Raw genomic sequence first — 57,671 nt, 5'->3', positions numbered from 1 at the left:
AAGTTCGTCTGGGTGGATGTCGACCGACCACAGGCTAGCCAATGAACATTATCCAAGTGATGCGCCTGCCGCTGACGGTCGACCTCAGCGGTTTCGTGCAGATGCTGCAACGCTTGCAGGTGCCGCACCGGGTCAGCGAGGAGGGCGAGGACCAGGTACTCTGGGCGCCTGAGGCCCTGGCTGACGAGGTGTTGCACCTCTACCAGCGCTACCCCGATGGCAACGCCGACCTGCAGGCCGAGCCTGACGCCGCGCTACCCGACCAGCAGGGGCAGGACATGTCACAGCCGTCGCTGCTGGCCCAGGCCAAGGCCTGCAAGGTCACCGCCCTGACGCTGTTGCTGACGTTCGTGGTCGCCGGGCTTACGGGCCTGGGCGACAACTTCACCACCATCGGCTGGTTCACGTTTCTCGATTTTCACGTGCAGGGCGATTACCTGTACTTCACGCCGCTGGCCGAGGGTCTGGCGCACGGGCAATGGTGGCGGCTGGTCTCGCCGATGCTGCTGCATTTCGGTGCGCTGCACCTGGCCATGAACAGCCTGTGGTTCTGGGAGCTGGGCAAGCGCATCGAGTTGCGCCAGGGCCCATGGACGCTGCTGGGGCTCACCGCGCTGTTCAGCCTGGTATCGAACCTGGCCCAACACTACACCACAGGGCCTGGCCTGTTCGGTGGGCTTTCAGGCGTGCTCTATGGCCTGCTCGGGCACATCTGGCTGTATCAATGGCGGGCACCGAACCCGCACTTCAACCTGCCCAAGGGCGTGCTGGTGATGATGCTCCTCTGGCTGGTGGTGTGCCTGACCGGCGTCGTCGGCACGCTGGGCCTGGGCCAGATCGCCAACGCCGCGCACGTCGGTGGGTTGCTCATCGGATGCCTGACCGGGCTCTTGGGTGGGGCGCTCGCCCGGCGTAAACTGTCGGCTTGAATCAGGAGACAACATGTCCACTTTCGCGCAAATGATCGAAAACATCACCCCGGAAATCTACGAGAGCCTGAAGCTGGCCGTGGAAATCGGCAAATGGTCGGACGGCCGCAAGCTGACTGCCGAGCAGAAAGAGCTGTCCCTGCAAGCGGTCATTGCCTGGGAGATGAAAAACCTGCCCGAGGACCAGCGCACCGGTTACATGGGCCCGCAGGAATGCGCGTCCAAATCCGCCCCCGTCCCCAACATCCTGTTCAAGTCGGACTCGGTACATTGATCGAACTCGCTCGTGGCTCGTTGAGCAAGATGGCCGTCAGCCTGGCCGACCCCGTGGTGCAATACAGCTTTCGCCTAGGCGATACCCTGGTGCCAGTCAACCCCCTGATCGGCAAGCCGCTGCGCCTGCAATACCTCGGTGCCATCCACTGCAGCCACTGCGGTAAGCGCACCAAGAGCAGCTATAGCCAGGGTTACTGCTACCCCTGCATGACCAAGCTGGCCCAGTGCGACATGTGCATCATGGCCCCGGAGCGTTGCCACTATGACGCAGGCACCTGCCGCGATCCGTCCTGGGGCGAGCAGTTCTGCATGACCGATCACGTGGTCTACCTGGCCAACTCCTCCGGTATCAAGGTCGGCATCACCCGCGCCACCCAGCTGCCCACCCGCTGGCTCGATCAGGGGGCCAGCCAGGCCTTGCCTATCCTCAGGGTGGCCACTCGGCAGCAGTCCGGGCTGGTCGAAGACCTGCTGCGCAGTCAGGTGCCGGACCGCACCAATTGGCGCGCCCTGCTCAAGGGGGACGCCGAGCTGCTCGACCTGCCTGCATTGCGCGATCAGGTGCTGGAAGCATGTGCAGAAGGGCTTGGCCAGCTGCAGGCGCGCTTCGGCCTGCAGGCGATTCAGCCTCTGACCGACGCCGAGGTCGTGCACATGACATACCCGGTCCAGGCTTACCCGACCAAAGTGGTCAGCTTCAACCTGGACAAGAACCCGATCGTGGAGGGTACGCTGCTGGGCATCAAGGGCCAGTACCTGATCTTCGACACCGGTGTGATCAATATTCGCAAGTACACGGCCTATCAGTTGGCCGTGCTCCAGTAAAAGGGACCTGTAGATGCGTACCGAACAACCGCAAGTGATCCATCTCAAGGACTACAAGGCGCCTGAGTACCTGATCGACGAGACGCACCTGACCTTCGAGCTGTTCGAAGACCACACCCTGGTCCACGCGCAACTGATCATGCGCCGCAACCCGGTGCACGGGGGCGGCCTGCCTGCGCTGGTGCTCGACGGTCAGCAACTCGAACTGGTGCGCGCCGCCCTGGACGATGAACCCTTGCAGGAAGGCGACTACCAGATCGACGCAAGCAGCCTGACCGTTCAGCCACGGGCAGAGCACTTCACCCTCGACACCACCGTCAGGATCCATCCCGAAACCAACACGGCGCTCGAGGGCTTGTACAAGTCCGGCAAGATGTTCTGCACCCAGTGCGAGGCCGAGGGTTTCCGCAAGATCACCTACTACCTCGACCGCCCCGATGTGATGAGCATCTTCACCACCACGGTGATCGCTGAACAGCACCGCTACCCGGTGCTGCTCTCCAACGGCAACCCGGTAGGCAGCGGCCCTGCCGAGGACGGCCGTCACTGGGCGACCTGGGAAGACCCGTTCATGAAGCCGGCCTACCTGTTCGCCCTGGTCGCAGGCGACCTGTGGTGTGTGGAAGACACCTTCACCCGCCAATCGGGCCGTGATGTGACCCTGCGCATCTATGTGGAGCCGGAGAACATCGACAAGTGCGACCACGCCATGGTCAGCCTGAAGAAGTCCATGCGTTGGGATGAAGAGGTCTACGGCCGCGAGTACGACCTGGACATCTTCATGATCGTCGCGGTCAACGACTTCAACATGGGGGCCATGGAGAACAAAGGCCTGAACATCTTCAACTCCAGCTGCGTGCTGGCGCGCGCCGAGACGGCCACCGATGCCGCGCACCAGCGGGTCGAAGCCGTGGTAGCCCATGAATACTTCCACAACTGGTCGGGCAACCGCGTCACCTGCCGCGACTGGTTCCAGTTGTCGCTCAAGGAAGGCTTCACGGTGTTCCGCGATGCCGAGTTCAGTGCCGACATGAATTCACGCACCGTCAAACGCATCGAGGACGTTGCTTACCTGCGCACCCATCAGTTCGCCGAGGATGCGGGCCCCATGGCCCACCCGGTGCGCCCGAACAGCTTCATCGAGATTTCCAACTTCTACACCCTGACCGTGTACGAGAAAGGCTCGGAAGTGGTACGCATGGTGCGCACGTTGCTGGGGGCCGAAGGCTTCCGCCAGGGCAGCGACCTGTATTTCGAGCGTCACGATGGGCAGGCGGTGACCACCGACGACTTCATCAAGGCCATGGAAGACGCCAACGGCGTGGACCTGACGCAGTTCAAGCGCTGGTACAGCCAGGCCGGTACGCCGCGCCTGGAAGTGACCGACGCCTACGACGAAGCGGCGAGCACCTATAGCCTGACGTTCCGCCAAAGCTGCCCACCCACCCCGGACAAGGCCGAGAAGCTGCCCTTCGTGATCCCGGTCGAACTGGGCCTGCTCGATGCCCAGGGCAACGACCTGCCGCTGCAATTGGCGGGCGAGTCCTCGGCAGTGGGCAGCACCCGGGTGCTGTCGGTGACCGAGGCCGAGCAGACTTTCGTCTTCCAGGGCATCCAGGCACGGCCGTTGCCGTCGCTGCTGCGCGGTTTCAGTGCCCCGGTCAAGCTGAGCTTCCCGTACGACCGTGACCAGTTGATGTTCCTGATGCAGCACGACAGCGACGGCTTCAACCGCTGGGAAGCCGGTCAGCAACTGGCCGTGCAGGTGCTGCAGGAGCTGATCGGCCAGCACCAGCGTGGTCAGGCGCTGCAACTGGACCCGCGTCTGGTCAGGGCGTTGGCTACGGTACTGGGCGACACTTCGCTCGATGCTGCCATGGTGGCCGAAATGCTCTCGCTGCCAGGGGAGGGCTACCTGACCGAGATCAGCCAAGTGGCCGATGTGGACGCCATCCACGCAGCCCGCGAGTTCGCCCGGCGGCAAATCGCCGAGCAATTGTTCGAGCCACTCTGGACGCGTTACCAGGCCAACCGCGCGGTCTCGCGTGACACCGCGTACGTTGCCTCTGCCGAGCACTTTGCCCGCCGCAGCCTGCAGAACATCGCCCTGTCGTACCTGATGCTCAGCGCTGAACCGCAGGTGCTGCAAGCGACCCTGGAGCAGTTCGAGCAGTGCGACAACATGACCGAGCGCCTCACGGCCCTGGCGGTGCTGGTGAACTCACCCTTCGAGGCCGAGCGCGCCAAGGCCCTGGAAAGCTTTGCAGAGCACTTCAAGGACAACCCCCTGGTCATGGACCAATGGTTCAGCGTGCAGGCGGCCAGTACCTTGCCAGGGGGCCTGGCACGGGTGAAGGCGTTGATGCAGCACCCCGCGTTCAACCTGAAGAACCCGAACAAGGTGCGCGCGGTGGTCGGTGCCTTTGCCGGCCAGAACCTGGTCAACTTCCATGCCGCCGATGGCTCCGGTTATCGCTTCCTGGCGGATCTGGTGATCGAGCTCAATGCCCTTAACCCGCAGATCGCCTCCCGGCAGTTGGCGCCGCTGACCCGCTGGCGCAAATACGACGCCGCCCGCCAGGCCCTGATGAAGGGTGAGCTGGAGCGGATTCTGGCTTCTGGTGAGCTCTCCAGCGACGTCTATGAAGTGGTGAGTAAAAGCCTGGCATGACGCCGGGGCCCGCTTGAGGGCCACGGTTTCAACTGCCGACGTTGTTACGCTGCACAGGCAGCACCTGCGGGTGAGTCGTGTTCGCCCGCAGGCGCTGCATCCTCTGCCCGCGAACGGCTCGTCCTGCGCCGATAACAAAACATAACACCCCGCCCGTTGTGCTCCGCCAAATCCTCCCGTTACGATCACCGCACGCCCTTGCAGGCCTCTATTGCGGGCATTTGTGCGTCCTGCAAGGTATTGACCCACCCAACAAAAATACAATCGGGGGCAGTCATGAGGAAATGGAGCAGGCGCGCTGGATGGCCGGTAGCGGCCGCTGCAGCGCTCACCCTTGCACTGAGTGGATGGCAAGGCGCGCAGGCTGCGTCAGCCGATGAATACTCCACCGAATCGGCCAAGGCCAGTCAAAGGCTGTTGATCGACGCTGCCCATGCGGGCACGCGTGTGGTCGTGGTCGGCGACCGGGGCCATATCCTGTTCTCTGAAGACCAGGGCAGCACCTGGACCCAGGCCCGTGTGCCAACCCGCCAGCTGCTGACGGCCGTTTTTTTCCTTGATGACAAGCGCGGTTGGGCCGTCGGCCACGATGCGCAGATCCTCGCCACTGGCGACGGCGGGGCGACCTGGAGCAAACAGTTCGAAGACCTGTCACGCGAAGCACCCTTGCTCGACATCGTGTTCCTCGACGCCCAGCACGGCCTGGCCGTGGGCGCCTACGGCGCCTTGCTCGAAACCACGGACGGGGGCCAGCATTGGCAGGACGTGGCCGAGCGCCTCGACAACCCCGATCAGTTGCACCTCAATGCTATCGCCAAGGTGCGTGACGCTGGCTTGTTCATCGTTGGGGAGCAGGGCGGCATGTTCCGCTCCGAGGACAATGGGCAGCACTGGCAGAAAGTCGAAGGGCCTTACCAGGGGTCGCTGTTCGGCGTGATCGGCACTGCCCAGCCGCGTACCTTGCTGGCGTTCGGCTTGCGCGGCAACCTGCTGCGCTCCACCGACTTCGGCGACACCTGGCAATCCATCCCCTTGCAGGCTGCGCGAGGCGAGCTCGAGTTCGGCCTGGCCGGTGCCACGCTGCTCGACGATGGCACCGTCGTGGTGGTCGGCAACGGCGGCAGCGTGCTGCGCAGCACCGATGCCGGCCAGACCTTCAGCGTCCACAACCGCCCGGACCGCATCGCCCTGTCCGGTGTCAGCGCCCTGCCCAACGGCGAGCTCCTGCTGGTAGGGCAGGGCGGCGCCCACATCGCCAATGCCAAGGGGCTCGACGCCGCCGACAGTGAGGCACAGCCATGAGCAGCCAGGAGCACCTTCCCATGCAGCCGCATCATCAGGACAAAGCCACACTGCTCGAACGCCTGATCTTCAACAATCGGCCGGCGGTCATCATCCTCTGTGTGCTGGTCAGCCTCTTCCTGTTCTGGCAAGCCACACAAATTCGCCCCTCCACCAGCTTCGAGAAAATGATCCCGTTGCAGCACCCCTTCATCGAACAGATGATGGAGCACCGCAACGATCTGGCCAACCTGGGCAACACCGTGCGTATCTCGGTCGAGGCGGTCAAAGGCGACATCTTCGACAAAAACTACATGGAGACTCTGCGCCAGATCCACGACGAGGTGTTCTACATCCCTGGCGTCGATCGGGCCGGGCTCAAGTCCCTGTGGAGCCCGAGCGTGCGCTGGAGCGAAGTCACCGAGGAGGGGTTTTCCGGTGGCGAGGTGATTCCCAACACCTATGACGGCTCGCAGGCCAGCCTCGATACCCTGCGCGACAACGTGCTGAGGTCCGGGCAAATAGGCCGGCTGGTGGGCAACAACTTCAAATCCAGCATCATCGACGTGCCACTGCTGGAAAGTTACCCCGACCCGCAGGACCCGGGGCGGGTGGTCAAGCTCGACTACCAGCAGTTCTCCCACTTGCTCGAAGAAAAGATCCGCGACAAGTTCCAGGCCCAGAACCCCAATGTGAAGGTGCATATCGTCGGGTTCGCGAAGAAGGTCGGTGACCTCATCGACGGGCTGGTCATGGTGGTGATGTTCTTCGGCATCGCCCTGCTGATCACCTGGGTGTTGTTGTACTGGTTCACCTGGTGCATCCGCAGCACCATCGCGGTGCTGATTACCACTTTGGTGGCGGTGGTGTGGCAACTGGGGCTGATGCACGCGGTCGGCTTCGGCCTGGATCCGTATTCGATGCTGGTGCCGTTTCTGATCTTTGCCATCGGTATTTCCCACGGTGTGCAGAAGATCAACGGCATCGCCCTGCAATCGAGCGATGCAGACAACGCCCTGACGGCGGCCAGGCGCACGTTCCGGCAGCTGTTCCTGCCGGGCATGATTGCCATCCTCGCCGATGCCGTGGGCTTCATCACCCTGTTGATCATCGACATCGGCGTGATCCGCGAACTGGCTATCGGTGCCTCCATCGGCGTCGCGGTGATCGTCTTCACCAACCTCATCCTGCTGCCGGTGGCCATCTCCTATGTGGGTATCAGCAAGAAAGCCATCGAGCGCAGCAAGCGCGACGCCACGCGCGAGCACCCGTTCTGGCGACTGCTGTCGCGCTTTGCCAGCCCCAGGGTGGCGCCTGTTTCCATCGCCCTGGCCCTGGTCGCCTTCGCCGGGGGCCTGTGGTACAGCCAGAACCTGAAGATCGGTGACCTCGACCAAGGGGCACCGGAGCTGCGGCCCGACTCGCGCTACAACCAGGACAACAACTTCATCATCAGCAACTATTCCACCAGCTCCGACGTGCTGGTGATCATGGTCAAAACGGCCGCCGAGCAGTGTTCGGTGCATTCGACCCTGGCGCCGATCGACGAGCTGATGTGGACCATGGAAAACACGCCTGGGGTGCAGTCGGCCATTTCCCTGGTCAGCGTGTCCAAACAGGTGATCAAGGGCATGAACGAGGGTAGCCTCAAGTGGGAAACCCTCTCGCGCAACCCCGATGTCCTCAACAACTCCATCGCACGGGCCGATGGCCTGTACAACGGCGATTGCTCGCTGGCGCCGGTGCTGGTGTTTCTCAATGACCATAAGGCCGAGACCCTCGAACGGGTGACGGCGGCTGCCAAGGCCTTTGCCGACAGCCACGACAGGGAAGGCTTGCAGTTCCTGCTGGCTGCCGGCAATGCCGGTATCGAAGCGGCCACCAACGAGGTGATCAAGTCGGCCGAGCTGACCATCCTGATCCTGGTCTACCTGTGTGTGGCGATCATGTGCCTGATCACCTTCCGCTCTTTCGCCGCGACCCTGTGCATCGTGCTGCCCTTGGTATTGACCTCGGTGCTGGGCAACGCGTTGATGGCGTACATGGGCATCGGCGTCAAAGTGGCGACGCTGCCGGTGGTTGCGCTGGGCGTGGGTATTGGCGTGGACTATGGCATCTACATCTACAGCCGCTTGGAGAGCTTTCTGCGCGCTGGGCTGCCGTTGCAGGAGGCCTATTACCAGACCCTGCGCTCCACCGGCAAGGCTGTGCTGTTCACCGGCCTGTGCCTGGCCATCGGGGTGTGTACCTGGATCTTCTCGGCCATCAAGTTCCAGGCGGATATGGGCCTGATGCTGACCTTCATGCTGTTGTGGAACATGTTCGGGGCGCTGTGGCTGCTGCCGGCGCTGGCGCGGTTCCTGATCAAGCCCGAGAAGATGGCAGGCAAGGCGGGGGGCTCGATTTTCGCCCATTGAAACGACCGGTTGGTGTGCGTCCATGGGGGTATAATGCGGGGTTTTTCCACACGCAATGTCCCGTACAGGTACCCCCATGTCCCCTCTCGCCAGCGCCTTGCAACACTGCGACATGCTTTTGATAGACGGCCTTCACGCGTTCGATTTCACCTGCGACGAGCAGGGCCTTGCCATCGAATGCATGGACGGCCGCCAACTGCGCCGTTGGGTATTCACCGCCGCGCAGGTCGATGCAGCCAGTAAAGAAGTGAACGACTGGCGCATCTGCACTGCCGAAAGTGAGCACCGACTCATCTGTCTGGATGCATTTCGCGCCCCGGAAGAAGACCATGAACCGGACCTGGAAGACCCTGCTAACCGCTAGTTGCATGACCCTGACCTACACTGCCCAGGCTGCCACCTTGCTGGTTGGCACCTACACAGACGGTGCCAGCCAAGGCATCTACCGCTACGCCTTCGACAGCGAAGCCGGCACAATCCGCCCCGAGCCGCTGCAGGTGGTAGAGAGCGTCAGCCCCTCGTGGCTGGTGCTTTCCGAAGACAAGCGCCTGCTGTTTGCCGTCAATGAAACCGCAGACGGTCACGTCAGCGCATTCAACATTGCCAGTGATGGGAATGTACGCCTGCTCGATCAACTGTCTAGCCAGGGCGACGAGCCTACCCACGCCAGCCTTAGCCAGGACCAGCGTTACCTGTTCGTGGCCAACTACGCGGTCGATCCCGACCCAGGCGGCGGCCTTTCGGTGTTGCCGGTTGACAGGCAGGGTGCCTTGCAGCCGGTGATTCAGCAGGCGCGCCACCAGGCCAGCGGGGTCAACCCCGAGCGGCAGGCCAGCGCCCATGTCCATTCGGTGGTGCCGTCCCCGGACGGCCAGCATGTCTATGCCAGCGACCTGGGTGCTGACAAGGTGTTCGTCTACCGCTATGACGGGGCGAGCACGAACAAGCCACTGACCCCGTCACAGCCTGCCTCGGTTTCGTTGCCTGCGGGCAGTGGACCACGCCACTTGTTGTTCGACGCCAGCGGTAAGCATGCCTACCTGACCTTGGAGATGCATGCCGAAGTGGTGATGTTCGATGTCCGGGAGGGCGACCTGATCGAACGCCAGCGTCTGCCACTGACCGAGCGCCAGGAGGCGGCTGCCAAGGCGGGCGCGGGCTTGCACCTGTCGGCAGACGGTCGCTTTCTGTACGTCAGCAACCGTGGCACGGCCAACGAGATCGTCGTGTTCAGCGTCGGCAAGCAGGATGGACGGTTGGCGTTGGTGCAACGTCGGTCGGTCGAAGGTGACCACCCCCGTGAATTCGCGCTGGACCCCAGTGACAGGTTCCTGCTGGTCGCCAATCAAAAGAGCAACCAGATCAAAGTCATGCGCCGCGACCCGCTCACGGGCAAGCTGGGGGAAACGGTACAGACTTTCGATCAGCCGGCGCCGTCGGATCTGAAGTTCATGCGCTGACCTTCGCGTGCGATGACAGCTGTTGTCACTTGGCCATAATGGCTCTGAATAAGTCCGAGTCCAACCAGCCCTGCAGCCAGCCACGCACCCGCGGGTAGGGGGCTGTGGCAAACCAGTCGGGCTGGACCGCGGCGAACTGCCGGATCAGCGGCAACAGTGCGGCGTCGGCGATACTTGGGTGCTTGGCCAGCAGGTAGGGTCGGCCGTGAAGCAGGTGCTCCAGGCGTTCCAACCAGTGTTGCGCAGCTTCGCGGTAGTCGTGCTGTGAGTGCTGTGGATAGCGCTCGGCATACTTGTACAGGTTCACTTGGGCCTTGAAGGTGGTGTCGTTGACGGCAATCAGCGCTTCGGCTTGCTGCGCCGCTTCGGGCGAGCTCAACAGGCGCCAGTCTTGCGGGTCGTTCTGCGCCAGTGCCCAGCGCATGATATCCAGGCTTTCATCGAGCACCTGGTTCCCGGTGTCCAGCACCGGAACGGTGCCCTTGGGTGACAGCGCCAGCAGGGCGGCGGGCTTGTGTTTCATTGCCACCTCCTGCACGGTCACCTCACAGCCGGCATAGCGCAACGCGAGCCGGGCACGCATGGCCCAGGGGCAGCGGCGAAACGAATAGAGGATCAACCGCACACCTCGACGTCACTCAGGCCGTTGCCCAGACGCCGGACCTGAATTTGCACCGGTATGCGCTCGTGCATTTCCTGCACGTGGGAAATCACCGCGACCTTGCGACCCTGGGCCTGCAAGCCGTCCAACGCGTCCATGGCCAGTTGCAAGGACTCGGGGTCGAGGCTGCCGAAACCTTCGTCGATGAACAGCGACTCGATGCGCAACGTGCTCGATGCCATCGAGGCGAGCCCCAAGGCCAAAGCCAGGGAAACCAGGAAGGTCTCACCCCCTGACAGCGAGTGCACCGAGCGCAGTTCATCGCCCATTTCGGTGTCCAGTACCAGTAACCCCAGCGCACTGCCGCCGCGCTTGAGCCGATAGCGCCGCGCCAGTTGACGCAGCTGGGCATTGGCATGGTGCAACAGCAGATCGAGGTTGTAGCCTTGGGCGATCTTGCGGAACACATCGCCCGAGGCCGAGCCGATCAGGCCGCTGAGCCGAGCCCAGCGCTGCCACTGCTGACGGGCCTGCTCGATCTGCTCGGCCAGGGCCTGCGAGGCGTGCTGACGTCGCTGGTCATCGGCCTGTTGGGCCCGCAGTTCGGCGCAGGTCTGCTCATGAAGGACCAGACGCTCACGCAGTTCGAGCAGCGCCTGGTCCACATCCTGGACCGAGGTGTCGAGCGTCATCAGCGCCGCGTGCTGGCGCAGGCGCTGCTCGCGCTCCTGAAGCAGCACACGGCTCTGCTCGAGGGCTTTTTCCGCGCCCTGCAGGCGCTGGCGCAGTTCACTGGCCTGGGTGTCGTCCATGGCCAGCAGGCGATCAAGCCCTGCATCGTCCAGCTCCGGGTGTGTGGCGCGCCACTGGGCGATCTGATCCTGCAGCTGCTCGGCTTCTTGCTCCAGCGCCTGCAACTGCTCGGTGCTGGCCTTCAGTTCACCGGCCACCTGCACAGCCTGGGTGTGCAGGCCTTGCAGGCGCTGGGCGAGATCCGCTTCGACCGCGCGCGCTTGCTCCAGCGCGGCGTCCATGTGCTGTTGCCAGGCCTCGGCACTGACGTGCTCGCCCAGTAACTGCGCGAGCATGGCCCGGGCATGCTCGCGCTGCTCCTCCAGGGCTTTGAGCTGCTGGTCACGCTGGGCGAGGCTTTGCACACGCACCTGCTGTTGATCGTGCAGTTTGTCCAGCTGAACCTGGCGAGCTTGCTGTTCTTCCAGCTCATCCTTGCGCTGGTCGAGCTGTTGCAGGCGCTGGGCGATCTGTTGGTCAAGGGCAAGAAACGCGTTGGCCGGATCGTCTCGCAGCGCCTTGAGCGCTTCGTCGGGCATGACCCCAGCCAAGTCCACGAGCCCTTGCTGCAGGAGGCGCTCGTCGTTTTCCAGGGCCAGGTGTTGTTGCTCCAGGTGCCGCTGCGCTTGTTGGTGCGCGTCCTGGGCGGCTTGCAGTTGCTGGTTGAGACGCGCGGCCTCTTTCTGCAGGCTGAGCAAGACCCGCTGGCGCTTTTCGTCGTTGCCGATCTCTGTATCCAGGCGCCGTAATTGGCCGTCGAGCCAACCGCTACGGGCATGGTCGTCCTGGGGCGCCAGAGCAGGCCAGAGGGCATGTTCATGAAGCTGCGCAACCAAAGGCTGCAACTGCTCGTCCAGCGCCGGCAGTTGTTGCTGAAAGTCCTTGAGCTGAGCATTGACCACACCTAGCTGGGTGCGCAGCTCGACCAGGCGCGTGTTGAGCGCTGCCACCTGACGCTGGGCAGCCTCTTCTTCGGCCTGGTCATGTTCGCCCAGGCTTTGCAGCAACACCTCGGGCTGATGGAACGGGTGTTCGGCGCTGCCGCACACAGGACAGGGCTCGCCGTCGCGCAGTTGCTCGCGCAGGGCTTGAACCGTGGTGTTGCGGGCCAGCCGCTGGCGCTCCAGCAGTTGACGCGTCAGGTTCAGCGCCTGCTCGGCGCTTTCCAGTTCAGCCTTGGCGGCGGTGCCTTCGCCAATCAGGCGCTGGCGCTCGACCATGGCGTGCTGCTGGCGATCACGCAGGGTGGCCTGTTGCTGACTCAACTCGAGCACGCGGGCGTGTACACGCGTCAATTGCTCCACGGCGCGATGCTGCTTGCGGTTGTCCTGCAGCATGCTGCCGAGCAGGTCGATCTGTTCTACCAGGGCGTCGGGCTGCGCCTTGGCTTCGCGGAATAGGGCGTCATGGGCGTCGCGCTCGGCCTGCAGGTGGGCAGTGGCCTGGCTGGCTTGAGCCTGCAGGCCGGGCAGTTCCTCGCGGCCTTTGCCCAGCCGGCCGCCGATCAGCATCACCTGCTTGAGCTGCGGCAGATAGGCATGCCACGCACCGGCCAGCCCGGCCAGGTGCTGGCTCTCGGCCAACGCCGTGTCGATCTGGGCCAGTTGCTGTTGACTGCGTTCTTGGCTGGCTTGCAGTTGCTGCAACTGCTGTTGGCCCTCAGCCACTTGATGTTCGGCCTGCTGGCTGTCGCTGCGCTGGACGGCCAGTTGCTGATCGAGGCGGGCCAGGTTGTCCTGGGCCGTATAGGCTTGGCGCAGCAGCGGGCCTGCCTCGCTATGGGCGGCCTGGGCGGCGGTCAATGCAAGATGTGCTGTTTCCAACGCCTGCTGCTGCTCGGCTGTCCGCTGTTGCAGCTCGGCGTGATGCCGGGTGTGTTCGGCAAGCCTGGCGATGATCGGCGCGCGCTGCGCCGCCAGTGCCTGCTGGCGGTGAAACTGATGGCGCTGCGGGGCAAGACGCTCCAGGCGCGCCAGGTCCAGGCGCGGCTCGGCCAAGGCTTGCCAGTCCTGCTCGGCAGCCTCCAGGGCAGTGCGGGCCTGCGCCTGCTGGGCTTGCAACTGGTCATGTTCGATCAACCCACTGCGCTGCTGCTCTAGCTGTCGCTCGCCAGCCTGGGCGGTTTTGAGCTCGCGTTGCGCCTGTTCCAGACGTTGGTCCAGGTCGGCGCGGGCATCCGCGGCCATGGGTAGCAGGTGGCTGGCTCGCTCTTTCAAGGCGGCATGCGCCTCGCCCGCCTCGCGTGCTCGGGCAAAGGCCCGTTGGCCCAGGCGCGAATAGATCGCGGTATTGGTCAGTTTTTCCAGCAGTTCGCTGCGTTCGCGGTCGTCGGCCTTGAGGAACGCCCCGAACTCGCTTTGCGCCAGCATCACGGCGCGGGTGAACTGTTCGAAGTTAAGGCCCAGGCGCGTCTCGATCAGCTGCTTGTATTCGTTCTTGCCGCTGCCCAGCACCTGCTCGCTGTCCAGGTCGTAGAAGCTCTGGCGGCTGAGCTGGAGCTTGCCGGTGGCCTTGTCGCGAGCACGGTTCGCCTCCCAGCGCGCCCGGTAGCGGCGCCCGTCGACGCCGACGAAATCCACCTCGGCAAAGCCACTGCCGGTACCGCGGCGCAACAGGTTGCGCGGGTCCGAAGTGGGGATCTCGCCATCGCCGTCCGGCACCTTGGCCTCACGGCCGATGTCATTCAGACGTGGCACCGTACCGAACAGCGCCAGGCACAGCGCGTCGAGCAGGGTGCTTTTACCCGCCCCGGTGGGGCCGGTGATGGCGAACAGACCCGCGCCTGCCAGGGGCTCCTGGGTGAAGTCGATATCGATCGGGCCCGCCAGCGATGCCAGGTTCTTCAGGCGAATGGCAAGAATCTTCATGGTTGCTCTTCTTCGTGCTGTACGTCCTGCAGCAGCAGGGCGAAATCGGCCAGCGTCTGCTCATCGGCAGGGTCGCCATAGGCTTGCGCCCAGGCACGGCTGAACAGGTCTTGCGGGGTCATCTGGGCCAATTCGACGAACGCCGGGCCTTCGTCGTCGGCCGTTCGGCCGGCGTACTCGGCACCAATGCGAATCAACCGCACGGCTTTGTCGTGCAGCGCGGTTTCGATCTGCTGGCGCAGGTCGGGCTGCGGCTCGTTCAGCACGACGCGCACCTCCAGCCAAGGCTGGCGGTTGGGGTCATCGAGCAGGTCCACCACGGGCAGGTCGGCCAGTTGCGTCAAGACCTCGTTCAGTGGGGCCGGCCCTATGCGTTGCAGCGGCACCGCACGCGGAACTGGGCGAGCCTCGACACTGGCCAGCGCCGCGCCGTCGAAAGTGACTTCCAGCACCTGGTGGGGGTAGTTGACCTCCGCGAACGACAACGGAATGGGCGACCCGCTGTAGCGGATACGGTCTTCGCGGTTGACCTTCTGGGGCTTGTGCAGGTGGCCCAGGGCAACGTAGCTGATGGCCTTGTCGAAGAGCTTGGCCGGCAATGCCTCGGCGTTGCCGATGATCAGGCTGCGCTCGGAGTCTTCGGAGACCGCACCGCCGGCCATGTGCGCATGGCTGATGGCGATCAGCGCTTGGTCCTTGCGCTGCCTGGCCTGGGCGGCGGCGATCAGTTGCTGGTGGACCCGCGTGATGCCTTGCAGGTAGTCGTCGCCCAGTTGCAGGCCGGTCACCTCCGCCGGCCGCAGGAACGGCAAGGCCAGGCACCAGGCGGTCACCTTGCCGCGCGCGTTGGTCAGCGGAATCAGCAGCCGCTCGACATCCAGTTGCCCATCGTCCAGCCAGTGCACACGGCCCAGTGCGTGGGTGCGCAGGCGGCGCATCAACGGCGCAGGCAGCTCGATGCGCGAGCCGGAGTCGTGGTTACCGGCGATCATCACGATATCCAGTTTCGGCTGCTGTTCGTGGGCCCTGACGATGAAATCGTACAATCGCTCCTGGGCTTTGACCGGCGGGTTGACGGTGTCGAAGACGTCGCCTGCGATCAACAGCGCATCAGGCTGGCGCAGGTGCAGTTGGCCGAGCAGCCAGTCGAGGAAGCAGGCGTGTTCGAAGTCGCGTTCCTGGCCATGGAGGCTTTGGCCCAGGTGCCAATCGGAAGTGTGAAACAGACGCATGGATGACCTGTGGGTATGAAGGTGCACGGGCGGGCAAGGGCGTTATGGTACCCCATGGACGCGGCCCTGTGCGGGCTGGTAAAGCCGGTCAGTACGCGGCGCGACGCCGGTCGACGATGTGCGGCGCTACCGGCTCACTTGGGGTACAGCGGTGGCAGGCTGCCGCTCTCGCCAGTGGGCAGCAGCACCTGTTCGGCCGGTGGAATGGTGCCGATCGCCCGCCACAGGTCTTCGCCTTGCCAGTGCTGGCCGCTTTCGCTGTACAGCGCACCGTTCAATCCATCCAGGGCGTCGGACAAGGGCACGAAGCGCGCTGCCATTTCGGCCAGGGTCTGCGGTTGTTGCCGCGCCCAGGCATCCAGGGCCTGGCGCGTGGCCTGGGGGTCGTTGGCCAGGCAGGCACGCTTGAGGTCGTCCAGCAGGGTCCGAGGGCTGGGCCCTGTCTGTGCCGCACGCAGCACCGCTGGCTGCGAACGGGCGCGCCACCACAGGGTGAAGCCCAGTAGCGTGGTCAACGCAAGCACAAGGGTCGCCACCTGCCAAGGCCACAGCAGCGCGCTGCTGCCATTGCCCACCACCGGAGTCTCGGCCACCAGGGCGGGGTTGTCCTGCACGGTGATCGAGCGTGCAGGCAGGCCACTGTGCTCGAGGTGATCTTCGCGTGTGTTCCACCAGGTCACTTCCAGCGCAGGTAAGGCCAGCGGGCCGCTGTGGGTAGGGATGAGCGCCTCGCGTTCCTCGCGGGTGGCGGTCATGCCCCGTTCGCTGATCTCGTTGCGCAACAACGGCTGGTCGGGGTAGCGGCGCAGGCCGTTGGCCTCGGTGGGCGGCACTGGCGGCAACTGAGCGCTGGACAGGCCTTCGGCGCGCAGGGTGACGGTGCGGGTCAACGAGTCGCCGATCTGGGTCTGCTGAGCGGCAGGATCGGGGCTCCAGCGTTCCTCCAAGGTCAGGCTATGCGCGGGCAGCCAGGGCAGTCCGGCTGGCCACTGGGCCGGGACGGGCCGTACCGTCAGGCGCAGCGGCAGTGAGCTGACCTGTATCTGGCGGCCGGCACGTCCAGCGCCGTTGCCGTTCTGCTCGGCCTGGCTGCTGGCCGCAGCCGTGGCGGTGAAGGTCAGTGAAGGAATGTCCAGGGTGCCGCTTTGCTGGGCATAGACCGCATAGCGCGTTTCGATCACGCCATGGCGCACACCCTGGATTTCCTTTTCGTAGGTGCGCGATTCGCCCAAGGGCTCGACCTTGGCGTTTTCCAGTTGCAGCGGGCTGAGGCTGCTGTCGTCATACAGCGCCACCGAATGGTAGATGCGCAGGGTCAGTACAGCCTGGGCCTGCACGTAGACATCGGTGCTGTCCAGGGTTGCCTCGATGAATACCTGGGCGTTGTCCTCGCGGTTGGCATCGGCTTGCAGCACTTGCAGGTCCACCGGCTGGCTGAACGACTGCCCCAGTTGCAGAGCAGGAATCTGCAGGCTGCCGCTGCGCCGGGGCAGGAGCGTGATGATCCAGCGGGTGCTGGCGCGGGTTTCGCCATCGAGGGTGTGCAAGCTATTCAGCTGCCGGGTGCTGCGCACCTCGAAGTCGCCTTCCAGGGCTCGCAGGTCAGGCTTGCCGAACTCGGTCACATCCTGGCTTTCGAGGGTCAGCTCCAGGCTCTCGCCGGCTTCCAGGCGGGTACGGTCGACACTGGCCTTGAGCGACGGCTCGGCATGAGCCAGCAGGTTCCAGAGCAGCATGAGGAGAAAGACGCCGCAGCGACTCATCGTGGGGTTTCCTGTTGCAATTGCTGTTCGTACCAGAATTTGCGCCGGAGCAACTGCGCGGGATTGTCGGGGATTTCTCGTAGCCATTGTTCAAGCGCCTGGCGTTGCTCGGCATCCAGCGCGGTGGTGACAGGCGTGTGGGGTGGTTCGACCACATCGTCATCCTCGCCTGGCGGGTTGCCAGGTGCACCCTGGTCACTGCCGTCGCCTTGCGCCGAGGCGCCGTCCCCCGCCTGCTCGTCGGAACCGGGCGCAGGCTCTGCCGGGCTGCCTTGTGCGCTGCTGTTCCCCTCGGTTTCACGGCCTGGCGAACCCTGGGCTTCGGTGCTGGCGGGCTGTTCGGCAGCTTTGCCCTGGCGCTGGGCCAGCATTTGCTCGACCAGGGCCTGATTGTCCAGCGCCGCCTGCAAGTCCGGCTGACGCTCCAGGGCTTGATCATACGCGTCCAGCGCTGCTTCCAGTTCACCACTGTACGCCAGGGCATTGCCGCGATTGTAGTGGGCGGCGGCGGTGTCCACCTGCAGAAAGGCCTCGGCGGCGCCGGCATAGTCGCCCGCCTGGTACAAGGCCATGCCCCGCCATTGAGGGTCACGGAAGCGGCCGGCGGCTTCGGCGGCTCGACCCTGTTCGAGCAGGCGCTGGCCTTGCTGGTCGGGGCGCAGCCACAGATCCTCGAGTTCGAACGCCTGGCCGGGCTGGGGCAGGGCGAGCAACAGGGGCAGGCAGAATAGCCAACCCCGCCGACCGGCACAGGCTGCCAGCAACAGCAATGGAATCAGCAGCCAGTACCCCTGGTCGGCCCAGCTGTCCAGTTGCAAGGTCTGGCCCTCGCTGCGTGTGCTGCGCGGGTTGTCGAACAGCCCGAGGCCGCGCAGGTCCAGGTCATCGATGCGGGCATGCCGGTAGCGCCCGCCGGTGCCGTTGATGAAGCCTCTAAGGGCTGCACTGTCCAGCCTTGGCAACAGGATCGCGCCCTGGTCATCCTTGAGAAATTCGCCGTTGGCCTGGCGCACTGGCGCTCCGTCACGGCTGCCGATGCCCAGCATCAGCAGGCTCGGACCATGGCGACCCAGTGCCTGGCTGATGCCTTGGCGCTCGGCGGCGCTGAGCGAGGACCCGACCAGCAGCAATCGCCCCTGGCCAAGGCCGCTCTGGGCGAGCAGCGCCAAGCCCTTGTGCACGGCAAGGTCTGCCCGTTGGCCGGGCTTGGGCATGATCGAGGGGTCGAGCGCTTCGAGCAGGTTGCGGGTGGTGGCCAGGTCATCGGACAGCGGCACCAGGGTATGCGCCGACCCCGCGTAGACCACCAGTGCGGTCTGGCTGTCACGGCGGTGCTCAAGTACGTCGAGGACCTTGCGGCGCGCCTGCTCAAGGCGATTGGGCGGACTGTCCTCGGCCAGCATCTGCGGGGTCAGTTCCAGCAGAATGACCAGAGGGTCGGCAGGCCGCTGGTGGTTTTCCTCCACGCGTTGCCAACTCGGGCCCAGCAGGGCCAGCACCACCAGCAGCCAGGCCAGGCCCAGGGCTATCCAGGGTAGCTTGCTGGTGGCGCCGCTGCCGCCACCGAGCAGCACGTTGTGGAAGGCCGGGGGCAGGATCATTTGCCAACGCCCGGTGCGTCTGCGCCGGTGCCATAGCTTGAACAGCAACCAGCCGAGCACGGGCACGCTCAACAACCACAGCGGGCGTAGCCATTGGGGCCACAGATCAATCATCGCGGCCTCCTCAGGCGCAGGCGTTTGAGGCGCTGCCGCCATTGTGGGTGCGGTTGCAGAAAGCGCGGCTTGCGCAGCTGGCGCTGCAGCGGGTTGTCCGGCCACTGTTCGCTGATCACCAGCAGCACGCTCAGCAGCAACGCCAGGGCCAGCGGCCAGGCATACAGGGCCTTGGCGGTACGCGCCTGGGTCGGCTGCTGCGCCACAGGTTCCAGCCGGTCCAGCGTGTCGCCGATGGCGTCGAGTTCGGCGCCATCATGGGCGCGGAAATACGCGCCCTGGGTGGTCTCGGCGATTTCGCGCAAGGACGCTTCATCCAAGTCCAGGCTGGGGTTCAGGCCCAGCAGGCCAGGGGTGCCGGTGGCTTGCGGGTCGGCGCCAATGCCGATGGTGTAGATGCGCACGCCCTCCTGAGCGGCCAGACGGGCGGCGGTGAGGGGGTGGATCAGCCCGCCATTGTTGGCCCCGTCGGTGATCAGCACCAGTACCCGGCTCTGCGAGGGCCGCTGGCGCAGCCGCTTGACGGCCAGGCCGATGGCGTCGCCGATGGCGGTGTTCTTGCCGGCGATGCCGATCTGGGCTTCATCGAGGAAGGTGCGCACCGTGCGCCGGTCGAAGGTCAGCGGAGCCTGCAGGTAGGCCTGGCTGCCGAACAGGATCAGCCCCACGCGGTCACCTTCACGGTCCTGCAAAAAGTCGCCCAGCAGGGCCTTCACCAGGTCGAGCCGGCTGATGTCCTCGCCCTGCCACTGCATGTCCGGAAAGTCCATCGAGCCAGACACGTCTACCGCCACCAGTAGATCGCGCCCACTGGCTGCCACCGGCATCGGCTCGCCCAGCCATTGGGGGCGAGCGGCGGCGCACAGCAACAGCAGCCAGATCACGACGAACGGCGCCTGCTGGCGCCAGGTTGGCAGGTTCAGACGGGCGCGGCGCCCCGCCAGGCTTTCGAGCTCGTGCAGGAAGCCGACTTTCAGCACGGGCTCCCCACTGTCGGCGGCAGGCAGGACGAGCCGTGCCAGCCAAGGCAGGGGCAGCAAGGCGAATATCCACGGCCAGGCCAGTTCAAACATGCTTGCGAATCCAGGTTTCCACCGCCTGGCTGAGCCCGGCGATGGCCTTGTCGTCCAGGCGGCATTCGGGCTTGTAGGCCCCTTCGACCAACACCATCCAGCGGGTCAGGCCTGCCGCCGGGCAGCGGTTGTCAAGAAACGCCAGCCACTGCCGGCCATTGAGCGTGTGGCTGTTGGCCAAGGGGTAGTGACTGCGACACAGCCGTTTGAGCAGGGCGTTGATCTGCTGCAGCCAGGCGCCGGCAGGCGCTTTGTCATAAGGGCGGGGCAGGCGCGCCAGTTCCTCGAGGGCGGCCACGCGCACCGGGTCCAGCGGCTGCTCGGTGCGCGGCACCGGCCGTTTGCGGGGGCGCCAGTGACGCAGGCGCCACAGGCCCCAGGCCAGCACGGGCAACAATGCCAGCAGCAGCCACCAACCAGGCGCCGGCGGCCATGGGCTGATCGGCGGGGGCGCGATCAATGGCTGCAACTGGTCAAGCGGGTTCATGAGGCGTTGCCCAGGCGTTGTGCGCTCAGGTAATCGCGCAATTGCTCGATCATCTCGCTTTGCGTGGTCAGGGGCATCAGCAGCACCCTGAGCTTTTGCGCCATCAATTCCCAGCGCTCGATGCGCGCCTCGGCCTGTTGCCGGTAGGCCTGGCGCAGCCCTTGGTCCAGCGTGTCCAGTTCCAGCTGCGCACCCCGTTGCGCGAACCTCAGCAAGCCGGCTGCCGGCAGGGCGTGGTCCAGTGGGTCCGATACCGGCATCAGCAACAGGTCGCAGTGACGGGAGAGCATGGCCAGGTGCTGTTCGCACTGGGGCGTCAACGAGCGCTCATCGCAAATCACGATGGCCAGGCTGCCAGGCCTCAATACTTCCCGCGCCCTGCGCAGCGCAAGGCCGAGGCTATCGGTCTGGGCCACGCCTTCGGTGTGCAGCGACTGGTTGACCTTGGCCAGGCGATTGAGCAGTTGCAGCAGGCTTTGCTTGCTGCGCCTGGGTTTGATCTCGTGGGGATCGTTGTCACCGAACACCAGCCCCCCGATCCGGTCGTTGTGCCCCAGCGCGGCCCAGCCGAACAGGGCAGCTGCCTGAGCCGCCAGTACCGACTTGAACACCAGCCCGGAGCCGAAGAACAGCCGCTGGCTCTGCTCAACGAGAATGAAGATCGGCCGCTCGCGTTCTTCGTGGAACAGCTTGGTGTGGGGCTCTTGGGTACGGGCAGTGACCCGCCAGTCGATATTGCGCACATCGTCACCGGCCTGGTACACCCGCACCTGATCGAAGTCCACACCCCGGCCCCGCAACTTGGAATGGTGCAGGCCCACCAGCGGGCTGCGTTGGCCGGGGTTGGAGAACAGTTGGATTTCGCGCACGCGGTGGCGCATGTCGATGAGTTCGGCAAGGGTGATGCGAATGCCGGGTTCGATCAGCGGGGCGCTGGACATGGGGTCAGGCAACAGCCACGACGTCGAGGATACGCTGCACGACCCGGTCCTGGTCGACCCCCGCCGCCTCGGCTTCGAACGACAGGATGATGCGGTGGCGCAACACGTCGAACAGTACTGCCTGAATGTCCTCGGGGCTGACGAAATCGCGCCCGGCAAGCCACGCGTGGGCCCGTGCGCAGCGGTCCAGGGAAATCGAACCGCGCGGGCTGGCGCCGTAGGCAATCCAGTCGGCCAGTTCGTTGTCGAATTTGGCCGGCGTACGCGTGGCCATGACCAGTTGCACCAGGTACTCCTCCACCGCGTCCGCCATGTACAGACCGAGGATCTCCTTGCGTGCTGCGAAGATCGCCTGCTGGCTGACCCGCCGTTCGGGCTTGGTCTCACCCCCCAGCGCCTCGCCACGGGCCTGGGCCAGGATGCGGCGCTCCACGGCGGCGTCGGGGAAGCCGATCTTGACATGCATCAGGAAACGGTCGAGCTGCGCTTCGGGCAGGGGATAGGTGCCTTCCTGCTCGATCGGGTTCTGCGTGGCCATGACCAGGAACAGCGGCGACAGGTCGTAGGTACTGCGCCCCACACTGACCTGACGCTCGGCCATGGCTTCGAGCAGCGCCGATTGCACCTTCGCCGGCGCCCGGTTGATTTCGTCCGCCAGCACCAGGTTGTGAAAGATCGGCCCCTGCTGGAACACGAAGCTCCCCGTCTCGGGCCGATAGATCTCGGTGCCGGTGATGTCGGCGGGCAGCAGGTCAGGGGTGAACTGGATACGGTGAAATTGCGCCTCGATGCCCTCGGCCAGTTCCTTGATGGCCTTGGTCTTGGCCAGGCCCGGTGCACCTTCCACCAGCATGTGGCCATCGGCCAACAGCACGATCAGCAGCCGCTCGACCAGCTTTTCCTGGCCAAGGATCTGGGAAGAGAGAAAGGTGCGCAGCGCGATCAGCGCCTCACGGTGTTCCATCGGCGACGGTTCCTGATAGAGGACCAGGCGGCTGATGGCAGCGGCCCGGCAAGGGTTGATACTTTAATCCATCCGAGGGGGTGGCGACCAATGGCGGCTTGGAAATTTATCCATCCTCGGCTGCCTGGCACCCGGAAATGTCCTGCCCGATGATCGCCATTGCCTGATGGTTCGGCATCGTGCCGTGGCGCTTGCTTGTGCTTTTCAGCCAGGCAGGTAGCACTACAATGCAGACGCACATCACCGGGAGCCACAGGGCAGACGCTATCGAAATACGTCTGGGCCTATTCTTCGACGGCACGGGCAACAATCAGCACAACACCACGGTGTCGCACGGCAAGGGGGCAAGCTACGACAATGCCTTGAGCAACGTCGCACTGCTGCATGACCTCTATGCGCAGCAACCGGAAGACGATGGGCAGCGCGTCGTGCTCAAGCACTATGTCCAGGGGATTGGCACCCAGGCTGGGGAAGCCGATGACATCTATGCATCGGCCACCGGTCGCGGGCGTACGGGCATCGAGGCGCGTGTGGAGCAAGCGCTGGCCGATATCGCCGCGCTGTTGCGCGACTGGCAGCAAGGCCATCGGCAAACGCGCATCGAGCGGATAAGTGTGGACCTGTTCGGTTTCAGCCGCGGTGCAGCGGCGGCCAGGCATATGGCCAATGTGTTGCGCAACGAGCCCGCGCGTTTGTTTCCACACTGCCCGATCGTCATCCATTTCATCGGCTTGTTCGACACGGTGGCAGCCATCGTTGCACCCCTGCAAGGGGATTTCGACCCCGCCGATACCCGTCAGGGTGGGCTGCAGCTCGGGTTGCCCGAAGGCATTGCCAACCATGTCGTGCAACTGGTGGCCGGGGATGAGCAGCGCCACAACTTTCCCCTGATAGGCAGTGGGCACGACATCGTGCTACCGGGTGTGCATTCGAATATCGGTGGTGGCTATCAGGATGTGGTCGACGAAGACGTGCTGCTGTGCAAGCCCCAGTCCCAGCGGGTAGCGGCTGGGGTGCCTGCACAACAGACCGGCGTCTACACAGCCGTCGCCGCATTGATGGTCACCGCGTTCAAGGACCTTGGCCAACCGCCTGCGCGGGTGGTTAGTTGGGAACATCCTGTGCCTGGTGGGGAGCCCCGTGAACCGCAGAAACAGGTTTATGCCGCCATCGGTCGAAGGCGACAGGTAGCCGGGCAGCTGTCACGGGTCTACTTGAGCATCATGCGCGAGTACGCAGCGCGCGCGGGCGTGCCCTTTGCACCGCTGGGCTGCCACAGGCAGCACGCTGTACCGGAGGAGCTGCGTGGCATCAGCGACAAGTTGCATGCCTATGCGTTGGGGGCCTGCCCATCGCTGGAACTGACCGAGCCGGAGCAAACCCTATTGCGCGAGCGCTACATCCATACCTCGGCGCACTGGAATGCCGTCAAGGGCATGCGCAGCAGTTCACTGGACGTGCTGTTCATCGACCGGCCGGGCGTAGCGGGGCGGGTGGTGCATCCTAATCCTGTCTAGGGTGTTCGGGTGCAGAGTGGGGCTGCCTTGCACCAAATCCGTAGGCTATCGGGTTTTCCGGGGGTGCAGCTTAGCCGCGATGGGCCGCAAAGTGACTCCCCGACATTCTCGGCTGCAAAGCTGAAATATTGGGGCCGCTTCGCGCCCATTGCGGTCAGTCCGGCCCCCCGGCAAGCCCGCTCCCACAAAGAATCCCTCACACCTCGGTATCCTGAGCCCTGCACGCTATCGATCACAGCGATAACCACTATCGAGCGGCCGGCCTCTCGCCTGGCAGCCCTTGCTCTTATACTCGCGGCCTGATTTAGCCTCTCGTGCGCCTGTCTCAGGCGCCCTGTCATGGAAGTGTGCACAATGCCAAGCGTCAGCCCGGCCCCTCGTGGTCTGCCCGAACACCAACAGCAAAGCCTGCTCCAGCAATGGCTGGCCATTCTCTCCGTGGCCGTGGGCGCGTTCGCCCTGGTGACCAGCGAGTTTCTCCCAGTAGGCGTGCTGAACGACGTCGCCAACGATCTGGGCATCAGCGCAGGGCTTGCCGGGCTGATGGTCACCTTGCCCGGCATCATGGCGGCCCTGGCGGCGCCGACCATTTCTGTCGGTGTCGGCAACCTGGACCGGCGCTACCTGCTGATTGGCCTGACCCTGATCATGATCCTGGCCAACGCCATCGTCGCCTTTGCCGGTAACTTCCACCTGTTGCTGCTCGGGCGCGTGCTGCTGGGGGTGAGTATCGGTGGCTTCTGGGCGACCGCCATCGCCTTGAGCAGCCGCCTGGCGCCCGAGGGCGTCGGGGTGGCCAAGGCCAATTCGATCATCATGGCCGGCGTCACCCTGGCCACGGTCATCGGCGTGCCGGTGGGTACCTGGCTCAGCGGGTTGATGGGCTGGCGGATGACGTTCCTGGTCACCGCCGTGGTAGGGGTGCCGGTACTGCTGGCGCAGGTCATGCTGCTGCCCCGGTTGATGCCGGAAAAGGCGATCCGCATCAGCGACCTGCCGGCGTTGTTCATCAACCCGCAAGCGCGCGTGGGCCTGATTGCCGTGTTGCTGATCGGCCTGGCGCATTTCGCGGCCTACACCTACGTGGCCCCTTTCTTCAAGCAAAGCGCCGGCTTCGATGGCCCAACCATTGGCTCATTGCTGCTGCTCTACGGTGTGGCAGGCTTCATGGGCAACATCTTCGCCGGCTTTGCGGCCAACCGCAGTGTGCGGCATACCCTGCTGCTGGTGGCATTGCTGATAGCCACCAGCACGGCGCTGTTCCCGCACTTTGCCACCGGCATGACGGGCGCTGCCATGCTCATCGCGTTATGGGGCTTTGCCTTCGGGGCGTTTCCTGCCTGCGCGAACATCTGGATGTTCGTGGTCGCGCCCAAGGATGTGGAACGGGGCATGCCGCTGTTCGTGGCCATGTTCCAGGTCATCATCGCCGTGGGCTCGTTCTTCGGTGGTCAGGTGGTCGATCACTTGGGCACCGGCGTGCTGCTGAGTGCGGCCACGGCACTGGTAGGTTGCGGTTTCGTGACGGTGCTGGTGCTCGGGCGCAGTGTCAGCAATGCGATGGTCAGCCAGCCGGGTTGAGCCTGGCAATGATCGACCCGCGTCTGGGCGGTGTGGGGGGATTGGAATGAACGCGGCGCACCGACTAAGGGTCGCATGTTCACACCCTCCAAGAAGGAAACCTGCAATGAAAGCGATGACTCGACTGTTCACTGGCCTGGCCCTGGTTGGCGCGATGGGCGCTTCTGTTGCCTGGGCCGATCAGCCCGGCGCCGACTGGAAAGTGAACAAGGATCAGGCCGAAGCTGCCCTCAAAGGCGCCGGTTACACCCAGATCACCAAGATCGAAGCCGATGACGGTCACTGGGAAGGCGAGGGGATGAAAGCTGACGGCAAGCAGTACGAGTTCAAGGTCGACCCGCACGATGGCCGTATCGTCAAGGATGAACTGGATAACTGAGTTCAGCCTGCATTCAAAGCCCATCAGGCCCACGCAACAGCGTGGGCCTGATGCATTGGGTCAGCGGCGCAGCAGGCGCGAGACCACCATGGCCAGCGCGGCACCGATGGCTACAGCTGCAAACGGCTTTTCCTTGACGAACGACGAGACGCAGTTCACGGCATCACCGTAAGTCTTGGTCACCTGGCCTGCTGCCTGGCGGCCTTCGCCTTCGGCTTCCAGGGCCGGATCGTCGATCAGACGACCTACAGCGCTCTGGGCTTTACCGGCAATGTTCTCTGCTACACCTTCGATCTGTTCGCGTTTCATGGTTCGGTCATCCTTTCGCTAACGGGATTGGTTAAATAGCAAAAGGTTAGGGCGCTAGCGCCGCCCATTGGTTCCAACGAAAGCGGTCCCAACTACTGCCGCACCGTGCACCTGCCGCTATCACGTGCCCTCCCGCACCTGCCATTCCAGAATTCTCGGCCCGCTGCCTTCCTCGCCCAGTACATCCTGTGGGTTACGTAGCGGACATTGCTCCAGCGACAGGCAGCCGCAGCCGATGCAGTTGTCCAGGTTGTCGCGCAACGCCTGGAGCAGACGGATGCGCTGGTTCAGGTCTTCTCGCCACGCGCTGGACATTTCGCCCCACTGAGCCGCCGTGAGCTTGCTGTTGGGCGGGTAGCGCCCCAGCGCCTGCTTGATGTCATCCAGGGCAATACCGGTACGCTGGGCCACCTTGATGATCGCCAGGGTGCGCAGCACCAGCGACGGATAGCGGCGTTGGTTGCCAGCTGTGCGCGTGCTGGCGATCAAACCTTTGCTTTCATAGAAATGCAGTGCCGATACTGCGATACCGCTGCGGCGAGCCACCTCACCTACGGTAAGCATCCGTGTCGAATCTGCTGCCATGCGGGTCGATCTCCAATGAGTGGCTGTGGTGCGTCAGAACGCTGGGGGGAAAGCAGCGGCGCTGGCGGGCATGCGGTCGCGGCGTAGCTGGTTGACCAGGCTGTAGCGATCAGCGGGGTAAAGGTTTTCGCAGACCGCCATCAGGTCGCCGTTTTCCTCGCGGTAGTGGCGCACCACGCACAGCGCCGGTGAGCCCGGCTGGGCACTCAATACCTGTGCCTGCTGCAGGGTGAGCGCCTGTGCCTGGATGCGCTGGTCGATCACCGCGATGACTCGCCCGTAATGCTGCTCGATCAGGCGGGCGATCAACTGCTCGGGATGTGCCTGGGCCAGCTCGATCACCTGCACGTAGTCGGATTGGGCATAGACGGCGCTTGCACACAGCGCCAGGGCGTGCCCGGCAGAGGTACGGTGCAACGCCTCGATGCAGAAGTACTGTTCCCCTGGCACCAGTCCCAGGCGCTCGGCCTCTTCAGGGGCGGCCACGAATTGGCGGACATCGCGAACCTGACGTACCGGTGCCTGAAGGTGATGCGAGAGCTCTGCCAGGTTCGCGATCGACTGCCGGTAGCCGATCTCGGGGTGGCGCGCCTGGACACGTGTCCCAACGCGCTTGCGCCGGGACACCAGGCCCAGGCTCTGTAACTGCTCGACCGCCGCGCGAACCGTGTGCCGGCTTACACCATACAGCGCGCACAGCTCCATTTCAGTGGGCAACAGGCCCCCGACCGGGTAGCGGCTGCTGGCGATTGCCTCGATCAAGTCCTTGGCCACGGTGGCATAGCGGGCTTGGTGCATGGGTCGAACCTGTCTGGATGTTGTACAAAGGCGCCAGTGTACCAGCCGTCGGTCGCTCCCGAGCCAAGCTCCCCTCCATGGCCTCATTGCCCCTTGTGCGACCTCAGTAGCAACGCTGCCACCGCACAGCCGAGCAACGCCAGGCAGGCCAGGTAGAACGCATCGCTGTAGGCCATCAGGTAGGCTTCGCGGCCGATGGTGCCCGACAAACCTTCGAGCCACTGCTGTGAGTGCCAGAGCCATGTCTGCACGGTCGGGTCCAGGCGCGCGTGCAACTGCGGCTCGAACACGGTCACGTGCTCATGGATGCGCGCACTGTGCAGGCGTTCGCGCGTGGCCACCAGTTGGGTCAGGCCGGCCGTGCCGATGGCGCCACCCAAGTTACGCAGCATCGAGAACACCGCCGAGGCGGACCCGGCCTCGCGCTTGTCCAGCCCGGCCACTGCCAGCACGGACAACGCGACCATGATGAAAGGCTGGCCGATGCCCCGCACCACGGTGGAAGGGATGATCACATTGTCGGCACTGTCAGCAGTCAGGCTGGCGCCCATCCAGCAGCCCAGCGCCATGATCATGAACCCGCTGGCCACCATGAACTTTGCGCTGGTCCACCTCATCAGGCGCGGCATCAACGGCGCCAGCAGCAGCTGCACGAGCCCGTAGGCGATCAACGCCACACCCACGTCTCGTGCACTGAAGCCCTGCAGTTGCGACAGGTAGTTGGGCACCAGAAACACCAGCCCGAAGGTGGCCGCGCCGAATATGAACATCGCCAGGCTGGCCACGCCGAAGTTGTAACGGCCCAGCAACCGCAAGTTGATGAACGCGCGGGGGCCGAACAGCTGGGCCGTCACGAACAGCACCAGGGCCAATGCCGACACCACGGTCATGCCGGTGATGAACGAAGACCCGAACCAATCCAACCGGCCGCCTTCTTCCAGCACGATCTGCAGCCCGCCCAGGCCGATCACCATGGCGGCGATGCCCAGCCAGTCACCGTGGCGCAGCAGCTGCAACTTCATCGGCCTGGCCTCGATGGACCAGGCAATGGCGCACAGCAACGCGATACCAGGAAACAGCTGCAGGTAGAAGATCCAGCGCCAGGAATAGGCATCGGTCAACCAGCCGCCGATCGAAGGGCCTGCGGCCTGCGCCACGCTGTTGGCCAGGCTGAACAAGGCCATGCCCATGGCCATCCGGCTGGCTGGCAATTCGGTGATGATCAGCTGGAACGACAGCGGAATCAGGACGGCGCCGGCGGCGCCCTGAATTACCCGGATCACGATCATGGTTTCAAGGTTCGGCGCCCACGAACAGGCCACCGACGCGATCAGGAAGACCAGCGAGCCCGTCCACATCACCCGGCGCAGGGAGAACACCTCCACCAGCCAGGCCGTCAGGGGGATCATCACGATCTCTGCCACCAGGTAGGCAGTGGATATCCATGAGCCTTCCTCGAAGCTGGCGCCTAGCGAGCCGCGTATCTCGGGCAGTGCGGCGCTGGTGACGTGCACGTTCATGCCGGCCATGAAACAGCCGAACAGCCCGCCCAGCACGGCCACCCAGGCGCGCAGGGATACCGGTTGTTCAGCGCGCATCGGCAGGCTCCGACGTGCGCGTGTCGACGGTGGTTACCACCGACATGCCGGGCAGTATCTGCGGCCCGTTTGCGGGCAGGTCGAGCAGGATGCGCACCGGAAAACGCTGGACGATCTTGGTGAAGTTGCCCGTGGCATTGTCCGACGGCAGCAGCGCGAAGACATTACCCGAGGCCGGCGAGAAGCTTGCCACGTGACCTTTGAATGCATGGCCAGGGAAACTGTCTACCTGAACCTGCACAGGCTGCCCTGGGCGCATCCGAGCCAACTGGGTTTCCTTGTAGTTGGCCACGACATAGGCTTGCGCCACCGGCACCACCGCCAGCAACGGCTGGCCTGGCACCACGTATTGCCCTGCACGCACGCGGCGTCGGCCCACTACGCCTGCCACCGGGGCGCGCAGTACGGTGTCTTGAGCGTCCTGTTCGGCCAGCCGGCGTTCGGCGCGGGCGCTTTCGAAGGCGGCCTGGCGCTGCTGCAAGTCGGCCTCGGCCTGGGCAGCGCCGGCCTTGGCCATCCGTTGCTGTGCCTGTTGTTCACGCCATGCTGCCTTGGCCCCTTGCTCGACAGCCTTGGCCTGGTTGGCGGCGGCCAGCGCCTGCTCCAGCCGTTGGGTCGTGGCGGCCTCATCGCGTACCAAGCCCTGGTAGCGCTGCAGGTCCAGCTGGCTGCGACGACGTTCGGCGCTGGCACTGTGCACGGCGGCCTCGGCCTTGAGGGTTGCCTGCGCCTGCTGCTCGATGCGCTGCATGGCCAGCTCGCGGTGAGCCCGCGCTGCGTCTATGGCTGCCTGCGCCTGGCGTTCTGCAGCGCGCGCGCGATCCCTGCGGGCCTGGTAATCGCGATCCTGCAACCGCACCAGCACAGCGCCGGCTTGAACCGGCTGGTCATCTTCGACCTCTACCGTCGCCACATAGCCTGCCACGCGCGAACTCAATGCCACCCAATCGGCGCGGATGTAGGCGTCATCGGTACTTTCCAGGTAGCGCCCGGTGGTGAACCAGTAGCCAGCGAGCGCCAGTAGCGCCAGCACGCCCAGGCCTGCGCCGCCGGTATAAACCAACCGCCGTCGCGGGCGAATGGTCGCATGCTCGGCAGTCGGGGTGGGGGTGGGCGTTTCTACAGCAGCGTTCATGGTGGGGTTCCATTGTCGAGTGGAGGCAGTTGCGCTTTGCGAGCGGTGGGCGTTGGGTGGTGAGCGGTGCCTGGGGCGTGGCGGATTCACCATCCCCCGCCCAGCGCGCGAAACAGGTCGATCTGCGCCCTGGCCACCTTGCCGCGCGCCTCGAGGAGCTGGTCATGCAGGGCAATCAGCTCGCGCTCGCTGTCAAGCAGGGCCAGCCCGTCCTGGGTGCCCGCACGGTAGCTGGCCTCTGCCAGGGCGAAGCCACGCTGGCTGTGCTCAAGCGCGGCCTGCAGCGAAGACAGGTGCTGCTGCTCACCGGCATGACGGGCCAAGGCCTGGCGCACATCCTTCAGGGCCTTGAGCGCGACGCTGCGATAGTGAGCGCGCTGAGCCTGCTGCAAAGCCTGGGCCTTGCCCAACCGGGCACGATTGGCTTGCAGGTTGGGTAATTCCCAGCTGATCAGCGGGCCGACGCCGAACGTGATGGCGCGGCTGGCACCCAGGCCATTGATGTGGCGATCAGCACTAGCCAGCTGGGCGCCAAAGCGAACCTTGGGGTACAGGTCGGCGCGCACGATGTCGGTTTCCAGGCCGGCGGCTTGCAACTCTCGTTCAGCCTGGCGTACGTCGGGGCGCCGCTCGAGCAGGTGCCAGCCATTGCCTGTGGGCAGCGCTGCCGTGAGCGACGGGATGGCAGCGCAGGGTTGTGTGTGCTCGACCGTGGCCTCACCCGCCAGCGTGCTCAGCTCGAACAGTGCCACCTGGCGCCGCGCCTCGAAAACGGGTATCCGGGCGCGAACCTGCTCACGCAGGCCAAGCAGCCGCTCGCCGTCCAGCGCCGTAGCGATGCCGGCCTGACGCTGGCGGTCGCTCAATAGCAGGCTGCGATCAAGGGTGCGCAGGGCTTGCCTGGCTTGACTCAGGCGAGCGGTGTAGACGCATTGTTCGATGTAGGCACGGCTGGTCTGGGCTGCCACCTGCAGCCCCACGGCATCGTGTGCGGCGGCCGCGGCCTGCGCTTGCGCCTTGGCGCGATCGATTTGGGCTTGCACCTGCCCCCACAGGTCCACCTGATAGGCCAGCTCCATGCCCGGATTGAACTGCCATGAGGAAGAAGCATGGCTGTCGCGCGCCTGGGCCAGGGTCTGATCGTCACTGTCCCTGCCGTAGGTCGCAGCAATGCCCAGCGAGGTGGCAGGCAGGCGCTGCGCCTGGAACTCGCCAATGCCGGCCAGCAGTGCGCGCACGTTGGCTTGGGCCTGCGCCAGGTCCTGGTTATTGGCCAATGCGCGTTCCACCCAGCGCTCGAGTTGCGGGTCCTGGTACAGCTGCCACCAGCGCTCGGGTAAAGGCTGGGCGCTAACCCCGGCCTGGCTCTCGGCCAAAGGGTTGACCCGCATGGCCGCAGGGGGCTGTTCGCAGGCGACGGGGTGCGTGCAACCTGCCAGCAGGCCGATCGTCAGAACAGTGCAAAGGCGTACGGGGGAGGGGATCATCGACAAAGTGGGCATCATGAGCATCGCTTGGCAGTCATGATGCAACGTTAACGAGACCAGTCAGGCCAAGGCTGCCGCAAGCGGGACAACCGTGCGCGCCAGCCGGACAACCCGAGCCGTTTCAGCGGGGGCGTGCGCTACCGTCCTGCCAGTCGCTGGGCGCGTACCCCAGGATACGCTTGAACATGGCTGCAAAGGCGCTGGGGCTCTGGTAGCCGTGTTCGAGCGCCACATTGATGATCGGCCGACCTGCCGCCAGGCACTGCTGGCTCAACATCACCCGCGCCCGAGCGCGCCATTGGCCGTGGGACATGCCCAGCTCGCGCTGGAACAGCCGGGCCACATTGCGTGTGCTCATGTTCAGCGCCGTGGCGCACTGTTCAAGGGCATGTTCCTCGGCCGGTGCCTGCAGCATGCGCTCGCACCAGGCCCTCAGGCGTGGGTGCGTCGGCAGTGCTATGAACGTGTCGATGCGCCTTGCGTGGGCGAGCTCGCCCAGTATGAGCGCCCGTACGTGCTCCCCCTCCCGGATACCGAGCATGCGCGAGGCGGCCAGGATCAACTCACGCAGCAACCCCGTCACCACGATCACCTGGCAGTGGTCGACGTGGGGCGCCAGCAGCAGGGAGCGCATGCTGACGACGCCTTCCATGACAATCGCATGGCTGACGCCGGCCGGCACCCACAGCGCATTGCCCCCATGAATCACCCAGCTTCCCGAATCGGTATTCACATGCACAGTGCCACTGGCTGCGTAGATCAGCTGGTCGTGGGCGTGGCAGTGGCTGGCCACGTGATCGCCGGGGGCGTAATCCATTTCGAGTGTTTGCATGGCGGGATCCATTGTGGGATGGATCCAATTGTAAAGGGGGATTATGTATAGATGTTGCAAAGCGTGGGGTAGTGCGCGTCCTAAGTGCGATTTAATTGCTCAATCTGCATAAAAGTTGAGTTGTGATTGCTGATTATTTGATTTTTGCAGTTGTAATTGTGTCGCCGAGCGGAGTGTCCAGGGAGCGCTCAACGGTCTATCCCGGGCATGCCGGCTGTCGAGGGAGGTCGGCATGCAGGAATTGGACGTTACAAGCCTTCCTCAAGCGCGAGCAGTGCTTCGACGGTCTGCCGACGTCGGATCAAGCGCACGGCCTGGCCTTCGATCATCACCTCTGGCAGCAAGGGCCGGCTGTTGTAGTTGGACGACATGGAGGCACCGTAGGCACCGGCATCGTGAATCACCAGCAAGTCGCCGACCTGGGCCTGGGGCAAGTCCTGAGGACAGAGTGCCTGGTCATCCTGAGTGAACACGTCGCCTGATTCGCACAGTGGGCCGGCCACCACGGTCGGTTGCCGCGGGCGGTCCACGGGGCGGCCATCGGCATCGAGCAGGGTCATGGCATGGTAGGCCCCGTACATCGCAGGGCGCATGAGGTCGTTGAAGCCAGCATCGACCAGCACGAACGTGTTGCGGCCCACCTGCTTGACGGCACGGACTTCGGTCACCAGATAGCCCGACTCGGCCACCAGAAAACGCCCTGGCTCGATCTCCATGCGCACCGGGTGGCCCAGCAGCGCTTCGATTTCCTGGCGTGCCACTGCCCAGGTTTGCGCGTAGCGCTGCAGGTCCACCGGCGTGTCGGTAGTGCGGTACGGCGTCGAGAGCCCACCGCCGATCGAGAACGCTTCGATATCGGTGTCCAGGCGCGCGATCAGCTCCATCATGGCGCGAGCCACCTGCTCCAGATGGGTGTAGTCCACGCCGGAGCCGATGTGCATGTGCACGCCCACCAGGTGCAGGCGATGGGCCCTGATGCAGGCGAGCGCCTGCGGCAAGTCTTCATGCCAGATGCCATGCTTGCTGTTCTCGCCCCCGGTATTGGTCTTGCGGCTGTGGCCATGGCCGAACCCTGGGTTGATGCGCAGCCAGACACGGTGCCCTGGCGAGTGCTCGCCCAACTGGCGCAGCATGTCGATGGAGCCTGCGTTGACTTCGATCTTTTCCGCGACCACGCGGGCCAGGGTCGCGCGGTCCAGCACGTCGCAGGTCAGCACCACCCCCGCAGGCTCGCCCGCCACACTGGCGCCGGCTGCAAAGGCGCGTTCCATTTCCCCAAGCGATACTGCATCGAGTACCAGGCCGTGCTCGCGCATCAAGCGCAACACCTGCAGATTGGGATTGGCTTTCTGGGCGAAGCGTACGGTATCGAATGGCTTGAGCTGTTCTATCCGGCTGAGGATGGTGGCGGCGTCGTAGGCCCACAGGGGTGAACCGTACTGGCGAACGGCGTTGGCTAGGACAGAGAAGGGAATGGTCATGATCGAATGGCTCGGCACAGGTGGAAGCCGACAGCATGGCCCGTAGACTCGATTCAGAAAAATAGCTATTTTTGCGCCGTCCATTCATCTCTGATATGCCCTGAGAATGCAGTCGGTGCTCCCATGAAACTCTCCGCCCGCCACATCGAAGTGTTCCGCGCCATCATGGCCTCAGGTAGCGTCACAGGCGCGGCGCGTCTGTTGTTCACCTCGCAGCCGACCATCAGCCGTGAGCTGGCGCGGTTGGAGCACGTGACGGGCCTGCATCTGTTCGAACGCACGGCCGGTCGGTTGGAAGCCACCGCCCAGGCGTTGCTGCTGATCGAGGAGGTAGAGCGGGCGTATGTGGGGCTTGAGCGCATCGAGCGTTGTGCCCAGGCCATTCGCAACTTCCAGCAGGGCCAGTTGGCCGTCACCTGCCTGCCGTTGTTTTCGCAGACCCTGCTGCCCAAGGTCTGCCAGCGTTTTCATAAGCAGCACCCTGGGGTGAGCGTGAGCATCAAAGCCCAGGAGTCGCCGCTGCTGGAGGAGTCCCTGGCCACCCAGCAGCATGACCTGGGCCTGACGGAGGTCGCGCAGATACCCCGCGGGGCGAGCGGGGAATTGCTGTTCAGCGCCAACATGGTCTGCGTGCTGCCTGAACACCATCCGTTGCAGGCCAGGTCACGGCTGAGCCTGGCGGATTTCCATGAGGTCGATTTCATCAACCTGGCCAGCCTGGACACCTATCGCCAGCGTCTGGACCACCATTTTCGCGCGGCTGGAGTGAACCGTCGCACGGTCATCGAGACCACCAGCGCCGCCTCGGTGTGCGCCATGGTCAGGCAGGGCCTGGGCGTAGCCATCATCAACCCCCTGAGCGGGCTGGAGGCCGCCCAGAGTGGCTTAACCATCAGGCCGCTGGACATCTCGATCGCCTACCAGGTGATGCTGGTCAGGCCAGACCATCGACCGGCCTCGGCGGCAGTCGAGCCGTTCTGCCAGACACTGCGCGAGCAGGCGCAGGCGATGCAGCGCGCCCTGGCTTAGCCCCCGTGGCCCGCGGCAAGCCTGCCCAGTGATCGACGGATCAAAGCTCGCAGACGAAAGTGCCGGTGCCGCTCAGGATGTTCTCCAAGGTTTGCCTGATCTCGTCCAGGTCGCTCAGCGTGCTGGTCAGGTTGATCTGAAGCACCTCATCACCGCGCAAGGCGTCCCGGTCACCTGCTGCTACTTCGATCAACAGGCTCGTTGCGCTCAAGGTCACCTTCAAGCCGTCCAGGGTCGAGGGCTCATCGTCCAGGGTCAGATCAACCGTGTCTTCGTCAGGGTAGCGGGTCAGCAAGAACATCTGACCTTTGTCACTGTGGCAGCACAGGGTTGCCATGTTGTCCTCCTCTTCATCGCAGGGGGTGGCGAACAGCACGGCGGTGTCGATTTGCATGGCAAGCTCGGATCTAAGGAAACGGAAGGGAATTCTGACAGTCTTGCTTACATGCATAAACGTAAAGTTACCGCCCCTTGAACGAAATTGTCGCAGCGCTGCAAGCCTTGATGACCGGTCAGTCGTTAAGCTTCGCCCAGTCCTGGGCGTGCATGCACACGCTCAACGCCTGGTTTTCATCGTTCGCCCTGCCTGCAATCGTCTATCGTTGACCCCGGCACGGCGCACGCAGCGACGCTTCAACTATTACAAAGCCCAAGCGGAGTACCACAGATGGCGTTCTTCACCGCGGCCAGCAAAGCCGACTTCCAGCATCAACTGCAAGCGGCCCTGGCGCAGCACATCAGCGAACAGTCCCTGCCACAAGTGGCGCTGTTCGCCGAGCAGTTCTTCGGCATCATCTCTCTGGACGAACTCACCCAGCGCAGGCTTTCCGACCTGGCCGGCTGCACCCTGTCGGCCTGGCGCATCGTCGAGCGTTTCGACCCCGAGCAACCGCAGGTGCGCGTGTACAACCCCGATTACGAGCGCAACGGCTGGCAGTCGACCCACACGGTCGTCGAGGTGCTGCACCATGACCTGCCGTTTCTGGTGGACTCGGTCCGCACCGAACTGAACCGACGCGGTTACAGCATTCATACCCTGCAGACCACGGTATTGAGCGTGCGCCGCAACGCCAAGGGCGAGTTGCTGGAACTGCTGCCCAAGGGCACCCACGGTGAAGGGGTAGGGCACGAGTCGCTGATGTACCTGGAAATCGACCGCTGCGCCAACGCTGCGGAGTTGAGCGTGCTGGCCCGGGAAATCGAGCAGGTGCTGGCCGAGGTCCGCGTGGCGGTCGATGATTTCGAACCGATGAAGGACAAGCTGCGGGAAGTCGTGGCGCTGGTCGAGCAGACCCCGTACGGGCCGGCCCAGCATGAAAAGGGTGAGGTCAAGGCATTCCTTGAGTGGTTGCTGGACAACCACTTCACCTTCCTGGGATACGAAGAGTTCACCGTCCAGGCCGATCAGGCTGGCGGGCAGATGGTCTACGACGAGCAGTCGTTCCTTGGTCTGCCGCGTCGCCTGCGCGTGGGCTTGACCCCTGAAGAGCTGCGCATCGAAGATTACGCCGTGGCCTACCTGGCCGAGCCACTGCTGCTCTCCTTCGCCAAGGCTGCGCTGCCAAGCCGCGTACACCGCCCGGGCTACCCTGATTACGTGTCCATTCGCCAGCTCGATGCCTCGGGTAGCGTGCTCAAGGAACACCGCTTCATGGGCCTGTACACCTCCACGGTGTACGGCGAAAGCGTTCATGCCATCCCTTACATCCGGGTCAAGGTCGCTGAAGTCGAGCGCCGTTCCGGCTTCGATACCAAGGCTCATCTGGGCAAGGAACTGGCGCAGGTGCTCGAAGTGCTGCCGCGCGACGACCTGTTCCAGACCCCGGTGGATGAGCTGTTCAGCACGGTCATGTCCATCGTGCAGATTCAGGAGCGCAACAAGATTCGCGTCTTCCTGCGCAAGGACCCGTATGGACGCTTCTGCTATTGCCTGGCCTATATACCGCGTGAAATCTATTCCACCGAGGTTCGCCAGAAAATCCAGCAGGTGTTGATGGAGCGCCTGAAGGCCAGCGATTGCGAATTCTGGACCTTCTTCTCCGAGTCGGTACTGGCCCGTGTGCAGCTGATTCTGCGGGTGGACCCGAAGAACCGCATCGACATCGACCCACAGCAGCTCGAGCGTGAGGTCATCCAGGCCTGCCGCTCCTGGCAGGATGATTTCTCGGCGCTGGTCGTGGAGAACTTCGGCGAGGCCCAAGGCACCAACATCCTGGCCGATTTCCCCAAAGGCTTCCCGGCCGGCTACCGCGAGCGCTTCGCCGCCCATTCGGCGGTGGTGGACCTGCAGCATGTGCTGGCCCTGTCGGAAAGCAAGCCACTGGCCATGAGTTTCTACCAGCCACTGACGCGGGTTGGCGAGCGCACCCTGCACTGCAAGCTGTACCACGCCGACACCCCCCTGGCGCTGTCGGACGTGCTGCCAATCCTCGAAAACCTCGGCCTGCGCGTGCTGGGCGAGTTCCCGTATCGCCTGCGCCACGCCAATGGCCGCGAATACTGGATTCACGACTTCGCCTTCACCTACAGCGAAGGCCTGAGCTTGAACATTCAAGAGCTCAATGACACCTTCCAGGATGCGTTCATCCACATCGTCGGCGGCGATGCCGAAAACGATGCCTTCAACCGCCTGGTGCTCACAGCGGGCCTGCCATGGCGTGACGTGGCGTTGCTGCGTGCCTATGCACGCTACCTGAAACAAATTCGCCTGGGCTTCGACCTGGGCTACATTGCCAGCACGCTGAACAACCATACCGACATCGCGCGCGAGCTGACCCGCCTGTTCAAGACGCGTTTCTACCTGGCCCGCAAGCTGACCCAGGATGACCTGGAGGACAAGCAGCAGCGGCTTGAGCAAGCGATCCTCAATGCGCTGGACGAGGTGCAGGTACTCAACGAAGACCGCATCCTGCGTCGCTACCTGGACCTGATCAAGGCCACCCTGCGCACCAACTTCTATCAGCTCGATGCCAACGGCCAGAACAAGTCGTATTTCAGCTTCAAGTTCAACCCCAAGCTTGTGCCCGAACTGCCCAAGCCGGTACCCAAGTTCGAGATCTTCGTCTACTCACCCCGGGTCGAGGGGGTGCACCTGCGCTTTGGCAACGTTGCGCGCGGCGGGCTGCGCTGGTCGGACCGCGAGGAAGACTATCGCACCGAGGTGCTGGGCCTGGTCAAGGCGCAGCAGGTGAAGAACTCGGTAATCGTGCCGGTCGGCGCCAAGGGTGGTTTCCTGCCACGGCGCCTGCCACTGGGCGGCACGCGTGACGAGATCGCGGCAGAGGGCGTGGCGTGCTACCGCATCTTCATCTCGGGGTTGCTCGACATTACCGACAACCTCAAGGACGGTGGCGTAGTACCGCCGGTTGGCGTGGTGCGTCACGACGATGACGACCCGTATCTGGTGGTGGCGGCCGACAAAGGCACGGCCACATTCTCGGACATCGCCAACGGCATCGCCATCGACTATGGTTTCTGGCTGGGTGATGCCTTCGCATCGGGTGGCTCGGCAGGCTACGACCACAAGAAAATGGGCATCACCGCACGTGGGGCCTGGGTTGGCGTCCAGCGTCACTTCCGTGAGCGCGGCATCAATGTGCAAGAAGACCCGATCACCGTGATTGGGGTGGGCGACATGGCAGGCGACGTCTTCGGTAACGGCCTGTTGATGTCCGACAAGCTGCAGCTGGTAGCGGCCTTCAACCACCTGCATATCTTCATCGACCCCAACCCGGAGCCGGCCTCCAGCTTTGCCGAGCGCAAGCGCCTGTTCGACTTGCCACGTTCGGCATGGACCGACTACGACACCAGCATCATGTCCGAAGGCGGCGGCATTTTCCCGCGTAGCGCCAAGAGCATCGCCATCACGGCGCAGATGAAGGAACGCTTTGCCATCGAGGCCGACCGCCTGACGCCCACCGAGCTGCTCAATGCCCTGCTCAAGGCGCCTGTGGACCTGCTCTGGAACGGTGGCATCGGCACCTACGTCAAGGCCAGTGGCGAAAGCCACGCCGACGTGGGCGACAAGGCCAACGACGCCTTGCGTGTCAACGGCAACGAGCTGCGCTGCAAGGTGGTAGGCGAGGGCGGCAACCTGGGCATGACCCAGCTTGGCCGGGTGGAATTCGGCCTGCACGGCGGCGCCACCAACACCGACTTCATCGACAACGCCGGCGGCGTGGACTGCTCCGACCACGAGGTCAACATCAAGATCCTGCTCAACGAGGTGGTGCAGGGTGGCGACATGACCGAGAAGCAGCGCAACCAGTTGCTCGGCAGCATGACCGAGGAAGTGTCTGGCCTGGTGCTGGGCAACAACTACAAGCAGACCCAGGCGCTGTCGCTGGCAGCGCGCCGCGTGCGCGAGCGCATTGCCGAGTACAAGCGCCTGATGGCCGACCTCGAGGCCCGCGGCAAGCTTGACCGGGCCATCGAGTTCTTGCCTTCCGAGGAACAGCTGGCCGAGCGCCTCGCCGCAGGCCAGGGCCTGACCCGTGCAGAGCTCTCGGTGCTGATCTCCTACAGCAAGATCGACTTGAAAGAGCAGCTGCTCAAGTCCCAGGTGCCGGACGACGACTACCTGACCCGCGACATGGAAACCGCGTTCCCGCCGTCGCTGGTCAGCAAGTTCGCCGACTCCATGCGCCGCCACCGCCTCAAGCGCGAGATCGTCAGCACCCAGATCGCCAACGACCTGGTCAACAACATGGGCATCACCTTCGTGCAGCGGTTGAAGGAATCGACCGGCATGAGCCCTGCCAACGTAGCCGGGGCCTACGTGATCGTGCGTGACATCTTCCACCTGCCGCACTGGTTCCGTCAGATCGAGGCGCTGGACTACCAGGTTCCCGCCGAGATCCAGCTGACCCTGATGGACGAACTGATGCGCCTGGGCCGCCGTGCCACGCGCTGGTTCCTGCGCAGCCGCCGCAATGAGCAGGACGCTGGCCGTGATTGCGCCCACTTCGGGCCGAAGATCGCCCAGCTTGGGCTCAAGCTCGACGAATTGCTCGAAGGCCCAACCCGCGAACGCTGGATGGTGCGTTACCAGAGCTTCGTCGAAGCGGGGGTGCCAGAGCTGTTGGCACGTATGGTGGCTGGCACCAGCCATCTGTACACCTTGCTGCCGATCATCGAGGCAGCTGATGTGACAGGTCACGAGCCAGCGCAGGTGGCCAAGGCGTTCTTCGCCGTGGGCAGCGCGCTTGACCTGACCTGGTACTTGCAGGAAATCAGCAATCTGCCGGTGGAGAACAACTGGCAGGCCCTGGCCCGGGAAGCCTTCCGCGACGACATCGACCTGCAACAACGCGCGATCACCATCTCGGTATTGCAGATGGCTGATGCTCCGCAGGACATGGATGCACGGGTCGCGCTATGGGCCGAGCAGCATCGGGTGATGGTGGAACGCTGGCGCGCCATGCTCGATGACCTGCGCAGCGCTTCGGGCCATGACTACGCGATGTATGCAGTGGCCAACCGCGAACTGGTCGATCTGGCCATGAGCGGACAGGCGACTGTGATGCCGTCTTGAGTCAATGCTGAACTGAAAGCCCCGGCAGTGATGCCGGGGCTTTTTTATTGTTGGGTGCTGTTCACGATGTTGAAGCTCAAACTCCACGACATCATCAGGCAAACCCCCACTACTGCGTCATTTGAAACGCCGCTCTACACCCTTCTCGACCAGAATCTTGGCCGAGATCTCTTCCACCGAAAAATGCGTGGAATTGATATTGGGAATGTTCTCACGGCGGAACAGGCTCTCGACTTCACGCACCTCGAATTCGCACTGGGCAAAGCTCGAATAACGGCTATTGGGCTTGCGCTCGTGGCGAATGGCGGTCAGCCGGTCGGGGTCGATGGTCAGGCCGAACAGCTTGCTGTGGTGCTTTTTCAATACCGCCGGCAGTTGCAGGCGCTCCATGTCGTCCTCGGTCAACGGGTAATTGGCCGCGCGGATGCCGAACTGCATGGCCATGTACAGGCACGTCGGCGTCTTGCCGCAACGGGACACACCCACCAGGATCAGGTCAGCCTTGTCGTAGTAATGGGTGCGGGCGCCGTCATCGTTGTCCAGGGCGAAGTTCACCGCCTCGATGCGCTCCATGTAGTTGGAGTTGCCACCAATGGAGTGGGATTTGCCCACCGAATACGAGGAATGGGCGGTCAGCTCCTGCTCCAGCGGTGACAGGAACGAGGAGAAGATGTCGATCATGAACCCATTGGAGGTGGCCAGGATCTCGCGGATGTCCTGATTGACGATGGTGTCGAAGATGATCGGCCGCATGCCGTCGCGCTCGGCGGCCGCATTGATCTGCTGGACCATGTTGCGCGCTTTTTCAGGAGAGTCGATGTAAGGCCGGGTGAATTTGTTGAAAGGAATGCTCTCGAACTGCGCGAGCAGGCTCTGGCCCAGGGTCTCGGCAGTGATGCCGGTGCCGTCGGAGATGAAGAACGCGGTTCGTTTCATTTGCGATCGGGGCCTTAGTGATGATGACGTTTCTTGATTATGATAAGTTCGCTTTGCCGAATGCGGCTGTCGGCATTCTCACTTATTTTCCAGGTACAGGCCACATGCGTCCGGCCCAGTCAAGAAGACAGGCGGGCGCCGTTGAGCTTTTCCAATACAGCTAGTGGAGAGATCACCTTGGTAGAGTACGTAGTTTCCCTCGAAAAGCTCGGCGTCCATGATGTAGAGCATGTGGGGGGCAAGAACGCATCCCTGGGCGAGATGATCAGCAATCTTGCCGGTGCCGGCGTGTCCGTGCCGGGCGGCTTTGCCACTACGGCTCAGGCGTACCGTGATTTCCTCGAGCAAAGTGGGCTCAACGACCGCATCCATGAGGCGCTCGACGCCCTGGACGTGGACGATGTCAACGCCCTTGCCAAGACCGGCGCGCAGATTCGCCAGTGGGTGATGGAAGCCGAGTTCCCGGCGCGTCTGGATGCCGAAATCCGCACCGCCTTCGCCGAAATGGCCAATGGCAACGACAACATGGCCGTGGCCGTGCGCTCTTCGGCCACCGCCGAAGACCTGCCGGACGCCTCGTTCGCCGGCCAGCAGGAAACCTTCCTCAACATCCGCGGCGTGGACAACGTGATCCGTGCGGCGAAGGAAGTGTTCGCCTCGCTGTTCAACGACCGTGCCATCTCCTACCGTGTGCACCAGGGCTTCGACCACAAGCTGGTCGCCCTGTCGGCCGGTGTGCAGCGCATGGTTCGCTCCGAAACTGGTACTGCCGGCGTCATGTTCACCCTCGACACCGAGTCGGGTTTCCGTGACGTCGTGTTCATCACCGGTGCCTACGGCCTGGGTGAAACCGTGGTCCAGGGTGCAGTCAACCCCGATGAATTCTACGTGCACAAGCACACCCTGCAAGCCGGCCGTCCCGCCATCCTGCGCCGCAACCTGGGCAGCAAGGCGATCAAGATGGTCTATGGCGAAGAAGCCAAGGCCGGCCGTTCGGTCAAGACGGTCGAAGTCGATCGCGCCGAGCGTGCCCGTTTCTGCCTGACCGACGAGGAGGTCGTTGAGCTGGCCAAGCAGGCGATGATCATCGAGCAGCATTACCAGCGCCCGATGGACATCGAGTGGGCCAAGGACGGTGACGATGGCAGGCTCTACATCGTCCAGGCCCGCCCTGAAACGGTGAAGAGCCGCGCCAGCGCCAACGTCATGGAGCGTTACCTGCTCAAGGAAAAAGGCACGGTGCTGGTCGAGGGCCGCGCCATCGGCCAGCGCATAGGCGCCGGCAAGGTCCGCGTGATCAATGACGTGTCCGAGATGGACAAGGTGCAGCCAGGCGACGTGCTGGTCTCGGACATGACCGACCCGGACTGGGAGCCGGTCATGAAACGTGCCAGCGCCATCGTCACCAACCGTGGCGGGCGCACCTGCCATGCGGCCATCATCGCTCGTGAGCTGGGTATCCCGGCGGTTGTCGGTTGCGGCAACGCTACACAGATTCTCAAGGATGGCCAGGGCGTGACCGTCTCCTGCGCCGAAGGCGATACAGGCTTCATCTTCGAGGGTGAACTGGGCTTCGACATCAAGCAGAACTCGGTGGACGCCATGCCCGAGCTGCCGTTCAAGATCATGATGAACGTCGGCAACCCGGACCGCGCCTTCGACTTCGCCCAGTTGCCCAACGCCGGTGTAGGCCTGGCGCGCCTGGAATTCATCATCAATCGCATGATTGGCGTGCACCCCAAGGCTTTGCTCAACTACGCCGGCCTGCCGGCCGACCTGAAGGACAGCGTCGACAAGCGCATCGCTGGCTACGACGACCCAGTCGGCTTCTACGTGGAGAAGCTGGTCGAAGGCATTAGCACCCTGGCAGCGGCGTTCTATCCCAAGAAAGTGATCGTGCGCCTGTCGGACTTCAAGTCCAATGAGTACGCCAACCTGATCGGCGGCAAGCTGTACGAGCCGGAAGAAGAAAACCCGATGCTGGGCTTCCGTGGGGCCTCGCGCTATATCAGCGAAGCGTTCCGCGATTGTTTCGAGCTCGAATGCCGCGCCCTCAAGCGCGTGCGTAATGAAATGGGCCTGACCAACGTCGAAATCATGGTGCCGTTCGTGCGTACCCTCGGTGAGGCCAGCCAAGTCGTCGACCTGCTGGCTGAAAACGGCCTGGCCCGTGGCGACAACGGTCTGCGCGTCATCATGATGTGCGAACTGCCGTCCAACGCCATCCTGGCCGACGAGTTCCTCGAATACTTCGACGGTTTCTCGATCGGGTCGAACGACCTGACTCAGCTGACGTTGGGTCTGGACCGTGATTCGGGCATCATTGCCCACCTGTTCGATGAGCGAAATCCTGCGGTCAAGAAGCTGCTGGCCAACGCCATCGCAGCGTGCAACAAGGCCGGCAAGTACATCGGCATTTGCGGTCAGGGCCCTTCGGACCACCCAGACCTGGCCAAATGGCTGATGGAGCAGGGCATCGACAGCGTGTCGCTGAACCCGGACTCGGTGCTTGAAACCTGGTTCTACTTGGCCGAAGGCCAAAGCGCGACCTGATACCGAAAAATGCGAGGGGCGTCTGGCGCTCCTCGCCTGGTTTTTTCCAGGGCGAGTTCCAGCGATGGATTTCGCCCTTTTTGGTGCGACAAGCAACCGACCTATGCAAAGCAGCAGTACATTATTTCCCGTCGCCTTGCTCAGTGCCGAGCGTCGCGGCGACCTCAGTGAAGATGTCTATCGCATCAAGGCCGGCCTGGGTCCCGATCCCAGCGTGGAGCTGGCCGTGACTCGCCTGGGCCTGGCTGATCAGAGCAGCGCCCAGGGTATCCCGGTCATCCTGCTGCATGGCAGCTTTTCCAATCGGCGTTTCTGGTATTCACCCAAGGGGGGTGGCCTCGGGGCTTACCTGGCCCGGGCCGGCTTCGATGTGTGGATTCCCGAGATGCGGGGGCACGGGCTGTCGCCGCGCAATCGGGATTGGGCACAGAACACGGTGGCTGCCTATGCGCGTGATGACGTGCCGGCCATCGGTGCCTTCGTGCATGAGAAAGCAGGCAGGGCGCCCCTGTGGATCGGGCATTCGTTGGGCGGCACCACGCTGGCGGTCGCCCTGGGTAGTGGCGCATTGGCTGCGCAGCATGTAGCGGGCGTGGCGCTGTTCGGTTCCCAGGTAAGCCGCAGTTACTGGCCGTTGAAAGTGCCTCCGGTGGTGTGGGGCGTGCGCTGGCTGCTTCGCCGCTGGGGGCACCTGTCTGGCGCGCGCTTTGGGCGCGGCCCAGAGGATGAACCCGTCGGCCTTGCCTTTGAACACATGCGCTGGCACGGCTTGTTTGGGCGTTTTGGCGACAAGCAGGGTGATTGGTGGGCAGGCCTTGCGCAAGTCGACGTGCCGACGCTTGCCGTGGCCGCCGCGGCCGACCCGCAGAGCCCACCGTGGGCCTGCCGCATGTTGTTCGAGCAATTCGGGGGTGCACGCAAGCAGTTCCTCTGCCTTGGGCCTGGGGCGGGCTTCGAAGCCTTTGGCCATGCGGACATGCTGGCCAGCCAGGCTGCTCACGTGCAGGTATGGCCGCTGGTAGAACGCTGGTTACGTGAGCCCGGGTTGCCGGTGCATGCCTCCATCGAGGCCTTGGCGCTTGTGCCAGCTGTATGAAAGGCGCTGACCGAGCGGTCTCGGGTGACTGCGGTGTGCTCCAAGGTGTAGCCTTGGCCCACAATCGCTTTCGTTATGACTGACAGGAGCTTGCCATGCAGCATTACGTAACGCCCGACCTGTGTGACGCCTACCCGGACCTCGTGCAGGTGCTGGAGCCGATGTTCAGCAACTTTGGTGGCCGTGATTCGTTCGGCGGCCAGATCGTCACCATCAAGTGCTTCGAGGACAACTCGCTCGTGCGTGAGCAGGTCGAGCTCGATGGCCGGGGCAAGGTGTTGGTGGTCGACGGCGGCGGTTCGCTGCGTCGCGCCCTGTTGGGCGACATGCTCGCCGAGAAAGCGGCTAAAAACGGCTGGGAAGGCTTGGTGATCTACGGTTGCGTACGCGACGTCGATGCACTGATCCAGACCAACGTAGGTGTACAGGCGCTGGCCAGTCACCCGCTCAAGACCGACAAGCGTGGCATTGGCGACCTCAACGTCGTGGTGAATTTCGCGGGCGTTACCTTCAGGCCCGGTGAATACGTCTACGCCGACAACAACGGCGTGCTGGTCTCGCCAAGCCCGCTGCAGATGCCGGAGTGACGCGCCGCAGGCGCTGATGGAGCTTTGATGTTCGAGGAAGACAACGCGCAGTGGGGGCTGGTGCATGCCCTGGTGCTCGACGGCAAGGGCGGGGCACGCGCCATCGCCCGAACCGAGCTGGGCGACTTGCAACTGCAGCCTGAGCAAAGCCTCTGGTTGCACTGGGATCGCAGTCATCCCCAAACCCGGTCTTGGCTGCTTAGCGAAAGTGGCCTCAGTGAATTCGCCTGTGAGCTGTTGCTTGAAGAGAACACGCGGCCGCGCTTGCTGCCGATGGCCGACGAGCAATTGTTGCTCTTTTTGCGCGGGGTCAACCTCAACCCTGGCGCCGAGCCTGAAGACATGGTTTCGGTACGCATCTTCGCCCAGGCCCAGCGCGTGATTTCCCTGCGCTTGCGCCCGCTCAGGGCCAGCGACGAAATCCTGCTGCAGCTGGAGCAGGGCAGGGGGCCCAAGACCGCTTCCGAGCTGCTGTTGCTGATGGGCGAGCTACTGACCGAGAAAGTCCAGGGTTTGGTCAGCGACCTGTCCGAGCTGGTCGATGTCGAAGAAGAAAAGGTAGAGGCTGACGAGCGGCACCAGCCTGATCAGGGCAGCTTGCAACAGATCCGCCGCCGCGCGGCCGGGCTGCGACGCTTTTTGGCCCCGCAGCGCGACATTTATGCACATCTGTCACGCAACAAGTGGAGCTGGTTTGCCGAGAGCGATGCTGACTACTGGAACGAGCTGAACAACAGCCTGATCCGCTACCTCGAGGAGCTCGAACTCACCCGCGAACGTGCGGCACTGGTGCTCGAGAGCGAAGACCGCCGCCGCAGCGAACGCATGAACCGCACCATGTACCGGTTCGGCATCATCACCTGCATCTTTTTGCCAATGAGCTTCATCACCGGGTTGCTGGGCATCAACGTGGGTGGCATTCCTGGGGCGCAGAACCCTTATGGGTTTCTCCTGGCGTGCCTGGTGGTAATAGGGCTGGCAGCAGGGCAATGGTGGTTGTTCCGGCGCTTGCAGTGGGTGTAGCCACCGGCGCGCCGGCGGCCTGGTCGACGCAAGGTGTGACCCGTCGCCAAGCCGTCTCGTCTCTTGCTGATACTACGCGAGGTGCCCATGCACGATCCGTTTGAACAATCCCTGCGTGACCTGCTCAAGGCATCCCCGTCCGGCAATGACCGCCATGACCAGGATGATGCCGCCTGCCTGGGTCGCGTGCTCAAGACCGCCAACCGCCAGGTTGGCGCCGGTGATCTGTTCAGCTTGCTTGGCCGTTGGAGCCAGGCGCTGATGATCGCCATCAACAATGGCTCGGCGCACGTCGCGCCGGTGCGTAGACATTCTTCCCGCAACGCTGCCGCTGGCAGCAAAGCTGATAAGGCCGACTGAATATGGAACTCGATCTCTGGACCCAGAGCCTGGTCACCGCCATGACCGCCCTATGGACCAAGGTGGCGAACTTCATCCCCAACCTGTTCGGCGCGTTAGTCGTGGTGCTGCTGGGCTTCGTGGTAGCCAAACTGCTCGATACCTTGCTCTCCAAACTGCTGGCCAAGCTTGGCCTCGATCGCCTGATGGCTGGTACGGGGCTGACCAAGATGCTGGGCCGCGTTGGCATTCAGGTACCGATTTCCACGCTGATCGGCAAGATCGTCTACTGGTTCGTGCTGCTGATCTTCCTGGTGTCGGCCGCCGAGTCGCTGGGCCTGGAGCGTGTCTCCGCCACGCTCGACATGCTGGCCTTGTACCTGCCCAAGGTATTCGGTGCCGCGTTGGTATTGCTCGCGGGCGTTCTTCTGGCGCAGGTGGCCAACGGCCTGGTGCGCGGCGCCGCCGAAGGCGTAGGGCTTGAGTACGCCGCAGGGCTTGGACGCATCGTTCAGGGCCTGGTGATCATCATCAGCATTTCGGTGGCAATCAGCCAACTGGAGGTCAAGACCGACCTGCTCAACCATGTGATCGTCATCGGCCTGATTACCGTTGGTCTGGCCGTTGCGCTGGCCATGGGCCTGGGTAGCCGCGAAATCGCGGGTCAAATCCTGGCCGGCATCTATGTCCGCGAGTTGTTCCAGGTGGGCCAGCAGGTGCGCATTGGCGAGGTCGAAGGGCATATCGAGGAGATTGGCACGGTCAAGACGGTGATTCTCACCGACGATGACGAGCTGGTTTCCCTGTCCAATCGGGAATTGCTCGAGCAGCGGGTCAATAGCCGCTGACCGAACAAAGCTGTTAATGTATGCCGCCGCAAAAAACGGCCCTCCGGGCACTTGCGGCGACATTGACCTGACTGTCGGCCAGATCCGTTTTGAATAAAGTTCCCACGCCGCCCATGCGCTACGCCCCCCGCGAACTCACCGACGAAGAGTTGGTGGCGCGCTCGCATGAGGAGCTGTACCACGTCACTCGCGCGTATGAGGAGCTCATGCGTCGCTACCAGCGAACCCTGTTCAACGTGTGTGCACGTTATTTGGGGAACGACCGAGACGCGGACGATGTCTGTCAGGAAGTGATGTTGAAAGTGCTCTATGGCCTGAAGAATTTCGAGGGAAAATCCAAATTCAAGACCTGGCTTTACAGCATCACCTACAATGAATGCATCACCCAGTACCGCAAGGAGCGCCGCAAGCGCAGGTTGATGGATGCCCTGAGCCTGGACCCCGTCGAAGAGGCGTCCGAGGACAAGGCACCCAAGGCCGAAGAAAAAGGCGGGCTGGACAAGTGGCTGGTCCATGTGAACCCGATCGATCGGGAAATCCTGGTGCTGCGATTCGTCGCCGAACTGGAGTTTCAGGAGATCGCGGACATCATGCACATGGGGCTCAGCGCGACAAAAATGCGTTACAAGCGTGCGCTTGACAAGCTTCGGGAGAAATTTGCCGGTCTCGATGAAACTTAGCGACCAGCAAATATCTCTAACGAACCGGCGAGTTCTGCTAGACTCGCCGACGAGTTGTCCCCCCGGTTTTGGTGGGACTGCTTAACTATCACCAGATGGGGATTTAACGGATGAAACTGAAAAACACCTTGGGCTTGGCCATTGGTTCGCTCGTAGCCGCCACCTCGATTGGCGCTATGGCACAAGGCCAAGGCGCCGTCGAAACTGAAATCTTCTACAAGAAAGAATTCTTCGACAGCCAGCGTGACTTCAAAAACGACGGTAACCTGTTCGGCGGCTCCATCGGTTACTTCCTGACCGACGACGTTGAACTGCGTCTGGGCTACGACGAAGTCCACAACGCTCGTGGCGACGACGGCAAGAACATCAAGGGCTCCAACACTGCCCTGGACGCCGTTTACCACTTCAACAACCCGTACGACGCCATCCGTCCGTACGTTTCCGCTGGTTTCTCGCACCAGTCGATCGGCCAGACCGGCCGCGGTGGTCGTAACCACTCCACCTTCGCCAACGTTGGCGCTGGCGCCAAGTGGTACATCACTGACATGTTCTACGCCCGTGCCGGCGTTGAAGCTCAGTACAACATCGACCAGGGCGACACCGAGTGGGCTCCAAGCGTTGGTGTTGGTCTGAACTTCGGCGGTAGCCCGAAGAACCAGGCTGCTCCTGCACCTGCTCCAGTTGCTGAAGTCTGCTCCGACTCCGACAACGACGGCGTTTGCGACAACGTCGACAAGTGCCCAGACACCCCGGCTAACGTCACTGTTGACGCCGACGGCTGCCCGGCTGTTGCCGAAGTCGTTCGCGTTGAGCTGGACGTCAAGTTCGACTTCGACAAGTCGGTCGTTAAGCCAAACAGCTACGGCGACATCAAGAACCTGGCTGACTTCATGAAGCAGTACCCACAGACCACCACCGTGGTTGAAGGTCACACTGACTCCGTAGGTCCAGACGCTTACAACCAGAAGCTGTCCGAGCGTCGTGCTAACGCTGTCAAGCAGGTTCTGACCCAGCAGTACGGCGTAGAATCCAGCCGTGTTGATTCGGTTGGCTACGGCGAAACCCGTCCGGTTGCTGACAACGCCACCGAAGAAGGCCGTGCTATCAACCGTCGCGTTGAAGCTCAGGTAGAAGCCCAGGCCAAGTAATTGGTTTGAAGCCTCATGAAAAACCCGGCCTCGGCCGGGTTTTTCTTTGCCTGCCTGACAGCACGTGATGTCTAGCAGGCAAGCACTAGTATAAGGCCCAACCAAGGCAGTGTTTGCCTGCTACACATTTGTCTATACGTTCACCTGCAGCAAACCTGCAGGCCAACATCGGGCTGTCCTGTCCCGTCAGCGATAGCTATAATCGCCCCCTCACTCACCCCGAGTCTTGTCTGCCCATGTATAACCTGGCCCGCCAGCTGCTGTTCAAACTGTCACCGGAAACTTCTCATGATCTGTCGTTGGACCTGATCGGTGCCGGCGGCCGACTTGGCGTGAACGGCAAGCTGTGCAAGCGCCCGGCCTCATTGCCGGTGAAGGTCATGGGCCTTGATTTTGCAAATCCGGTAGGTCTGGCGGCTGGCCTGGACAAGAACGGTACGGCTATTGACGGCTTCGCCCAGCTGGGTTTCGGGTTCGTCGAGATCGGCACCGTCACGCCTCGCCCGCAACCGGGCAACCCCAAACCGCGCCTGTTCCGCTTGCCAGAGGCAACTGCCATCATCAACCGCATGGGTTTCAATAACCTGGGTGTTGATCATCTGCTGGGCCGTGTTCGCGCTGCACGTTATACGGGTGTGCTGGGTATCAATATTGGCAAGAACTTCGACACCCCCGTCGAGCGTGCGGTGGACGACTACCTGATCTGCCTGGACAAGGTCTACAGCGCGGCCAGCTATGTCACGGTCAATGTCAGCTCTCCAAACACACCGGGGCTGCGCAGCCTGCAGTTCGGGGATTCGCTCAAGCAATTGCTCGATGCCTTGGCAGAGCGGCGGACGCAGCTGAGCGTGCGCCATGGCCGGCACGTTCCCTTGGCCATCAAGATTGCCCCTGACATGAGCGATGAAGAAACGGCACTGGTAGCCGCTGCGCTTGTGGAGTCAGGCATGGACGCGGTCATCGCGACCAATACCACGCTCGGGCGTGAGGGCGTGGAGGCGCTGCCCTATGGCGGCGAAGCGGGCGGACTCTCAGGTGCGCCAGTGCGCCAGAAAAGCACGCGTATCGTCCAGGTATTGGCTGGTGAAATGGGCGGCAAGCTGCCGATCATCGCAGCTGGGGGCATCACGGAAGGAAAGCATGCGGCGGAAAAAATCGCCGCAGGTGCGAGCTTGGTGCAGATTTACTCAGGCTTCATCTACAAAGGGCCGGCACTCATTCGTGAAGCCGTGGACGCCATCGCCGCCATGCCCAAGCGGTAAGCCCACCCATAAAAAAGGGCCCCTTTAAGGGGCCCCTGGGCCTCAGCCCGCCGCCCTGGTGGGGCGTGCCTGGTAAATCGGGTGAATGTCCTCTATCAGCCTACGGCGTGATTTTCGTTGAGCCTGTGGATACCGGCGGTGCCAGTCATACCGTCCCAGTTGTCACCGCGGCCCTCCCGCCAGCCATTGATCCAGGCTTGACGAACAGATGGCAGGGTAAAGGGGCAAAGCTCCCGGGATTTGCCGGTGACTCCATATTGGTAGCCACGTGAAAATGCTCTTTCCAACGGATCACGCTTAAGTCTTCTCATAGGGTGTTGCCCTCACTTGTTGACTGTAATGTCCCGTCGGCCTCCTGGAGGCCGGGCAGAATCGTTCTGCCGGTGTGGGCTCGCTGCCGGCGTCGCGAGCCTGAAGTGCCGCTTCGTTGCGATGCGACCTGTGCTCAGTTCTAACCAATGCGGGTGACGGTGGGAATGATCGATTTGTCATAAGCACGTAACCTTTCCAAGGGTGAGGGGATAAGTAAATAAATGCGACTCATCTTTATTCCCGCTGTCAGCCCGCAGAATCAAGGGTTCGTCGAAGTTTGACGCCATTTTGCCATCACCCTTGCGAGGCGTTTGAAATAGCTCGAAATGCGACGAAGGGTCACATCGGCCCCGGCTTCGCAAGAATTTTATGTACTGCTCGATGATCTAAGCTGTCTGTGCCGTCAGGCAGAGATGGGTAAGTCGGGCGGCCCGGTCATTGCGCCTCCGCAAGGGGCAGATGGCCACTTGCACACCTGTTGGAAAGGCGTGCAGGTAAACAGGGCGTTGCGATGCGTCGCAGCGCCAGTCTAATAGCCCTAATGTGCTGGATAACTCATGTCGGACCGTTTCGAACTCTACCTCACTTGTCCCAAAGGCCTTGAAAGCCTGCTTGCAGAAGAGGCCCGCAGCCTGGGTCTGGACGAGGTCCGTGAACACACCTCGGCCATCCGCGGGGCTGCCGACATGGAGACCGCCTACCGCTTGTGCCTGTGGTCTCGGTTGGCAAACCGCGTATTGCTGGTACTCAAGCGTTTTTCCATGAAAAACGCCGACGACCTGTATGACGGTGTCAACGCCGTGGAGTGGGCTGATCACCTGGCCGCCGATGGTACCCTGGCAGTTGAGTTCAGCGGTCATGGGTCGGGAATCGACAATACCCATTTCGGCGCCCTCAAGGTCAAGGATGCCATTGTCGACAAACTGCGCAACCGTGACGGGCTACGCCCGTCGGTGGAGAAGATCGACCCGGATGTGCGCGTCCACCTGCGTCTTGACCGGGGCGAAGCGATCCTGTCGCTGGACCTTTCCGGCCATAGTCTGCATCAGCGGGGCTATCGCCTGCAGCAAGGTGCAGCACCGCTCAAGGAAAACCTCGCCGCCGCGGTGTTGATTCGCTCCGGCTGGCCACGCATCGCGGCCCAGGGCGGCGCACTGGCCGACCCCATGTGTGGTGTCGGCACCTTCCTGGTCGAGGCGGCCATGATCGCCGCGGACATCGCTCCCAACCTCAAGCGTGAGCGTTGGGGGTTCACGGCGTGGCTGGGCCATGTGCCCGCGCTCTGGCGCAAGGTGCATGAACAGGCGCAGGCGCGCGCCGAGGCTGGCCTGGCCAAACCTGCATTGTGGATCCGCGGCTATGAAGCCGATCCGCGCTTGATCCAGCCAGGGCGCAACAACGTCGAGCGTGCAGGCCTGAGCGATTGGGTGAAGATCTATCAAGGCGAAGTGAGCACATTCGAGCCGCGCCCGGACCAGAACCAGAAAGGCTTGGTCATCAGCAACCCACCCTACGGGGAGCGTCTGGGTGACGAAGCCAGCCTGCTTTACCTTTACCAGAACCTTGGCGAACGCCTGCGTCAGGCATGCATGGGTTGGGAAGCTGCCGTCTTTACCGGCGCTGCGCAGCTGGGCAAGCGCATGGGCCTGCGTAGCCACAAGCAGTACGCATTCTGGAACGGTGCACTGCCCTGCAAACTGCTGTTGTTCAAGGTCCAGCCGGACCAGTTCGTCACCGGCGAGCGCCGGACCGACCAGGTGCAAGCCCCGCAAGCACACGAGCCGGCGCCATTGGCCAGCGAGCCTGCACGCCTGTCCGAGGGTGCGCAGATGTTCGCTAACCGCCTGCAGAAAAACCTTCGGCAACTGGGCAAATGGGCTCGCCGCGAACAGGTCAGCTGTTACCGTCTGTACGATGCGGATATGCCCGAATACGCCCTGGCTGTAGACGTGTATCAGGACTGGGTGCACGTGCAGGAATACGCGGCACCGCGTTCGATCGACCCCGACAAGGCACAGGGTCGTCTGCTCGACGCGCTGGCAGCCATCCCCCAGGCCCTTGGTATTTCGCCACAACGCGTAGTGCTCAAGCGCCGGGAGCGTCAAAGCGGAACCCGCCAGTACGAGCGCCAGGGCACGGAAGGTCGTTTTCAGGAAGTGTCGGAAGCTGGGGTCAAGCTGCTGGTCAATCTTACCGACTACCTTGATACCGGCCTGTTTCTGGACCATCGGCCGATGCGCGTACGCATTCAGCGTGAGGCGGCCGGCAAGCGTTTCCTGAACTTGTTCTGCTATACCGCGACGGCGACTGTACATGCCGCCAAAGGTGGGGCGCGCAGCACCACTAGCGTCGACCTGTCGAAAACCTATCTGGATTGGGCGCGGCGCAACTTGGCGCTCAACGGCTTTTCAGAGCGCAATCGTCTGGAGCAGGGCGATGTCATGGCGTGGTTGGAGGCCGAACGTGAAAGCTACGACCTGATCTTCATCGACCCGCCCACGTTCTCCAACTCCAAGCGCATGGAAGGTGTGTTCGACGTCCAGCGCGACCACGTTCAGTTGCTGGACTTGGCGATGGCGCGTCTGGCCCCAGGTGGCGTGCTGTATTTTTCCAACAACTTCCGCAAGTTCCAGCTCGACGAGCACCTGTCTGCTCGTTACGCCGTGGAAGAAATCACCGCCCAGACGCTTGACCCGGACTTCGCCCGCAACAACCGCATCCACCGTGCCTGGAAGCTGCAGTTGCGTTGATGCGCCGTTGCCTGTGCCCTTGCAGGGCACAGGCCATGCAGGTCACTTGGCGGCTGTACTGGCGCCTGCGCTGGGCTGGCGGTAGAGGTCCAGCAGCACCTGGTCAAGCACTTGAGAGCCGCCCCACGGTTTGGGGTCGTTGAGGATAGCAGCCACTGCCCAGGTATGGCCGTTGCTGTCACGGCTGAAACCAGCGATTGCGCGTACGGTGTTGAGCGTACCGGTCTTGATGTGGCCCTCACCGGTCATGGCGGTACGCTTGAGCCGTTTGCGCATGGTGCCATCCATACCCACCAGCGGCAGCGAGCTCATGAACTCGGCAGCGTAAGGGCTTTTCCAGGCCGCTTGCAGCATGGCTGCCATCTCACGAGTGCTCACGCGCTCGGCCCGGGATAGGCCTGAGCCGTTTTCCATCACCAGATGCGGTGCAGTGATGCCTTTCTTGGCCAGCCACTGGCGCACGACACGCTGCGCGGCACGGGCGTCATCGCCATCGGCATCGGTCCGGAACTGGGCACCCAGGCTCAGGAACAGCTGCTGAGCCATGGTGTTGTTGCTGTACTTGTTGATGTCACGGATGATTTCGACCAAGTCCGGTGAGAATGCACGCGCAAGCAGCCGGGCGCTTTTGGGCACGTTTTCGATGCGATCGGCACCTTGGATGGTACCCCCCAGCTCGCTCCAGATGGCACGTACCGCACCGGCGGCATAGGTCGGGTGATCGAGCAGCGAGAGGTAGGTCTGGGAGTTGCAGCCATCGCCCAGTTGACCACTGACCGTCACGGTGATGCCGTCCGGCTGTGGCACGGGGTTGTAGCGTACGTCGCCGGCGCAGTTCTTGCTGTTGATAGCCTTGACCTGATTGTCTATGCGAATGCTGGCAATCGGTGGCTCCACGGCAACGCTGACCCTGCCGCCATCGTTGCGCGCCACGAAGCGCAAGGCCTTGAGATTGACCAGCAATGCGTCAGGCTTCACCAGGAACGGCTTGTTCTGATCACCCCCGTCGTCATTGAATTGCGGAAGATTGGGCTGCACGAAATGGCTGCGGTCGAGCACCAGGTCACCTGTAATGGTGCGCACACCGTTGGCGCGCAGGTCACGCATCAGCAACCACAGCTTTTCCATGTTCAGCTTCGGATCGCCTCCACCTTTGAGATAGAGGTTGCCGTTGAGTACACCGTTGCTGAGCGTGCCGTCGGTGAAGAACTCGGTTTTCCACTGGTAGGTCGGCCCCAGCAGCTCCAGGGCAGCATAGGTGGTGACCAACTTCATGGTCGAGGCAGGGTTCACGGACACGTCGGCGTTGAACACCGTGGCTGTGCCGGGGCCATCCAAGGGCAGCATCACCAATGACAATGCCGTGTCTTGTAGCTTATTGGCCTTGAGTGCCTGCTGCACCTTGGGTGGAAGGCTTGTATTGACCGCAGCGGCCTGGCTGGTCAGGGCCAAAGGCAGCAACAGGCCGGCGAGTAGGATGGGGCGGAGCGTTTTGATCATGATCAACGGATACCCTGCAAAGAGGAGAAAGGGCATTGGGGCTGTAGAGGAATGATGGCCCCAGAACGAATGCACACGCATTATGCCCCAAGCCCCCCGGGGTTGCGCCAGTTCGATGCACATGGGTTTCACATCGGACCGCTACGGTGAGTTTGTTCTGCACTGCGGCTTGTGTGCAGATCCGAAAGTAAAAAGGCCACCCCTGGGGGTGGCCTTCTGCGAACGAACCCGACAGAGATTACTCTGCCTTGTTGATCGGCTTTTCCGGGTACCAGGCGTCGAGCAGTGGGCTGACTTCGACCTTGGTCAGTTCGCTGCGGCCTTTGAGCCAGCTTTCGACGGCAGCGCGCTGCTCTTCGGTGACCGAGCCACGCTTGACCGAGCACACCAAGCCGTAATCGTCACCGCCGACATAGTCGAGGCCGTTGGCATCCATGGCTTCGGCAAGGAACGCGTCGAGGAATGCATCGATTGCCTGGTCATCCAGATCCTCTTTGAATTCCAGGTTCAGCTCGAAGCCCAATTCCTGAAACTCGTCGACACACAGCTTTTTGCGCAGACGACGGGAGCGGTTTGTGGCCATGAAACAATCCTCTTAGGTAATAACGCCGCGCAGTCTATCAGTTAACACGTCCGGTTGCCCGCCTGCGTGCACGTGGTTGTCGACAAGTCCAGCGTCAGCGCTCGGTGCACACGGCGCATGTGCCTGGCCAGGGCTTGTCGTCGCACTCGCACTTGGGCAGGGGTGAGGTCCTCACTTTCAAGGGCGGCGCAGGCCCGCATCAGCGCTGCCGCTTCCAGCATGCGTGCTGCGCTCAGGATTTTGTGCGCTTGGGCGGCGATGGCCTGTTGATCTTGATCAGGCTTCAGGTCCATCAAGAGCGTGAAGTCTGTCTCCAGGCTTCGTTGCAGCGTCTGCAGGAATCGCAGATGATCAGCCGGGTCATGCCCAACCACCGCGTTGAGTCCATCCAGGCAATAGGGTTTGCGTCGGTTCTTTTTTCGGCGCTGCATGTTCACTGCTGCAAGGTGCTGACTTAGGGTGCTGAGGCTGATGGGTTTGAGCAGGCAATCGTCCATGCCCGAGTCAAGGCATTTGCGCCGTACCTCGGGTTGTGCGTTGGCGGTGTAGCCCAGGATCGTGCAGCGTCTGCGTCCTGTTCGTTGCTCTTCGGCACGTACCGCAGTCGCCAATTGGTAGCCGTTCATGTGGGGCATGTTGCAATCGAGTACCAGCACATCGAAGTCGCCTGCACGCCATGCCGACAGGCCTTCGCGACCGTCCTCAGCCGTCGCGTGCTGCAGCCCGAGGTAACCGAGCTGCTGCGCCATCAGTTGCAGGTTAGCAGGGTGATCGTCGATCACCAGCACTTTAAGGTGAGGGTCGGGTGTCAGCAAGCGTTCGGCAGCTGGTACCGGTGCCGATTGCACTGCAGTGTCGGCCTGTTGCAGCGGCATCTTCACCCGGACTTGTGTGCCCAGGCCTTCCAGGCTCTTGATACTGAGGTCGGCTCCCATCATTTCGCAGAGTGTGCGGCAGATAGTAAGGCCCAACCCGGTGCCGACGCGTGCGCCCTGGCTGTGCGGGTTCGCCTGAACGAACGGATGGAATAGCCGTTCTATGTCGTCCGGGCGGATACCAATGCCACTGTCGCGCACCTCCATGTCTAACAGCGAGCTGGCGCTGTCTTCGTTCTGTAGTAGCTTGGCGTGGATGCGTACCTGCCCGTGCTCGGTGAACTTGATGGCATTGCTCACCAGGTTGGACAGCACTTGCTTGAAACGCAAGGGGTCCAGCAGGACATGACAACGTGCCGCGGGCTCGATGATGACTTCCAGCGCCAGTCCTTTCTGCCTAGCCTGGCCTTCGAATATGCGCCCTACCGACTCGAGCAATTCAGCCAGGTCGACCACTTCAGGGACCAGCGTGAGGTGCCCTGACTCTATGCGCACGATGTCCAGGATATCGCCAATCAAGCCAAGCAGGTCCTTGGCCGAATGGTGGGCCAGCTGAAGGGCGCCGCGATCGACCTGACCCTGTTCGGCGCGCTTGACGGCGAGTTCGAGCATGCCGATGAC

At 63.1% G+C, this 57,671-nt stretch carries 48 protein-coding genes (1 of these 48 running past the window's edge); 25 read left to right on the top strand and 23 right to left on the bottom strand.

The window, feature by feature from the left end; genetic code table 11:
• The 9 genes from ACF8GB_RS17970 to ACF8GB_RS17930 form a co-directional block, all read left to right on the top strand.
• Positions 1-45, top strand: the final stretch of a protein-coding gene (locus ACF8GB_RS17970; RefSeq protein WP_058605522.1) for a metallophosphoesterase. The gene continues 927 nt to the left of window position 1, outside the view; 45 of the gene's 972 nt are visible here — the last part of the coding sequence; the start codon falls outside the window, past its left edge; the stop codon is at positions 43-45.
• Positions 42-929: a rhomboid family intramembrane serine protease gene (locus tag ACF8GB_RS17965; RefSeq protein WP_058637661.1), complete on the top strand. Its 888-nt coding sequence runs from the start codon at positions 42-44 to the stop codon at positions 927-929. The genes ACF8GB_RS17970 and ACF8GB_RS17965 overlap by 4 nt, the downstream gene beginning before the upstream one ends.
• 13 nt (positions 930-942) lie before the next feature.
• Complete coding sequence (locus ACF8GB_RS17960; RefSeq protein ID WP_023533690.1) at positions 943-1,203, top strand: YeaC family protein; 261 nt, start codon at positions 943-945, stop codon at positions 1,201-1,203.
• Positions 1,200-2,030, top strand: coding sequence for a DUF2797 domain-containing protein (locus ACF8GB_RS17955; RefSeq protein ID WP_058637660.1), 831 nt, complete (start codon positions 1,200-1,202; stop codon positions 2,028-2,030). The genes ACF8GB_RS17960 and ACF8GB_RS17955 overlap by 4 nt, the downstream gene beginning before the upstream one ends.
• A 13-nt stretch (positions 2,031-2,043) precedes the next feature.
• Entirely contained in the window at positions 2,044-4,701 is a 2,658-nt protein-coding gene (gene pepN, locus ACF8GB_RS17950; protein ID WP_392527400.1) for an aminopeptidase N, read from the top strand.
• Positions 4,702-4,977: 276 nt separating this feature from the next.
• A complete protein-coding gene (locus ACF8GB_RS17945) occupies positions 4,978-6,003 on the top strand; it encodes a WD40/YVTN/BNR-like repeat-containing protein (RefSeq protein WP_392527399.1) in 1,026 nt (341 codons plus the stop codon).
• A gap of 20 nt (positions 6,004-6,023) precedes the next feature.
• Positions 6,024-8,399 carry an RND family transporter gene (locus tag ACF8GB_RS17940; RefSeq protein WP_058605517.1) on the top strand — a complete coding sequence of 792 codons (2,376 nt, stop codon included), beginning with the start codon at positions 6,024-6,026 and terminating at the stop codon, positions 8,397-8,399.
• Positions 8,400-8,475: 76 nt separating this feature from the next.
• The gene (locus ACF8GB_RS17935; RefSeq protein WP_058637657.1) at positions 8,476-8,763 is read left to right on the top strand and encodes a DUF5629 family protein; all 288 of its coding nucleotides are present in this window, start codon (positions 8,476-8,478) and stop codon (positions 8,761-8,763) included.
• Positions 8,729-9,859: a lactonase family protein gene (locus ACF8GB_RS17930; protein WP_058637656.1), complete on the top strand. Its 1,131-nt coding sequence runs from the start codon at positions 8,729-8,731 to the stop codon at positions 9,857-9,859. Before ACF8GB_RS17935 ends, ACF8GB_RS17930 begins: the two co-directional genes overlap by 35 nt.
• Before the next feature lie 25 nt (positions 9,860-9,884).
• Here the strand turns inward: ACF8GB_RS17930 and ACF8GB_RS17925 are convergent, their stop codons facing one another.
• From ACF8GB_RS17925 to ACF8GB_RS17885, 9 genes are all read right to left on the bottom strand, one after another.
• On the bottom strand, positions 9,885-10,478 hold the full coding sequence (locus ACF8GB_RS17925) for a glutathione S-transferase (protein ID WP_145256388.1): 594 nt from the start codon (positions 10,476-10,478) through the stop codon (positions 9,885-9,887).
• Positions 10,475-14,119, bottom strand: coding sequence for an AAA family ATPase (locus ACF8GB_RS17920; protein ID WP_392527398.1), 3,645 nt, complete (start codon positions 14,117-14,119; stop codon positions 10,475-10,477). Before ACF8GB_RS17920 ends, ACF8GB_RS17925 begins: the two co-directional genes overlap by 4 nt.
• Positions 14,116-15,351 carry an exonuclease SbcCD subunit D C-terminal domain-containing protein gene (locus tag ACF8GB_RS17915; protein WP_145256382.1) on the bottom strand — a complete coding sequence of 412 codons (1,236 nt, stop codon included), beginning with the start codon at positions 15,349-15,351 and terminating at the stop codon, positions 14,116-14,118. Before ACF8GB_RS17915 ends, ACF8GB_RS17920 begins: the two co-directional genes overlap by 4 nt.
• Positions 15,352-15,485: 134 nt before the next feature.
• Entirely contained in the window at positions 15,486-17,114 is a 1,629-nt protein-coding gene (locus tag ACF8GB_RS17910; protein WP_196186476.1) for a BatD family protein, read from the bottom strand.
• Entirely contained in the window at positions 17,111-18,829 is a 1,719-nt protein-coding gene (locus ACF8GB_RS17905) for a tetratricopeptide repeat protein (RefSeq protein ID WP_196186477.1), read from the bottom strand. The genes ACF8GB_RS17910 and ACF8GB_RS17905 overlap by 4 nt, the downstream gene beginning before the upstream one ends.
• Positions 18,826-19,902 carry a VWA domain-containing protein gene (locus tag ACF8GB_RS17900; RefSeq protein WP_078478242.1) on the bottom strand — a complete coding sequence of 359 codons (1,077 nt, stop codon included), beginning with the start codon at positions 19,900-19,902 and terminating at the stop codon, positions 18,826-18,828. Before ACF8GB_RS17900 ends, ACF8GB_RS17905 begins: the two co-directional genes overlap by 4 nt.
• Positions 19,895-20,389, bottom strand: a complete 495-nt coding sequence (locus ACF8GB_RS17895; protein ID WP_182140589.1) for a DUF4381 domain-containing protein — start codon at positions 20,387-20,389, stop codon at positions 19,895-19,897. Before ACF8GB_RS17895 ends, ACF8GB_RS17900 begins: the two co-directional genes overlap by 8 nt.
• Positions 20,386-21,330, bottom strand: coding sequence for a DUF58 domain-containing protein (locus ACF8GB_RS17890; protein WP_392475295.1), 945 nt, complete (start codon positions 21,328-21,330; stop codon positions 20,386-20,388). Before ACF8GB_RS17890 ends, ACF8GB_RS17895 begins: the two co-directional genes overlap by 4 nt.
• Positions 21,331-21,334: 4 nt before the next feature.
• Positions 21,335-22,294 (bottom strand): MoxR family ATPase, encoded by a 960-nt coding sequence (locus ACF8GB_RS17885; protein ID WP_023533720.1) that lies wholly within the window; start codon positions 22,292-22,294, stop codon positions 21,335-21,337.
• Positions 22,295-22,521: 227 nt separating this feature from the next.
• On the opposite strand from ACF8GB_RS17885, the gene ACF8GB_RS17880 reads away from it, so the two are divergent.
• The 3 genes from ACF8GB_RS17880 (at position 22,522) to ACF8GB_RS17870 (ending at position 25,771) form a co-directional block, all read left to right on the top strand.
• Positions 22,522-23,811 carry a T6SS phospholipase effector Tle1-like catalytic domain-containing protein gene (locus ACF8GB_RS17880; protein ID WP_392527397.1) on the top strand — a complete coding sequence of 430 codons (1,290 nt, stop codon included), beginning with the start codon at positions 22,522-22,524 and terminating at the stop codon, positions 23,809-23,811.
• 354 nt (positions 23,812-24,165) lie between these two features.
• Positions 24,166-25,392 (top strand): MFS transporter, encoded by a 1,227-nt coding sequence (locus tag ACF8GB_RS17875; RefSeq protein WP_058604510.1) that lies wholly within the window; start codon positions 24,166-24,168, stop codon positions 25,390-25,392.
• A gap of 106 nt (positions 25,393-25,498) precedes the next feature.
• Positions 25,499-25,771 carry a PepSY domain-containing protein gene (locus ACF8GB_RS17870; RefSeq protein ID WP_023533665.1) on the top strand — a complete coding sequence of 91 codons (273 nt, stop codon included), beginning with the start codon at positions 25,499-25,501 and terminating at the stop codon, positions 25,769-25,771.
• A 60-nt stretch (positions 25,772-25,831) separates the two neighbouring features.
• Here the strand turns inward: ACF8GB_RS17870 and ACF8GB_RS17865 are convergent, their stop codons facing one another.
• From ACF8GB_RS17865 to lysA, 8 genes are all read right to left on the bottom strand, one after another.
• Entirely contained in the window at positions 25,832-26,080 is a 249-nt protein-coding gene (locus ACF8GB_RS17865) for a CsbD family protein (protein ID WP_023533700.1), read from the bottom strand.
• Between the two features lie 120 nt (positions 26,081-26,200).
• A complete protein-coding gene (soxR, locus tag ACF8GB_RS17860; RefSeq protein ID WP_196186481.1) occupies positions 26,201-26,665 on the bottom strand; it encodes a redox-sensitive transcriptional activator SoxR in 465 nt (154 codons plus the stop codon).
• Between the two features lie 33 nt (positions 26,666-26,698).
• On the bottom strand, positions 26,699-27,463 hold the full coding sequence (locus tag ACF8GB_RS17855; protein ID WP_197844329.1) for a GntR family transcriptional regulator: 765 nt from the start codon (positions 27,461-27,463) through the stop codon (positions 26,699-26,701).
• 83 nt (positions 27,464-27,546) lie between these two features.
• Entirely contained in the window at positions 27,547-29,061 is a 1,515-nt protein-coding gene (locus ACF8GB_RS17850) for an MDR family MFS transporter (protein WP_392527396.1), read from the bottom strand.
• The gene (locus tag ACF8GB_RS17845; RefSeq protein WP_392527395.1) at positions 29,051-30,196 is read right to left on the bottom strand and encodes an HlyD family secretion protein; all 1,146 of its coding nucleotides are present in this window, start codon (positions 30,194-30,196) and stop codon (positions 29,051-29,053) included. The genes ACF8GB_RS17850 and ACF8GB_RS17845 overlap by 11 nt, the downstream gene beginning before the upstream one ends.
• Before the next feature lie 86 nt (positions 30,197-30,282).
• The gene (locus tag ACF8GB_RS17840; RefSeq protein ID WP_392527410.1) at positions 30,283-31,698 is read right to left on the bottom strand and encodes an efflux transporter outer membrane subunit; all 1,416 of its coding nucleotides are present in this window, start codon (positions 31,696-31,698) and stop codon (positions 30,283-30,285) included.
• A 106-nt stretch (positions 31,699-31,804) separates the two neighbouring features.
• Positions 31,805-32,515 (bottom strand): helix-turn-helix domain-containing protein, encoded by a 711-nt coding sequence (locus ACF8GB_RS17835; protein ID WP_392527394.1) that lies wholly within the window; start codon positions 32,513-32,515, stop codon positions 31,805-31,807.
• A 248-nt stretch (positions 32,516-32,763) separates the two neighbouring features.
• Positions 32,764-33,996: a diaminopimelate decarboxylase gene (gene lysA / locus ACF8GB_RS17830; protein ID WP_392527393.1), complete on the bottom strand. Its 1,233-nt coding sequence runs from the start codon at positions 33,994-33,996 to the stop codon at positions 32,764-32,766.
• Positions 33,997-34,119: 123 nt separating this feature from the next.
• Here lysA and ACF8GB_RS17825 point away from each other — a divergent pair, with 123 nt between their 5' ends.
• Positions 34,120-35,025 carry a LysR family transcriptional regulator gene (locus ACF8GB_RS17825; protein ID WP_392527392.1) on the top strand — a complete coding sequence of 302 codons (906 nt, stop codon included), beginning with the start codon at positions 34,120-34,122 and terminating at the stop codon, positions 35,023-35,025.
• A 40-nt stretch (positions 35,026-35,065) separates the two neighbouring features.
• Here ACF8GB_RS17825 and ACF8GB_RS17820 read toward each other — a convergent pair whose 3' ends face one another.
• Complete coding sequence (locus ACF8GB_RS17820; RefSeq protein WP_197844324.1) at positions 35,066-35,419, bottom strand: hypothetical protein; 354 nt, start codon at positions 35,417-35,419, stop codon at positions 35,066-35,068.
• 77 nt (positions 35,420-35,496) lie between these two features.
• On the opposite strand from ACF8GB_RS17820, the gene ACF8GB_RS17815 reads away from it, so the two are divergent.
• Both ACF8GB_RS17815 and ACF8GB_RS17810 read left to right on the top strand, forming a co-directional pair.
• Positions 35,497-35,631, top strand: a complete 135-nt coding sequence (locus ACF8GB_RS17815) for a hypothetical protein (protein ID WP_256675187.1) — start codon at positions 35,497-35,499, stop codon at positions 35,629-35,631.
• A gap of 61 nt (positions 35,632-35,692) precedes the next feature.
• Positions 35,693-40,558 carry an NAD-glutamate dehydrogenase gene (locus ACF8GB_RS17810; RefSeq protein WP_197844323.1) on the top strand — a complete coding sequence of 1,622 codons (4,866 nt, stop codon included), beginning with the start codon at positions 35,693-35,695 and terminating at the stop codon, positions 40,556-40,558.
• 117 nt (positions 40,559-40,675) lie between these two features.
• Here the strand turns inward: ACF8GB_RS17810 and ACF8GB_RS17805 are convergent, their stop codons facing one another.
• Positions 40,676-41,494 carry a pyruvate, water dikinase regulatory protein gene (locus tag ACF8GB_RS17805; protein WP_023533673.1) on the bottom strand — a complete coding sequence of 273 codons (819 nt, stop codon included), beginning with the start codon at positions 41,492-41,494 and terminating at the stop codon, positions 40,676-40,678.
• Positions 41,495-41,671: 177 nt separating this feature from the next.
• Between ACF8GB_RS17805 and ppsA the strand changes: the two genes are divergently transcribed.
• The 9 genes from ppsA (at position 41,672) to ACF8GB_RS17760 (ending at position 51,030) form a co-directional block, all read left to right on the top strand.
• Positions 41,672-44,047, top strand: a complete 2,376-nt coding sequence (gene ppsA, locus ACF8GB_RS17800; RefSeq protein WP_058637640.1) for a phosphoenolpyruvate synthase — start codon at positions 41,672-41,674, stop codon at positions 44,045-44,047.
• Between the two features lie 103 nt (positions 44,048-44,150).
• Entirely contained in the window at positions 44,151-45,143 is a 993-nt protein-coding gene (locus ACF8GB_RS17795) for an alpha/beta fold hydrolase (protein ID WP_230384527.1), read from the top strand.
• A 95-nt stretch (positions 45,144-45,238) separates the two neighbouring features.
• A complete protein-coding gene (gene rraA, locus ACF8GB_RS17790) occupies positions 45,239-45,730 on the top strand; it encodes a ribonuclease E activity regulator RraA (RefSeq protein ID WP_058604522.1) in 492 nt (163 codons plus the stop codon).
• 27 nt (positions 45,731-45,757) lie between these two features.
• On the top strand, positions 45,758-46,753 hold the full coding sequence (locus ACF8GB_RS17785; RefSeq protein WP_058637639.1) for a zinc transporter ZntB: 996 nt from the start codon (positions 45,758-45,760) through the stop codon (positions 46,751-46,753).
• 87 nt (positions 46,754-46,840) lie between these two features.
• Entirely contained in the window at positions 46,841-47,113 is a 273-nt protein-coding gene (locus tag ACF8GB_RS17780; RefSeq protein WP_023533663.1) for a hypothetical protein, read from the top strand.
• 2 nt (positions 47,114-47,115) lie between these two features.
• Complete coding sequence (locus ACF8GB_RS17775) at positions 47,116-47,940, top strand: mechanosensitive ion channel domain-containing protein (RefSeq protein ID WP_058637638.1); 825 nt, start codon at positions 47,116-47,118, stop codon at positions 47,938-47,940.
• A gap of 113 nt (positions 47,941-48,053) precedes the next feature.
• On the top strand, positions 48,054-48,620 hold the full coding sequence (gene sigX, locus ACF8GB_RS17770) for an RNA polymerase sigma factor SigX (RefSeq protein ID WP_392527409.1): 567 nt from the start codon (positions 48,054-48,056) through the stop codon (positions 48,618-48,620).
• Positions 48,621-48,730: 110 nt separating this feature from the next.
• Positions 48,731-49,768 carry an OmpA family protein gene (locus ACF8GB_RS17765; protein WP_023533705.1) on the top strand — a complete coding sequence of 346 codons (1,038 nt, stop codon included), beginning with the start codon at positions 48,731-48,733 and terminating at the stop codon, positions 49,766-49,768.
• 236 nt (positions 49,769-50,004) lie between these two features.
• On the top strand, positions 50,005-51,030 hold the full coding sequence (locus ACF8GB_RS17760; protein ID WP_058637637.1) for a quinone-dependent dihydroorotate dehydrogenase: 1,026 nt from the start codon (positions 50,005-50,007) through the stop codon (positions 51,028-51,030).
• Between the two features lie 95 nt (positions 51,031-51,125).
• On the opposite strand, the gene rmf is transcribed toward ACF8GB_RS17760, so the two are convergent.
• Positions 51,126-51,341 (bottom strand): ribosome modulation factor, encoded by a 216-nt coding sequence (gene rmf / locus ACF8GB_RS17755; protein WP_023533691.1) that lies wholly within the window; start codon positions 51,339-51,341, stop codon positions 51,126-51,128.
• A gap of 558 nt (positions 51,342-51,899) precedes the next feature.
• On the opposite strand from rmf, the gene rlmKL reads away from it, so the two are divergent.
• Entirely contained in the window at positions 51,900-54,092 is a 2,193-nt protein-coding gene (gene rlmKL / locus ACF8GB_RS17750) for a bifunctional 23S rRNA (guanine(2069)-N(7))-methyltransferase RlmK/23S rRNA (guanine(2445)-N(2))-methyltransferase RlmL (protein ID WP_392527391.1), read from the top strand.
• Positions 54,093-54,134: 42 nt separating this feature from the next.
• Here rlmKL and dacB read toward each other — a convergent pair whose 3' ends face one another.
• The 3 genes from dacB to ACF8GB_RS17735 all read right to left on the bottom strand — a co-directional run.
• Positions 54,135-55,592, bottom strand: a complete 1,458-nt coding sequence (dacB, locus tag ACF8GB_RS17745; protein ID WP_196186673.1) for a D-alanyl-D-alanine carboxypeptidase/D-alanyl-D-alanine-endopeptidase — start codon at positions 55,590-55,592, stop codon at positions 54,135-54,137.
• 238 nt (positions 55,593-55,830) lie between these two features.
• Entirely contained in the window at positions 55,831-56,175 is a 345-nt protein-coding gene (locus ACF8GB_RS17740) for a YggL family protein (RefSeq protein ID WP_023533709.1), read from the bottom strand.
• A 41-nt stretch (positions 56,176-56,216) separates the two neighbouring features.
• The coding region (locus ACF8GB_RS17735) for an ATP-binding protein (RefSeq protein WP_392527390.1) at positions 56,217-57,671 on the bottom strand (1,455 nt) is incomplete at its 5' end.

The organism is Pseudomonas sp. xss_4 (assembly GCF_043104125.1).
In the GTDB taxonomy this organism is placed as follows: domain Bacteria; phylum Pseudomonadota; class Gammaproteobacteria; order Pseudomonadales; family Pseudomonadaceae; genus Aquipseudomonas; species Aquipseudomonas parafulva_B.
The sequence above is the reverse complement of the archived record's forward strand: the minus strand, read 5'-3'. Positions and strand labels throughout refer to the sequence as shown.

Coding starts and splice junctions, on each gene's coding strand:
- ACF8GB_RS17965 (WP_058637661.1), top strand. CDS start 42: ATGAACATTATCCAAGTGATGCGCCTGCCGCTGACGGTCGACCTCAGC.
- ACF8GB_RS17960 (WP_023533690.1), top strand. CDS start 943: ATGTCCACTTTCGCGCAAATGATCGAAAACATCACCCCGGAAATCTAC.
- pepN (WP_392527400.1), top strand. CDS start 2,044: ATGCGTACCGAACAACCGCAAGTGATCCATCTCAAGGACTACAAGGCG.
- ACF8GB_RS17945 (WP_392527399.1), top strand. CDS start 4,978: ATGAGGAAATGGAGCAGGCGCGCTGGATGGCCGGTAGCGGCCGCTGCA.
- ACF8GB_RS17940 (WP_058605517.1), top strand. CDS start 6,024: ATGCAGCCGCATCATCAGGACAAAGCCACACTGCTCGAACGCCTGATC.
- ACF8GB_RS17935 (WP_058637657.1), top strand. CDS start 8,476: ATGTCCCCTCTCGCCAGCGCCTTGCAACACTGCGACATGCTTTTGATA.
- ACF8GB_RS17930 (WP_058637656.1), top strand. CDS start 8,729: ATGAACCGGACCTGGAAGACCCTGCTAACCGCTAGTTGCATGACCCTG.
- ACF8GB_RS17920 (WP_392527398.1), bottom strand. CDS start 14,119: ATGAAGATTCTTGCCATTCGCCTGAAGAACCTGGCATCGCTGGCGGGC.
- ACF8GB_RS17915 (WP_145256382.1), bottom strand. CDS start 15,351: ATGCGTCTGTTTCACACTTCCGATTGGCACCTGGGCCAAAGCCTCCAT.
- ACF8GB_RS17910 (WP_196186476.1), bottom strand. CDS start 17,114: ATGAGTCGCTGCGGCGTCTTTCTCCTCATGCTGCTCTGGAACCTGCTG.
- ACF8GB_RS17905 (WP_196186477.1), bottom strand. CDS start 18,829: ATGATTGATCTGTGGCCCCAATGGCTACGCCCGCTGTGGTTGTTGAGC.
- ACF8GB_RS17900 (WP_078478242.1), bottom strand. CDS start 19,902: ATGTTTGAACTGGCCTGGCCGTGGATATTCGCCTTGCTGCCCCTGCCT.
- ACF8GB_RS17895 (WP_182140589.1), bottom strand. CDS start 20,389: ATGAACCCGCTTGACCAGTTGCAGCCATTGATCGCGCCCCCGCCGATC.
- ACF8GB_RS17890 (WP_392475295.1), bottom strand. CDS start 21,330: ATGTCCAGCGCCCCGCTGATCGAACCCGGCATTCGCATCACCCTTGCC.
- ACF8GB_RS17885 (WP_023533720.1), bottom strand. CDS start 22,294: ATGGAACACCGTGAGGCGCTGATCGCGCTGCGCACCTTTCTCTCTTCC.
- ACF8GB_RS17880 (WP_392527397.1), top strand. CDS start 22,522: ATGCAGACGCACATCACCGGGAGCCACAGGGCAGACGCTATCGAAATA.
- ACF8GB_RS17875 (WP_058604510.1), top strand. CDS start 24,166: ATGCCAAGCGTCAGCCCGGCCCCTCGTGGTCTGCCCGAACACCAACAG.
- ACF8GB_RS17870 (WP_023533665.1), top strand. CDS start 25,499: ATGAAAGCGATGACTCGACTGTTCACTGGCCTGGCCCTGGTTGGCGCG.
- ACF8GB_RS17865 (WP_023533700.1), bottom strand. CDS start 26,080: ATGAAACGCGAACAGATCGAAGGTGTAGCAGAGAACATTGCCGGTAAA.
- soxR (WP_196186481.1), bottom strand. CDS start 26,665: ATGGCAGCAGATTCGACACGGATGCTTACCGTAGGTGAGGTGGCTCGC.
- ACF8GB_RS17855 (WP_197844329.1), bottom strand. CDS start 27,463: ATGCACCAAGCCCGCTATGCCACCGTGGCCAAGGACTTGATCGAGGCA.
- ACF8GB_RS17850 (WP_392527396.1), bottom strand. CDS start 29,061: ATGCGCGCTGAACAACCGGTATCCCTGCGCGCCTGGGTGGCCGTGCTG.
- ACF8GB_RS17845 (WP_392527395.1), bottom strand. CDS start 30,196: ATGAACGCTGCTGTAGAAACGCCCACCCCCACCCCGACTGCCGAGCAT.
- ACF8GB_RS17840 (WP_392527410.1), bottom strand. CDS start 31,698: ATGCCCACTTTGTCGATGATCCCCTCCCCCGTACGCCTTTGCACTGTT.
- ACF8GB_RS17835 (WP_392527394.1), bottom strand. CDS start 32,515: ATGCAAACACTCGAAATGGATTACGCCCCCGGCGATCACGTGGCCAGC.
- lysA (WP_392527393.1), bottom strand. CDS start 33,996: ATGACCATTCCCTTCTCTGTCCTAGCCAACGCCGTTCGCCAGTACGGT.
- ACF8GB_RS17825 (WP_392527392.1), top strand. CDS start 34,120: ATGAAACTCTCCGCCCGCCACATCGAAGTGTTCCGCGCCATCATGGCC.
- ACF8GB_RS17820 (WP_197844324.1), bottom strand. CDS start 35,419: ATGCAAATCGACACCGCCGTGCTGTTCGCCACCCCCTGCGATGAAGAG.
- ACF8GB_RS17810 (WP_197844323.1), top strand. CDS start 35,693: ATGGCGTTCTTCACCGCGGCCAGCAAAGCCGACTTCCAGCATCAACTG.
- ACF8GB_RS17805 (WP_023533673.1), bottom strand. CDS start 41,494: ATGAAACGAACCGCGTTCTTCATCTCCGACGGCACCGGCATCACTGCC.
- ACF8GB_RS17795 (WP_230384527.1), top strand. CDS start 44,151: ATGCAAAGCAGCAGTACATTATTTCCCGTCGCCTTGCTCAGTGCCGAG.
- rraA (WP_058604522.1), top strand. CDS start 45,239: ATGCAGCATTACGTAACGCCCGACCTGTGTGACGCCTACCCGGACCTC.
- ACF8GB_RS17785 (WP_058637639.1), top strand. CDS start 45,758: ATGTTCGAGGAAGACAACGCGCAGTGGGGGCTGGTGCATGCCCTGGTG.
- ACF8GB_RS17780 (WP_023533663.1), top strand. CDS start 46,841: ATGCACGATCCGTTTGAACAATCCCTGCGTGACCTGCTCAAGGCATCC.
- ACF8GB_RS17775 (WP_058637638.1), top strand. CDS start 47,116: ATGGAACTCGATCTCTGGACCCAGAGCCTGGTCACCGCCATGACCGCC.
- sigX (WP_392527409.1), top strand. CDS start 48,054: ATGCGCTACGCCCCCCGCGAACTCACCGACGAAGAGTTGGTGGCGCGC.
- ACF8GB_RS17765 (WP_023533705.1), top strand. CDS start 48,731: ATGAAACTGAAAAACACCTTGGGCTTGGCCATTGGTTCGCTCGTAGCC.
- ACF8GB_RS17760 (WP_058637637.1), top strand. CDS start 50,005: ATGTATAACCTGGCCCGCCAGCTGCTGTTCAAACTGTCACCGGAAACT.
- rmf (WP_023533691.1), bottom strand. CDS start 51,341: ATGAGAAGACTTAAGCGTGATCCGTTGGAAAGAGCATTTTCACGTGGC.
- rlmKL (WP_392527391.1), top strand. CDS start 51,900: ATGTCGGACCGTTTCGAACTCTACCTCACTTGTCCCAAAGGCCTTGAA.
- dacB (WP_196186673.1), bottom strand. CDS start 55,592: ATGATCAAAACGCTCCGCCCCATCCTACTCGCCGGCCTGTTGCTGCCT.
- ACF8GB_RS17740 (WP_023533709.1), bottom strand. CDS start 56,175: ATGGCCACAAACCGCTCCCGTCGTCTGCGCAAAAAGCTGTGTGTCGAC.